The 47,750-nt window shown below is 73.8% G+C and carries 39 protein-coding genes, 1 tRNA gene and 1 other RNA gene (1 of these 41 only partly in view); 11 read left to right on the forward strand and 30 right to left on the reverse strand.

Annotated features, from left to right (window positions below):
- Nucleotides 1-614 carry the 5' portion of a 4-hydroxyphenylpyruvate dioxygenase gene (gene hppD, locus IEY78_RS25890; RefSeq protein ID WP_373294246.1) on the reverse strand. The gene continues 553 nt to the left of window position 1, outside the view, so 614 of the gene's 1,167 nt are visible here — the first part of the coding sequence; the start codon lies at nucleotides 612-614; its stop codon lies off the left edge, out of view.
- Nucleotides 615-743: 129 nt separating this feature from the next.
- On the opposite strand from hppD, the gene IEY78_RS25895 reads away from it, so the two are divergent.
- From IEY78_RS25895 to IEY78_RS25915, 5 genes are read left to right on the forward strand one after another with little or no spacing between them, the layout of a single operon-like run.
- Nucleotides 744-1,211: an Lrp/AsnC family transcriptional regulator gene (locus IEY78_RS25895; RefSeq protein WP_189102208.1), complete on the forward strand. Its 468-nt coding sequence runs from the start codon at nucleotides 744-746 to the stop codon at nucleotides 1,209-1,211.
- A 14-nt stretch (nucleotides 1,212-1,225) separates the two neighbouring features.
- Entirely contained in the window at nucleotides 1,226-1,873 is a 648-nt protein-coding gene (locus IEY78_RS25900) for an ABC transporter permease (protein ID WP_189102210.1), read from the forward strand.
- The gene (locus IEY78_RS25905) at nucleotides 1,866-3,140 is read left to right on the forward strand and encodes a betaine/proline/choline family ABC transporter ATP-binding protein (protein ID WP_189102212.1); all 1,275 of its coding nucleotides are present in this window, start codon (nucleotides 1,866-1,868) and stop codon (nucleotides 3,138-3,140) included. Before IEY78_RS25900 ends, IEY78_RS25905 begins: the two co-directional genes overlap by 8 nt.
- Entirely contained in the window at nucleotides 3,137-4,024 is an 888-nt protein-coding gene (locus tag IEY78_RS25910) for an ABC transporter permease (protein WP_189102214.1), read from the forward strand. Before IEY78_RS25905 ends, IEY78_RS25910 begins: the two co-directional genes overlap by 4 nt.
- On the forward strand, nucleotides 4,021-5,067 hold the full coding sequence (locus tag IEY78_RS25915; protein ID WP_229700177.1) for a glycine betaine ABC transporter substrate-binding protein: 1,047 nt from the start codon (nucleotides 4,021-4,023) through the stop codon (nucleotides 5,065-5,067). The genes IEY78_RS25910 and IEY78_RS25915 overlap by 4 nt, the downstream gene beginning before the upstream one ends.
- A gap of 95 nt (nucleotides 5,068-5,162) precedes the next feature.
- On the opposite strand, the gene IEY78_RS25920 is transcribed toward IEY78_RS25915, so the two are convergent.
- The 4 genes from IEY78_RS25920 to IEY78_RS25935 all read right to left on the reverse strand — a co-directional run bounded on the left by IEY78_RS25920 (nucleotide 5,163) and on the right by IEY78_RS25935 (nucleotide 10,614).
- A complete protein-coding gene (locus IEY78_RS25920) occupies nucleotides 5,163-5,948 on the reverse strand; it encodes a S16 family serine protease (protein WP_189102216.1) in 786 nt (261 codons plus the stop codon).
- A gap of 159 nt (nucleotides 5,949-6,107) precedes the next feature.
- Nucleotides 6,108-6,749, reverse strand: a complete 642-nt coding sequence (locus IEY78_RS25925) for an IclR family transcriptional regulator (RefSeq protein WP_189102218.1) — start codon at nucleotides 6,747-6,749, stop codon at nucleotides 6,108-6,110.
- Nucleotides 6,750-7,083: 334 nt separating this feature from the next.
- On the reverse strand, nucleotides 7,084-8,880 hold the full coding sequence (locus tag IEY78_RS25930; protein WP_189102220.1) for a DEAD/DEAH box helicase: 1,797 nt from the start codon (nucleotides 8,878-8,880) through the stop codon (nucleotides 7,084-7,086).
- Nucleotides 8,881-9,090: 210 nt separating this feature from the next.
- Nucleotides 9,091-10,614 carry an MFS transporter gene (locus IEY78_RS25935; RefSeq protein ID WP_229700178.1) on the reverse strand — a complete coding sequence of 508 codons (1,524 nt, stop codon included), beginning with the start codon at nucleotides 10,612-10,614 and terminating at the stop codon, nucleotides 9,091-9,093.
- Between the two features lie 141 nt (nucleotides 10,615-10,755).
- Here IEY78_RS25935 and IEY78_RS25940 point away from each other — a divergent pair, with 141 nt between their 5' ends.
- Nucleotides 10,756-11,619, forward strand: coding sequence for an alpha/beta fold hydrolase (locus IEY78_RS25940; protein ID WP_189102222.1), 864 nt, complete (start codon nucleotides 10,756-10,758; stop codon nucleotides 11,617-11,619).
- A gap of 182 nt (nucleotides 11,620-11,801) precedes the next feature.
- Nucleotides 11,802-11,876: transfer RNA gene (locus tag IEY78_RS25945), tRNA-Cys, on the forward strand.
- 108 nt (nucleotides 11,877-11,984) lie between these two features.
- Here IEY78_RS25945 and IEY78_RS25950 read toward each other — a convergent pair.
- From IEY78_RS25950 to IEY78_RS25975, 6 genes are all read right to left on the reverse strand, one after another.
- Complete coding sequence (locus IEY78_RS25950; protein ID WP_189102224.1) at nucleotides 11,985-14,312, reverse strand: xanthine dehydrogenase family protein molybdopterin-binding subunit; 2,328 nt, start codon at nucleotides 14,310-14,312, stop codon at nucleotides 11,985-11,987.
- Complete coding sequence (locus IEY78_RS25955) at nucleotides 14,309-16,396, reverse strand: 2Fe-2S iron-sulfur cluster-binding protein (RefSeq protein WP_189102226.1); 2,088 nt, start codon at nucleotides 16,394-16,396, stop codon at nucleotides 14,309-14,311. Before IEY78_RS25955 ends, IEY78_RS25950 begins: the two co-directional genes overlap by 4 nt.
- Nucleotides 16,397-16,469: 73 nt before the next feature.
- A complete protein-coding gene (locus IEY78_RS25960) occupies nucleotides 16,470-17,366 on the reverse strand; it encodes an FAD binding domain-containing protein (protein WP_189102228.1) in 897 nt (298 codons plus the stop codon).
- Nucleotides 17,367-18,304: 938 nt separating this feature from the next.
- A complete protein-coding gene (locus IEY78_RS25965) occupies nucleotides 18,305-18,598 on the reverse strand; it encodes a DUF3039 domain-containing protein (RefSeq protein ID WP_078568732.1) in 294 nt (97 codons plus the stop codon).
- Nucleotides 18,599-18,690: 92 nt separating this feature from the next.
- Nucleotides 18,691-19,371, reverse strand: a complete 681-nt coding sequence (locus tag IEY78_RS25970) for a hypothetical protein (RefSeq protein WP_189102230.1) — start codon at nucleotides 19,369-19,371, stop codon at nucleotides 18,691-18,693.
- A 183-nt stretch (nucleotides 19,372-19,554) separates the two neighbouring features.
- A complete protein-coding gene (locus IEY78_RS25975) occupies nucleotides 19,555-20,235 on the reverse strand; it encodes a YqgE/AlgH family protein (RefSeq protein WP_189102232.1) in 681 nt (226 codons plus the stop codon).
- A gap of 298 nt (nucleotides 20,236-20,533) precedes the next feature.
- Here IEY78_RS25975 and murA point away from each other — a divergent pair, with 298 nt between their 5' ends.
- Nucleotides 20,534-21,880, forward strand: coding sequence for a UDP-N-acetylglucosamine 1-carboxyvinyltransferase (gene murA, locus IEY78_RS25980; RefSeq protein ID WP_189102234.1), 1,347 nt, complete (start codon nucleotides 20,534-20,536; stop codon nucleotides 21,878-21,880).
- A 343-nt stretch (nucleotides 21,881-22,223) separates the two neighbouring features.
- Here the strand turns inward: murA and IEY78_RS25985 are convergent, their stop codons facing one another.
- The 10 genes from IEY78_RS25985 to IEY78_RS26030 form a co-directional block, all read right to left on the reverse strand.
- Nucleotides 22,224-22,505 carry an HU family DNA-binding protein gene (locus tag IEY78_RS25985; protein ID WP_006605312.1) on the reverse strand — a complete coding sequence of 94 codons (282 nt, stop codon included), beginning with the start codon at nucleotides 22,503-22,505 and terminating at the stop codon, nucleotides 22,224-22,226.
- Between the two features lie 306 nt (nucleotides 22,506-22,811).
- A complete protein-coding gene (locus IEY78_RS25990) occupies nucleotides 22,812-24,245 on the reverse strand; it encodes an NAD-dependent malic enzyme (RefSeq protein WP_189102236.1) in 1,434 nt (477 codons plus the stop codon).
- 540 nt (nucleotides 24,246-24,785) lie between these two features.
- The gene (locus tag IEY78_RS25995) at nucleotides 24,786-27,290 is read right to left on the reverse strand and encodes a HelD family protein (RefSeq protein ID WP_189102237.1); all 2,505 of its coding nucleotides are present in this window, start codon (nucleotides 27,288-27,290) and stop codon (nucleotides 24,786-24,788) included.
- 206 nt (nucleotides 27,291-27,496) lie between these two features.
- A complete protein-coding gene (locus tag IEY78_RS26000) occupies nucleotides 27,497-28,255 on the reverse strand; it encodes an anti-sigma factor family protein (protein ID WP_189102239.1) in 759 nt (252 codons plus the stop codon).
- Complete coding sequence (locus IEY78_RS26005) at nucleotides 28,252-28,818, reverse strand: sigma-70 family RNA polymerase sigma factor (RefSeq protein WP_268240329.1); 567 nt, start codon at nucleotides 28,816-28,818, stop codon at nucleotides 28,252-28,254. The genes IEY78_RS26000 and IEY78_RS26005 overlap by 4 nt, the downstream gene beginning before the upstream one ends.
- 73 nt (nucleotides 28,819-28,891) lie before the next feature.
- Complete coding sequence (locus IEY78_RS26010; protein WP_189102241.1) at nucleotides 28,892-29,533, reverse strand: CGNR zinc finger domain-containing protein; 642 nt, start codon at nucleotides 29,531-29,533, stop codon at nucleotides 28,892-28,894.
- 136 nt (nucleotides 29,534-29,669) lie between these two features.
- Nucleotides 29,670-30,854, reverse strand: a complete 1,185-nt coding sequence (locus tag IEY78_RS26015) for a uroporphyrinogen-III synthase (RefSeq protein ID WP_189102243.1) — start codon at nucleotides 30,852-30,854, stop codon at nucleotides 29,670-29,672.
- A gap of 193 nt (nucleotides 30,855-31,047) precedes the next feature.
- The gene (locus tag IEY78_RS26020) at nucleotides 31,048-32,493 is read right to left on the reverse strand and encodes a nitrate/nitrite transporter (protein WP_189102245.1); all 1,446 of its coding nucleotides are present in this window, start codon (nucleotides 32,491-32,493) and stop codon (nucleotides 31,048-31,050) included.
- 195 nt (nucleotides 32,494-32,688) lie between these two features.
- Nucleotides 32,689-33,192, reverse strand: a complete 504-nt coding sequence (locus IEY78_RS26025) for a DUF4232 domain-containing protein (RefSeq protein ID WP_229700179.1) — start codon at nucleotides 33,190-33,192, stop codon at nucleotides 32,689-32,691.
- A 155-nt stretch (nucleotides 33,193-33,347) separates the two neighbouring features.
- On the reverse strand, nucleotides 33,348-34,322 hold the full coding sequence (locus tag IEY78_RS26030) for a LysR family transcriptional regulator (protein ID WP_189102248.1): 975 nt from the start codon (nucleotides 34,320-34,322) through the stop codon (nucleotides 33,348-33,350).
- Nucleotides 34,323-34,581: 259 nt separating this feature from the next.
- On the opposite strand from IEY78_RS26030, the gene IEY78_RS26035 reads away from it, so the two are divergent.
- Nucleotides 34,582-35,730, forward strand: a complete 1,149-nt coding sequence (locus tag IEY78_RS26035; protein WP_229700183.1) for an MFS transporter — start codon at nucleotides 34,582-34,584, stop codon at nucleotides 35,728-35,730.
- A 31-nt stretch (nucleotides 35,731-35,761) separates the two neighbouring features.
- Here IEY78_RS26035 and ssrA read toward each other — a convergent pair.
- The 5 genes from ssrA to ftsE form a co-directional block, all read right to left on the reverse strand.
- Nucleotides 35,762-36,131, reverse strand: a transfer-messenger RNA (tmRNA) gene (gene ssrA / locus IEY78_RS26040).
- 125 nt (nucleotides 36,132-36,256) lie between these two features.
- The gene (smpB, locus tag IEY78_RS26045; RefSeq protein ID WP_189102250.1) at nucleotides 36,257-36,754 is read right to left on the reverse strand and encodes an SsrA-binding protein SmpB; all 498 of its coding nucleotides are present in this window, start codon (nucleotides 36,752-36,754) and stop codon (nucleotides 36,257-36,259) included.
- Nucleotides 36,755-36,772: 18 nt separating this feature from the next.
- A complete protein-coding gene (locus IEY78_RS26050; RefSeq protein WP_189102252.1) occupies nucleotides 36,773-37,993 on the reverse strand; it encodes a S41 family peptidase in 1,221 nt (406 codons plus the stop codon).
- A 68-nt stretch (nucleotides 37,994-38,061) separates the two neighbouring features.
- Complete coding sequence (gene ftsX / locus IEY78_RS26055; RefSeq protein ID WP_189102255.1) at nucleotides 38,062-38,973, reverse strand: permease-like cell division protein FtsX; 912 nt, start codon at nucleotides 38,971-38,973, stop codon at nucleotides 38,062-38,064.
- A gap of 9 nt (nucleotides 38,974-38,982) precedes the next feature.
- Complete coding sequence (ftsE, locus tag IEY78_RS26060; protein ID WP_189102256.1) at nucleotides 38,983-39,672, reverse strand: cell division ATP-binding protein FtsE; 690 nt, start codon at nucleotides 39,670-39,672, stop codon at nucleotides 38,983-38,985.
- A gap of 249 nt (nucleotides 39,673-39,921) precedes the next feature.
- Here ftsE and IEY78_RS26065 point away from each other — a divergent pair, with 249 nt between their 5' ends.
- Nucleotides 39,922-40,113 carry a hypothetical protein gene (locus IEY78_RS26065; RefSeq protein ID WP_189102258.1) on the forward strand — a complete coding sequence of 64 codons (192 nt, stop codon included), beginning with the start codon at nucleotides 39,922-39,924 and terminating at the stop codon, nucleotides 40,111-40,113.
- A 99-nt stretch (nucleotides 40,114-40,212) separates the two neighbouring features.
- Here IEY78_RS26065 and IEY78_RS26070 read toward each other — a convergent pair whose 3' ends face one another.
- The 4 genes from IEY78_RS26070 to IEY78_RS26085 form a co-directional block, all read right to left on the reverse strand.
- Entirely contained in the window at nucleotides 40,213-41,064 is an 852-nt protein-coding gene (locus IEY78_RS26070) for a hypothetical protein (RefSeq protein ID WP_189102260.1), read from the reverse strand.
- Nucleotides 41,065-41,379: 315 nt separating this feature from the next.
- Nucleotides 41,380-42,486: a peptide chain release factor 2 gene (prfB, locus tag IEY78_RS26075; protein WP_189102262.1), complete on the reverse strand. Its 1,107-nt coding sequence runs from the start codon at nucleotides 42,484-42,486 to the stop codon at nucleotides 41,380-41,382.
- 133 nt (nucleotides 42,487-42,619) lie between these two features.
- Nucleotides 42,620-43,966: a serine/threonine protein kinase gene (locus IEY78_RS26080; RefSeq protein ID WP_189102264.1), complete on the reverse strand. Its 1,347-nt coding sequence runs from the start codon at nucleotides 43,964-43,966 to the stop codon at nucleotides 42,620-42,622.
- A 196-nt stretch (nucleotides 43,967-44,162) separates the two neighbouring features.
- Complete coding sequence (locus tag IEY78_RS26085; RefSeq protein WP_189102266.1) at nucleotides 44,163-45,815, reverse strand: serine/threonine-protein kinase; 1,653 nt, start codon at nucleotides 45,813-45,815, stop codon at nucleotides 44,163-44,165.
- 487 nt (nucleotides 45,816-46,302) lie between these two features.
- On the opposite strand from IEY78_RS26085, the gene IEY78_RS26090 reads away from it, so the two are divergent.
- Nucleotides 46,303-47,750, forward strand: a 1,448-nt coding sequence (locus IEY78_RS26090; RefSeq protein WP_189102284.1) for an FHA domain-containing protein, incomplete at its 3' end; no start/stop codon positions are given.

Consider the following 47,750-nt stretch of genomic DNA (forward strand, 5'->3'; position numbering starts at 1 on the left):
TTCATCTTGCCGAGTTCGACGTTGCCCACGCAGTGGTCGATGGCCTGGAAGCGCCGCGGGCCGGTCTCCACCAGGGGCTCGGCGGCCACGAAACCGGGCAGGTAGGGGCCCTGGTAGCCGGCGCGCTCGACGAGGGTGTGGCGGGTCTTGCCGTAGGTGGCGATGGCCGCCAGGACGACGGTGCCGTGCTCGTCCCGGACCTCGTGGGGCTTCTCCAGGCCGGTGGCGCCGTGTGCGACGGCGTGCTCGTAGGCGGCGCGGGCGTCCGGCACCTCGATGGCGAGGTCGACGACGCCGTCGCCGTGCGCCGCGACGTGGTCGGCGAGGAAGCGGCCCCACTCGGTCGCGGGCTTGATGACGGAGGTGAACACGAACCGGGCGCCGCCGGATTCGAGGACGTAACTCGCGCTCTCGCGGCTGCCGTTCTCCGGGCCGCGGTAGGCGACGCGCTTCATGCCGAAGGCGGTGGAGTAGTAGTGCGCGGCCTGCTTGGCGTTCCCGACGGCGAAGACGACCGCGTCCATCCCCTTGACCGGGAACGGGTCCGCCTGCCGGGCCGCAGCGGTGGCGGTGGACGGGGTCTGGGCCTGGGCCTGCATCGTGGTGTCTGCCATGGCCGCAGAGTCTCGCCGATCCACAAGGTGCGCAATAGTTGGCGAATTTCCTGGGCATTCTGCATAGCGCAGCGCGCGATTCGGCGGGCTATCTGTACATGATGACCATTGGAATCAAAGGAGTGCGCGATGGCGATCGATCATTTGGACGGGGAGCTGCTGGAACTGCTCGCCCAGGAGCCGCGGATCGGCGTCCTGGAGGCGTCCCGGCGGCTGGGGGTGGCGCGCGGGACGGTGCAGGCCCGGCTCGACCGGCTTCAGTCGAATGGAGTGATCCGGGGCTTCGGACCGGAGGTGGATCCGGCGGCGATCGGCTATCCGGTGACCGCTTTTGCCACTCTTGAGATCAAACAGGGCCAAGGTAATGACGTACGCGCCCACTTGACGACCGTTCCCGAGGTGTTGGAGCTGCATACAACGACCGGACACGGGGACATGCTCTGCAGGCTCGTCGCTCGGTCGAACGCCGATCTACAGCGGGTGATCGACCGGGTTGTGGGCTTTGATGGCATCGTGCGGGCTTCAACGGCAATCGTCATGGAAAATCCGGTTCCGTTGCGGATCATCCCGCTGGTGAAGCAGGCATCGGGAGACTGAACCGAGGAGACCGAGTGAGCTTCTGGGAGTACGTCGGCACCCGGCACGCCCAACTGCTGACGGATACGTATCAGCACGCCAGCGCGGTCTTCCAGTGCATGGTGCTCGCCACCTTGCTGGGGGTCTTCATCGCCGTGATGACCTACCGCAGCGAGTGGGCGGGCAACCTCGCCACCACCTCGACCGCCACCATCCTGACCATCCCGTCCCTGGCCCTGATCGGTCTGCTGATCCCGATCGTCGGCCTGGGCGTCCCCCCGACGGTGATCGCGCTGACCCTGTACGGGCTGCTGCCGGTGGTCCGCAACGCCATCGTCGGGCTGCGCGGGGTGGACCCGGACCTGGTCGACGCGGCCAACGGCATCGGGATGTCCCGCGCCGCCCGGCTCTTCCGGGTCGAACTGCCCCTGGCCTGGCCGCCCATCCTCACCGGTATCCGGGTCGCCACCCAGATGCTGATGGGCATCGCGGCCATCGCCGCCTTCGCCTCCGGCCCCGGCCTGGGCAACGAGATCTTCCGCGGGATCGCCTCGCTGGGCAGCGCCAACTCCCTCAACCAGGTGCTCTCCGGCACGCTCGGCATCGCCGTCCTCGCCCTGCTCTTCGACGCCGCGTACGTCCTGATCGGACGCCTGACCATCTCCAGGGGGATCCGTGCCTGAGACGCCCGAGACCACCAGCACCTCCGGCGCGAGCATCCGGCTGGAGAACCTGACGAAGCTCTATCCGGGGAACCAGGCCCCCGCGGTGGACAACGTCAACATGGAGATCAAGGCCGGCGAGACCGTGATCCTCGTGGGCCCCTCCGGCTGCGGCAAGTCCACCACCCTGAAGATGATCAACCGGCTGATCGAGCCCAGCTCGGGACGGATCCGGATCGGCGACGAGGACGTCACCGACATGGATCCGGTCAAGCTGCGCCGCACGATCGGCTACGCCATCCAGGCCTCCGGCCTCTTCCCGCACATGACGGTCGCCCAGAACATCGCGCTGGTCCCCAAGATGCTGGGCTGGCGCGCCACCCGGGTCAAGAACCGGGTCGAGGAGATGCTCGACCTCGTCGGACTGGACCCGGCCGAGTTCCACGGCCGCTATCCGCGCCAGCTCTCCGGCGGCCAGCAGCAGCGCGTCGGGGTGGCCCGCGCGCTCGCCGCCGACCCGCCCGTGCTGCTGATGGACGAGCCGTTCGGCGCCGTCGACCCGATCACCCGCGACCACCTCCAGGACGAGCTGATCCGGCTCCAGCACGAGCTGCACAAGACCATCTGCTTCGTCACCCACGACTTCGACGAGGCCATCAAGATCGGCGACCGGATCGCGGTGCTCCGCGAGCGCTCGCACATCGCCCAGTTCGACACCCCCGAAGCCATCCTCACCAACCCCTCCGACGACTTCGTCTCCGGCTTCGTGGGCGCCGGGGCGGCGCTCAAGCGGCTGAACCTGACCCGCGTACGGGACGTGGCCGTGGTCGACTTCCCCACCGCGAGCATCGACGACCCGCTGGAGTCCATCTTCGAACGGCTGCGCTCGGGCCCCCACAACGAACTGCTGCTGCTGGACCACAACCGGCGCCCGTACAAGTGGCTGCGCCGCGGCGACCTCGCCCGCGCCAAGGGGTCGCTGGCCCGGGCCGGCACCCTGGTGGCCGACACGGTGACCCGGGACGCGACGCTGCGCGACGCCCTGGAGGCGGTGCTCACCGACAACGCGGGCCGGGTCGCGGTCACCGGGCGGCGCGGCGAGTACCTCGGCATGGTCGACATGGAAACGCTGATGAACAACGTCCAGGAGCTGCTGGAGGCGGACCGCCTCGAAGCCATCGAGCAGCAGCACCGGCTCCACGAGCAGCGGGCCCGGCAGACCCAGCTGGCCCAGGAGGGCCTGGACGACGCGAGCGGCACGGAAGGCGGACGGGGGAGCAGGGCATGAGCCCCCGCGACGGGAGCGACCCGCACGAGCCGGCGCGGCGGCATCCCAGTGACCACGAGGCGCTGGCCTTCCGCGACGACGTGGAGATGGCGGAGCGGGAGCAGGCGGCCGGTGAGGCGCCCGTCGCGTCCCCGCCGTCCGGTGCCCGCCGGATCAGCTGGCAGAAGTGGACCTTCATGCCGGCCTTCCTGGTCCTGGCGCTGCTCGCCACCTGGCTGTGGTTCCGCGGCGCCCGGCTGGACTCCATCGCCCACCAGGCGGTGGACAACGGCAAGGTGTGGCTGGCGCTGCGCCAGCACATCCAGCTCACCGCGATCTCCACCTTCTTCGTACTGATCATCGCGATCCCGCTGGGCATCGCGCTGACCCGCTCCCGGCTGCGCCGGGCCACCCCGGTCGCGATGGCCTTCGCCAACCTCGGACAGGCGGTACCGGCCCTGGGTCTGCTGATCCTGCTGGTCATCTGGCTGGGCATCGGGGCCCATTCGGCGATCGTCGGCATGGTGATCTACGCCGTGCTGCCGGTCCTCGCCAACACCATCGCCGGGCTGCGCGGGATCGATCCGACGCTGACGGAGGCGGCCCGCGGCATCGGCATGTCCCCCACCGGGGTGCTGACCAAGGTCGAACTCCCGCTGGCCGTCCCGCTGATCCTGGCCGGCGTCCGCACCGCGCTGGTGCTGAACGTCGGCACCGCGACCCTGGCCACCTTCGGCGGGGGCGGCGGCCTGGGCGACCTGATCTCGGCGGGCATCGTCACCCAGCGGATGCCCGTCCTGATCCTCGGCTCCGTCCTGACCGTGGCGCTCGCCCTGCTGGTCGAATGGCTGGCCTCGCTCGCCGAACTGCTCTTGCGCCCGCGCGGCCTGGAGGTGGGGGAATGAGGATCCGACGCCGGCACCCGGTTCCCCGCCGCGACCACCCGGCCCCGCGCCGCCCGGGACCGCGCCGGGCCACCGCTCCGGCCGCCGCGCTGCTCGCCCTGGTCGCCCTCGCCGTCCTCGGCGGATGCGGCCTGGTCAGCGGCAGCGCGATGTCCGACCAGGTGGTGCCCGGCCCGAAGGCGGGCTACCCGGGCCGCCCGCTGACCGGGGCGCATCTGACCGTGACCTCGAAGGAGTTCACCGAGCAGATCGTCCTGGGCCAGATGATGGGGCTGGTCTTCGAGGCCGCCGGCGCCCTGGTCATCGACAAGACCAGCATCCAGGGGTCGATCGGCGCCCGGGAGGCCGTCAAGTCCGGCACCGCGGACGCCGCGTACGAGTACACCGGCACCGGCTGGATCACCTACCTCGGCCACACCAAGCCGATCGTCAACCCCCGGCAGCAGTGGAAGGCCGTCCGCGACGAGGACCGCAAGAACGGCATCGTCTGGCTGCCGGCGTCGACCCTGAACAACACCTACGCGCTGGCGCTGAACACCGCCAACCAGAAGAAGCTCGGCGTGCACAACCTCTCGGAGGTCGCCGCGCTGTCCCACAAGAACCCCGGGGCCGTGACGATGTGCGTGGAGAACGAGTTCGCCACCCGCAACGACGGGCTGCCGGGCATGGCGCGCGCCTACGGCATGCAGATCCCCTCCGCCAACATCCGCAAGATGACCGGCGGCGTCGTCTACACCGAGACCGAGAAGGGCACCTGCGCGTTCGGCGAGGTGTTCACCACCGACGGCCGGATCAAGGCCATGCATCTGCACGTCCTCGCCGACGACAAGCACTTCTTCCCCAACTACAACGTGGCCCCCGAGATCAACGCCGCGGCCCTGAAGAAGTATCCGGCCATGGCCGAGGTGCTGGCCCCGGTCACCAAGGCCCTCAACAACAGCGTCGCCCAGGAGCTGAACCGCAAGGTCGACGTGAACGGCGAGGACCCGCACGAGGTCGCGAAGAACTGGCTGATCCAGGAGGGGTTCATCAAGGAGGGCTGACCGGGGGCAGGGCCCGGCGCGTACGGCCCGGCCCGGCGCGTACGGCGCGGAGCCCCGGCGGCTCGGCGGCGGGGCAGCTCAGCGGCGGGAGCGGCTCAGCGGCCGCAGCTGGGGACCGTGCCGCCGGTCTGCAGCGCCTTCAGGGCCTTGACCGCCCCGTCGAGCGTGGTGACCGGGATCAGCCGCATCCCCTTCGGCAGCTCCGCCCGGGCGTCCGTGCACTCCTTGCGCGGGACGAGGAACACCGTGGCGCCGTCGCGGTGGGCGGCCTGGGTCTTCAGCGGCACCCCGCCCACCGCGCCGACCGCGCCGCCGGCGGTGATCGTGCCGGTGCCGGCGATGGTGCGCCCGCCGGTGAGGTCCTTGCCCGCGCCGTCGCCGTTCAGCTTGTCGACGATGCCGAGCGCGAACATCAGCCCGGCGCTCGGCCCGCCGACGTCCGCGAGGCTCAGCTTGACCTTGATGTCCTTGGACGACTTGCCGAGCTCCCCGAGCGCCGCGCTGGTGGCGGAGTTCTGCGACTCCTGCATCTGCCGGGCGTTGTGCTCGGCGATCTCCTCGGTGTTGTTGCCCACCGGGTAGACCGCCTCGCGCGGCATCACGGCCTCGTCCGTGCGGAACCAGCCCTTGACCATGTCGGGCAGATGGACGGAGGCCTCCGGGCCGGTGGCCACGATCGAGGTCATCCGCAGCTGCCCGGCCGTCTTGCGGCCGGCGGCGCCGGTGATGGTGATCACCGGTTTGCCCTTGTCGTCACCGAGGACATTGGCCGTCATGCCCGGGTAGGCGATGGAGTACGGCAGCGGCGCGAGGGCCGCGGTGACGAGGAGGGCGAGAACGACGGCGGTGCAGACCGCCAGAGCCCGGACACGTGAAGACACCCCGCCACCCTAATTGACACCCGCCTCACCTGGACGTTAAGGCGCTGCGGCCTCACCACACGGCCACGCCGCCTTCACACCCCGCGGTCACGCGGCCGGGAGACGGGCCCCGCCCGCCCGGAAGCCCACCGCCCCGTCCGGCCCGCCCGCCCCGCCGCCTCAGCGCAGCGCCTCGGAGACCTCCCGGGCCGCGTCGACCACCCGCGGGCCGATCCGTTCGGAGACCGTGTCGGCGAGCATCACCACGCCCACGCTCCCCTCGATGCCGCTCACCCCGAGCAGCGGGGCCGCGGCGCCGCTCGCGCCGGCCTCCAACTCCCCGTGCGTCAGGGCGAGTCCGGCGTCCTGGGTGCGTCCCTGCCGGGCCTTGAGGATCGCCCGGCCGGCGGCCCCCCGGTCCAGCGGATGGCGGAAACCGGCCCGGTAGGCCACGTGGTAGTCGGTCCAGGTCGGCTCCACCACGGCGACGGCCAGCGCCTCCGTACCGTCGACCAGGGTGAGATGCGCGGTGGCCCCCACGTCCTCGGCGAGCGCGCGCAGCGCGGGGAGCGCGGCCTCCCTGACCAGCGGATGCACCTGGCGGCCCAGGCGCAGCACGCCCAGCCCGACCCGGGCCCGGCCGCCGAGGTCGCGGCGCACCAGGGCGTGCTGCTCCAGCGTGGCCAGCAGGCGGTAGACCACCGTGCGGTTGACGCCGAGCTTGTGGGACAGCTCGGTGACGGTCAGCCCGTGGTCGGTGTCGGCGAGGAGTTTGAGGACGCGCAGTCCTCGGTCGAGTGTCTGGGAGGTCTCTGCGGTCACGACGCCCCCTCCTGGGTGAGTGGCGGCGCTCCGGCGCGACGCGCTGCGAGTTCCGAGCAGCGCGCACCGGAGGCCGCCGGCCGCATGGCACCGGCTGCGCTCCGCGGCGGCGCTGCCACGGGGCGTGTAGGTGAGCGGGACAGTAGCGAGCCGGTCCGGTGAGCGGAAGAGTCCGTCCAGAATCCGGTCCCCCCTGACCGGAATATCCCGATAGGTCCTGCCAGAGTGCCCGAACGTGTTTCAGCGAGCGCCACGACGTGCTACAGGCGGCGGAAAACGGCGCGGGCCGGCGCGCCGCCACCGCGGCACACCGGCCCATGGGCCGCGGGCGCACTCAGCGCATCCGCGTGGCCCACTCCCGTACCTTCTTGATCCGCTCGGTCAGCTGCCCGGCGGTGGCCTCCGCGCTCGGCGGGCCGCCGCACACCCGGCGCAGCTCGGTGTGGATCACGCCGTGCGGCTTCCCGCTCTGGTGGACATAGGCGCCGACCAGCGTGTTCAGCTGCTTCCTCAGCTCCAGCAGCTCCTTGTGCGTGACCACCGGCCGCCGCTCGGCCGGCAGCTCCAGCAGGTCGGCCTCCTCGTCGGGCCGCTTCTTGCTGTGCGCGATCTGCCGGGCCTGCCGCTTTTGCAGCAGCATCTGCACCTGGTCGGGCTCCAGCAGCCCGGGGATGCCGAGGTAGTCCTGCTCCTCCTCGCTGCCGGAGTGGGCCTGCATCCCGAACTCGGCACCGTCGTAGAGCACCCGGTCGAAGACCGCCTCCGACTCCAGCGCCTCGAACGAGAACTGCTCCTGCTCACCGGTGTCCTCGTCCTGCTCCTTGTTCGCCTCGTCCATCTCCTTCTCGGACTCGGCGTAGGGGTCCTCCTCCCCGTCCTTCTTCGGCTTGTCGAGGACGTGGTCGCGCTCGACCTCCATCTCGTTGGCGAAGCCGAGCAGCATCGGGACGGTGGGCAGGAAGACCGAGGCGGTCTCGCCGCGTTTGCGGGAGCGCACGAAGCGGCCGACGGCCTGGGCGAAGAACAGCGGGGTCGAGATGGTGGTGGCGTACACCCCGACCGCCAGCCGCGGCACGTCGACGCCCTCGGACACCATCCGGACCGCGACCATCCAGCGGTCGTGCGAGTGTGCGAAGTCGTCGATGCGCTGGGAGGCGCCGGAGTCGTCGGACAGCACCAGGGTGGCGCCCTCGCCGGTGATCTCCCGGATCAGCTTGGCGTAGGCCCGCGCCTGCTCCTGGTCGGAGGCGATCACCAGGGCCCCGGCGTCCGGGATGGACTTGCGGACCTCGCTCAGCCGGTGGTCGGCGGCGCGCAGCACATTGGGCATCCACTCGCCGCGCGGGTCCAGCGCGGTGCGCCAGGCCTGCGAGACCGCGTCCTTGGTCATCGGCTCGCCGAGCCGGGCCGCGATCTCGTCGCCCGCCTTCGTCCGCCAGCGCATGTTGCCGCTGTAGGAGAGGAAGATGACCGGCCGGACGACGCCGTCGCCGAGCGCGTTGCCGTAGCCGTAGGTGTAGTCGGCGGAGGAGCGCCGGATGCCGTCGTTCCCCTCCTCGTACGTCACGAACGGGATCGGGTTGGTGTCGGACCGGAAAGGCGTACCGGTCAGCGCGAGCCGCCGGGTGGCGGGCTCGAACGCCTCCAGGCAGGCCTCGCCCCACGACTTCGAGTCGCCGGCGTGGTGGATCTCGTCGAGGATCACCAGCGTCTTGCGCTGCTCGATGCGGTTGCGGTGCAGCATCGGCCGCACGCCCACACCGGCGTAGGTGATCGCGACGCCGTGGTACTCGCGGCCCAGCGGCCCCGCGCTGTACTCGGGGTCGAGCTTGATCCCTATCCGGGCCGCCGCCTCCGCCCACTGCTTCTTCAGATGCTCGGTCGGCGCGACGACCGTCACCTGCTGCACGACGTGGTGGTGCAGCAGCCACGACGCGAGCGTGAGCGCGAACGTCGTCTTGCCGGCTCCCGGCGTCGCGACGGCGAGGAAGTCTCTCGGCTGCGTCTCGATGTAGCGGTCCATGGCCGCCTGCTGCCAGGCGCGCAGCTTGTTCGCGGTACCCCAAGGGGCCCGTCCCGGAAAGGCCGGGGACAGGTGATGGTTATTGGTGGCGCTGGTGGTGGTAGTCACGGTCTCCGTCGGCTGAGGTCGGCGATCGGCAACCGCGTCAGCCTACCGGTGCGCCGGTTCACGCTCCGGGGGTACCGCACCGGGTCACCCCGGGGTGGGACCGAGGTCACATCTGTGTGCGGGTGGACGGGCCCGTGAGCGGTGTCGCGGGCGGACGGTCCGGTCCGGTTCGATCCAGGGCGGACGGTCCGGCCGAGGGCCGATGCGGCGTCACGCCTCCCCGGGCCGCAGCCGGCCCGTCACCCCGGCACCGGCCAGGGCCACCACCGCCATCGCCGCGAACACGGCCACGAACGCCGCCGGATGGCTCGCCCCGCCCGCCCCGGCGGAGGCCACCGGCCCCTCCGCCGCGATCGAGCCGCCGCCGAAGGCCACGAACAGCGCGCCGCCGATCCCGACGAAGGTGACGTTGCCCAGCGCGTCCGACATCTGCAGCGACGCGGAGTTGCTGCCCGCGTCCTCCGGGCGGGACAGCGTCAGCAGCAGCACGCCGCCGCTGGAGATGTTCAGCCCCATGCCGAAGCCGCCGACCGTCCACGCCACCGCCACGATCCAGGCCGGCACCCCGTCGAGCAGCGCCAGCGGCACCGTCGCGATGGCCGCCGCCAGCAGCACCATGCCCAGCCCCATCAGCCGCTCCCGGTGCGGCTCCAGCCGCGGCCGGCTCTGCGCGTACGAGCCCAGCGCCCAGGTCACCCCGCCCCCGGTGAGCGAGAGCCCGGCCAGGGTGGCGGACAGCCCGCGCTGGGTGACCAGCATCAGCGGCACGAAGCTCTCGGCCGCGACCAGCGCCCCGGCGGCCAGCCCGCGCATCAGCACCACGGTCGGCAGACCGCGCGCCGCCCGGAACGTGCCGCGGGGCAGCAGCCGCACTATCGCCGGCACCAGCAGCGCCAGCCCGGCGGCCGCGGCCGGCAGCGCGAGCCGGACCGGCTGCCGGCCCGCGTACTGGAGCAGGCAGGCGCCCACCGCGACGGCCAGCGCGAGCCGGCAGCGGCGGCTGCCCAGGATCCGCCGCATCCCGTCGTCGGGGCCCGGACGGGTCCGCGGCAGCGCGCGCAGCGCGGGCAGCATCACCGCGAGCGGCAGCAGGATCAGCACGGGGATGGAGAGGAACACCCAGCGCCAGCCGACCTGTTCGGTGACGGTACCGGCGACCACCGGACCGACGATCACCGGCAGCACCCAGGCCGCCGAGAACGCCGCCATGATCGAGGGCCGCAGCCGCTCGGGATAGGCACGCCCGACGACCACGTACAGCGAGACCACCACCAGCCCGCTGCCGATGCCCTGCACCCCGCGGCCCGCGATGAACATCCCCATGCTCCGCGCGCCGCCCGCGACCAGCAGCCCCGCCCCGAACGCGGCGATCCCGGCGAACAGCGGCACGAGCGGCCCGCGCCGGTCGCTCCACTCCCCCGCGAGCGCCATCGCGAACAGGCTCGCCGTGAAACAGGACGAGAAGGCGAAGGCGTACAGACCGATGCCGTCCAGCGCGCGGGCGGCCACCGGCATCGCGGTGTTCACGGCGATCGCCTCGAAGGCGACCAGCGAGACGACGGAGATGATGCCGAGCGTCAACGCCCGGTGGGCCCGCCCCAGCACCCCGCCGGCCGCCCCGTCCCGCGGGGCCGCGTCCTGGCGGCCGCCGCCGGTCGCGCCCTCGCCGGTCGCGGCACCGGCAGGGGCGTCGGCGCCGGCAGCGATGTCGTGGGGGCGGCGGTCAGCGGTCATCGGGCCAGCGTAAGAGGCAACCGGCGGCCGCACCCCTGTCGGGGGGCGGGTTTCGGCTGGGCCATCGGTCCTACGCCGCGCGGCCCGCGCGGGTGCTCCCGCTCCGCCCCCTCTCCCCCGCACGTGGGGCAAGCTGGGGGCATGCCGCACTTCCGTACGTACGACGACGCCGAGCTCCACTACCGCCTGCTCGGCCCGGCCGACTCGCCCCTGCCGCCCCTGGTCTGCCTGGCCGGCGGGCCCGGCCGGGACGCCGAGTACCTGGGCGACCTCGGCGGGCTGGCCGCCCACCGGCAGCTGATCATCCCGGACAGCCGTGGCACCGGCGCCTCCCCCGCCGCCGACGACCCCTCCCGCTACGCCTTCCCGCAGCTCGCCCAGGACCTCGAAGCCCTCCGCGCCCACCTGGGCCTGGAGCGCTTCGCGCTGCTCGCGCACGACGCCGGGGCCGCGGTCGCGCAGGCGTACGCGGCGAGCCACCCCCAGCGGCTGACCCGGCTGGTCCTGGTCTGCCCCGGCTCCCGGCTCCAGGGCGAACTCCCCGAGGACGCCCGGGAGATCTTCGAGGCACGCGCTCACGAGGACTGGTGGCCCGAGGCCTCGGTCGCGGTCCAGCAGCTCACCGCGGCCTCCGACATGGGCGAGGTACGGGAGCTGCTGTTCGCCGCCGCGCCCCTCGCCTACGGCCGCTGGGACGAGCCCCAGCGGACCCACGCCGCCACGGAGGGCGCCCAGTTGGGCCCGGTCCCGCGGGCCGGCTTCTGGCAGGGCGTCGACGAACAGCTCCGCCTGGCCCTGCTGGCCGCCCTGCGCGAGGTGACCTGCCCGGTGCTGGTGCTCACCGGCGACCGCGACGCGGTGGCCGGCATGCGCGCCGGCGAGTTCGTCGCCGAGTCCTTCCCCGACGCCCGCGTACGCCCCCTGCACGAGGTCGGCCACTACCCCTGGGTCGACGAACCCGCCCTGTTCGCTCCGCTGGTGGAGGACTTCCTGCACACGACATGAGGCGCGGGCGGCGTCCGGCCCCCCGTCCGCGGCGCGCCCGCATGAACCCCGCGTTGCGCCGTGTTGCTGCGTGTTGCCCCACGTTGCCCGGTGTTGCCCCGCATGACAGCTCCATGGCGCCCCGCCCCGCACCCTTGCCGACCGCCCCGCCCCGCCGCCTACAGTCGGGACCAGCACAACCCGGCCGTGTGCCCGAGTGGTTCAGGGGCTCGCCTGCAAAGCGAGTGACGTGGGTTCGAATCCCGCCACGGCCTCCAGGCACCGCAGGAGCGTGTGCCGTGCACGCCGGTGGTGTGCGAGGCCCGGGGGCGGCCCCAACAAGCGTGGGGACCGCCCCCGGGTCGTGCCGTTTGCGGCTCCGGCCCCTACTGCTGCACGGTCTGTGCCACCGCCGCCTGCGGGCGGATCGGGAGGCGGCCGATGGGGCGGCCGGTGGCGGCGCGGACCGCGGAGGCCACGGCGGCCGGTGAGGTGACGACCGGGACCGCGCTGGCGGGCTTGGCGCCGAAGGGGGCCACCACGTCCCGCTCCTCGACGAGTTTGACGATGCGGATGTCCGGGGCGTCCAGGGCGGTCGGCAGGGCGTAGCCGGTCAGGTCGGGATGGCGGACCTGGCCGCGGGCGGTCCGCAGGTTCTCCATCAGCGCCGCGCCCAGGCCCTGGGTGACGCCGGCCTCGATACGGGCCCGCAGCTGGCGGGGGTTGAGCACCCGGCCCACGTCCTGGGCCACGGTCATCTCCACCACCCGGATGGTGCCCAGCTCGATGTCGACATCGGCGACGCAGCGGATCGCGCAGAAGGCGATCCCGACGAACGCGTCGCCCTGGCCGCTCTCGTCCAGCGGTTCGCTGGGGTGCGGGCGGCACTGGGCGGTGGCCCACAGCTCCTTGCCGTCCAGCGCCTCGGCGACGGTGGTGCTGAGCACCCCGTCGTACGAGGTGATCTTGCCGTCGTTGATCTGCAGCAGCTCGGTGGACATGCCGAACTTGTGAGCCAGCGGCTGGAGGAGCTGGGTGCGGACCATCTTCGCGGCGCGCTCGACGGCACCGCCGGAGACCCAGGTGTGCCGGCCGTGGCAGGCCGGGCCGGCCGGCGGCTGGTCGGTGTCGACGGGTGCGATATGCACCTCCTGGACGCCGAGCGTCTCCTGCACGATCTGCCGCGCCAGGGTGGAGAACCCCGAACCGGTCTCGACGGCGGCGCAGATGACGGTGGCGACCGAGCCGCTGACCTTGACGGTGGCGGTGGAGACCTCGTCGGTGCCCTCCGCGCCGAGCATGTGCACCATGCCCAGGCCGTAGCCGACGCCGCGGCGCACCGCGCCCGGCTCCCCCGCGCCCTCCGGTCCGCCCGGCAGCAGCCACTCCGCTTCGGGCGCGTCCTTGGGCAGCTCGGGAAGCGGCGCCTCCTTGACGGCGCGCAGGAGTTCGGCCACCGGGGCCGGGCAGGTCACCGTCTGCCCCGTGGGCAGCAGATCGCCGGTGGCCATGACGTTGCGCAGCCGGATCTCGTCGGGCTCCAGGCCCAGCCGGGCGGCCAGCTTGTCCATCTGGCCCTCGTAGGCGGCGCAGACCTGCATCGCGCCCTCGCCGCGGACATGGCCGGACGGCGGGTTGTTGGTGCGCACCGCCCAGCCGTCGACGACGGCGTGCGGGACGACGTACGGGCCGCAGGAGAAGGAGACGGCGGCGGCCAGGGCGTCGGCGGAGGTGTCCGCGTAGGCCCCGGCGTCCATCAGGATCTGCGCCTCCACCTTGACCAGCTTGCCGTCGGCGTCCGCGTGGTGGCGGTAGCGCAGCAGCGTGGGGTGGCGGTGGGCGTGGGTGAGGAAGGACTCCTCGCGGGTGGCGGCGAGCTTGACGGGGCAGCCGGTGCGCAGCGCCAGCAGGCCGAGCGCGAGCGAGACGCCGGGGTCCTCGCGGTCGGCGGTGGCGCCGGGGACGCCGGTGACCACGACCTTGACCTGTTCCGGTGCGAGGCCGAAGGAGGCGGCGGCCAGGTCGCGGTCGGTGTGCGGATCGGTGGAGGCGGTGTAGATCTCCACGCCGCCGTCGGGGCGCGGCACCGCGAGTCCGGCCTCGGCCCCGATGGGCGCCGGGTCCTGGCGGCCGATCCGGTAGAGCCCCTCGACCATCACCTCGCCCATGGCGTCGGCGTCGCCGAAGCGGAGCGGGATGTGCCGGATGAGGTTGCCGTCCGGGTGCAGCGGCTCGGCCTCGAAGGCCAGTTGGGGGTCGGTGACCGCGTCCAGGACCTCGTACTCGACGGCGATGGCGGCGGCGGCCAGCCGCGCGGTGTCGGGGTGGTCGGCGGCCACCGCGGCGATCGGCTCGCCGTGGTGGCGGACCTCGTCCTTGGCGAACACCGGGCGGTCGGTGGTGCCCCGGCCGTGCGCGGCGTCGCCGGGGACGTCCTCGTGCGTGACGATGACGCGGACGCCCGGCATCTCCACGGCGTGCTTGGTGTCGATGGACAGGATCCGGGCGCGCGGGTGCGGGGAGCGCAGCACCGCGGCCCACAGCAGCCCCTCGGCCCACAGGTCGGCGGCGTACGGGAAGGTGCCCTCGGTCTTCGCCGCGGCGTCCGTGGACGGCAGGGAGACGCCCAGGCCGTGCGGCGGCTCCTCGGGGATCCGGACGCCCGCCGCAGGGGTCGCGGTGACGGCACCCGCGCCATCGGACGTGCCACTCATGCCGAGCCTCCCGAGTGCGGATCCTGGTGGTGCGGGGCGTGGCCCGTGGGGTCGGCGGGGCCCGCCTGGTGGGGGATGCGGGCGGTGTCCGCCGGTGCGTCCCCGCCGGTCTCGTCGTCCGCGGCCTCGGCGCGGGCCTTGACGACCTCCTCGACGGCGTCCAGCACTCCCCGGTAGCCGGAGCAGCGGCAGAGGTTGCCGCACAGCGCCTTGCGGGTCTCCAGCTCGCTGGGGGCGTGGTTGCCCTCCAGGAGGTCGTGGACGGTCATGGCCATCCCCGGTACGCAGAAGCCGCACTGGACCGCGCCGGAGGCGGCGAGCGCGCGCTGGACGTCGGAGGGCACACCGTTCTCCGCGAGGCCCTCGACGGTACGGACCTCGCTGCCGGCCGTGGTGGCGGCGGGCACCAGGCAGGACGCCACCAGCCGGCCGTCGACCTGGACCGAGCACGCCCCGCACTCGCCCTGTGAGCAGCCGTCCTTGGCGCCGGCCAGGCCGAGGCGCTCGCGCAGGACGTAGAGCAGCGACTCGCCGATCCAGGCGTCGGTGACCGGCCGGTCGATGCCGTTCACTCGCAGGACGAAGGAGGCGGCGGGGTGTTCGTCCTGGGGGTCGTGGGACTCCTGGACGTCGTGGGATGCATGGGATTCGTGGGAGTCGGGGCCGGGGTCCGGCACCGGGGCGGCGGGGGCCACGGCGACGGCGTCGGCGGCGGGGTGTCCTTCGCCGGTGGTCGCGTCGGTGGTGCCGTCCGTGGTGCGGTCGTCCGCCGCGGGGGCCTCGCCGGTGGCGGCGCCGTCCTCCGCGTCCGCGCGGTCGTCGGGCTCCGGGTGGGCGCCGGGCCGCGCGACGGCCTCGGCGGGCTCCTGAGGGGCGTCCTGCGCCGTGCCGCCGTCCCCGGGCGCGGCGGACCCGGCGGGGGCGAACTCGGCCGGATCCCGCGGGGGTTCGCCGTCGGCCTCCGGGGCGGGCCATCCGCCCGTGCCGGGCATGTCGGGCATGTCGGCTGCCACGTCGGGCCGTTCGGCGGCCTCCTGGCGCTGCGGCGCCGCGTCCGGCGGCTCCGGCGCCTCGGCGGCCGGCGGCCCGGGGGCCAGCGCGTCGGCCGGCAGCGACCAGTGCCCGGTCGCCTCGCCGGCCGCGGGGCGCAGGTCGCCGCCCGTCGCGTACGGGTCGCCGCCGCCGGGGAGTTCGGGCTCGGCGCCGTGGCCGGCGAGGCCGCGCTCGCGGGCGTACGGGTCGCCCGCGGGGACGCCGTAGGGGTCGTGTGGCTCCGCGCCGTGCGCGGGCTCCTGCGGCGGCGCGGGGTGCGCCGCCGTGCCGTGCGCGGCGTCCGCACCGGTGGTGAAGTTCCAGTGGCCGGTCCGGCCGGCCTCCTCGGCCTCCGCCGGATTGCCGGTCCCGTCGTACCCGCCCGGGTACCCGCCGCCCTGGTAGCCGGTGGCGCTCCCGGCCCCCGGATGCCCCGGATGAACCGGGTGACCCGGATGGCCATGGACGCCCTGATAGCCGCCGGAATGCCCCGTGTGCCCCGTGAACTCGTCGTCGCCGAGCAGGTATTCGCCGGACTCCTCCGGCCCGTCGTCCGCCGCAGCGGGGACCGACCAGGTCCCCGTGCCGCCCGCCTCGGGGCTGCCCGCGACGGGCCAGTCCACCCGCTCGCCCCACGGCGGGGCCGCCTCGGGGGCGCCGCTGTGGTACGCCGCGGAGTGGCCCTGGTGGGCGGCCTGTTCGTGGGCCGGGTAGCCGGCGGACGGGTCGGCGTAGCCGGCCGAGGGGTCCGCGAAGGGCATCGTCCACTGGCCGGTGGCGGCCGGGTCGTCGCCCGCGGCCGGGGCCGGGGGCCGGCCGGCGTGCGGGGTGAAGGAGGACGGCGGGGTGTAGCCGTGGCCGGGGGCGGCCAGCGGTTCGGTGCCCGGGCTGCCGTACTGGGGCGCCCTGCCTTCGTAGATCCCGCTGGTGAAGCCCTCCGGGAGCTGGACGAAGGCGGTCGCCTCCGACTCGTACTCGCCGCCCTGGGGCAGCGGCTGCCAGCCCTGTTCGGGATGCGGCTGGTACGGATGGCGGTTGTCGGCGTCACTCATGCCGAGCCCTCGCTTCGCTCGGCCCCGCGTGCGCGGGGCGCGCACCTCTCCATGGTTCCCTCGCTGCGCCCACTCATGAGAGCGCCCTCCCCAGTGCACGGCGGGCCAGGGCCGCCACCGTACGGCGCAGGTGCAGTGCGGCCGGCGGCAGGCCGGCCGGCTCCGCACCGTCCTCGGACGGCGCCGGGTCGGGGATGCAGGCGGCGGCGACATAGTCACCGAACGCCGTCAGCGCCTCGGGCACCAGGCCCCGTTCACCGTCCCAGTCGATCAGCGAGGCCACCCACTGCTCGGCCTCCAGGGGGCGCAGCGGCATGGCGGCGACCGCGCCCACCGCGCAGCGCACCCCGCGCCGGGCCGGGTCCAGGACGAGCGCCACCGAGGCGGTGGCGCGGCCGGGGCCGGTGCGGCCGGTGGCCTTGAGGAAGGTCTGCGGGGCGTGCAGCAGCGGCACCCGTACGAAGCCGACGAGTTCGCCCGGGGCGAGCATCTCGCGCCCGGCCAGCAGATGGCTGACCGGGATCTCCCGGCGGGCGCCCCCGGGCCCGGCGATGATCACCGTGGCTTCGAGGGCGGCGAGCACCGGGAGGGTGTCGCCCGTGGGCGCGGAGGTCACGATGTTGCCGCCGAGCGTGCCGGCGTTGCGGATCTGCGGCGGGCCGGCGGCGCGGGCGGCCGCGGCCAGGCCGGGGATCAGCGCGGCGAAGTCGGGGCGCCCCATACGGGCGAGGGTCAGTCCGGCGCCGAGCAGGGCATGGCCGTCCAGATACTGCCAACCGCGGATCTCGCTGATCCGGTTGAGGCCCACGAGAGCGGCGGGTCTGAGGTGTCCGGCGTTGACCGCCGCCATGAGATCGGTGCCGCCCGCGACGGGCACGGCGGTGGGCATGGCGGTGAGCGCCGCCACCGCCTCGTCGAGCGAGGCCGGCAACGTCACCGTGTGCGACGCGTGCGGTGCGTGCGTGGTCAAGCCAGCTGCCCCTTCCCCGGTGTCCCGGCAGTTCCGCTCCGCCGTACGGTACGTGCTCACGGCCCGGACGTGGCAACTCTGGCACATCTTCCCGGACCCTCGGCGCGAGGGTCCGCGAAGCGGCGGCCGGTCCCCGGGCGGAGTGCTTGTCGCTCTTGTCGCGCTTGTTCGTGTTGCTCTTGCTGCTCTGGTCGTTCTCGCTGCACTCGCCGTTCTCGTCGCCCTGGCCGTTCTCGTCGCCCTCGTCCGGTCCTGTCCGCCACCGACGGTACGGGCACTGCGATGTGGCACGTCGGGGACGGCGTCCGGCCGATGCGGCGGGACGCGCCCGCCGGCTACAGCGGTGCTCGGCACGGCGGTGCCGGGGGGAGGACCGCCGTGCCGCACCACCGTCCCAGGGTCCGGCCGCCCGGGCGCCCTCCTTGCACCGGGGCTCACACGTTTGGGGGCGCCCCGTCGATCGGGCGTCCGAGGACTCCGGGGCGTTTCCGCCGGAGGAATGCCAGGGGAAGGGGGCCGCCGGGCGGGCGGTGGCCGACGCCGGGGCTCATACGGGGAGGCGTCCTGACGGTGGTCCAGAACAGCTGCCGCTCGGGCCACATCGCCGCGTCGTGGCCGGATTTCGCGGCGGCGGCAGCGCCCCCGGGGCCGTAACTGCCGTGGTGGCGGAGGAGATTCACCTCGGAGAGCCGGGAACGGGCCGTGAGGAGAGCCGGGAACGGGCCGCGAGGAGGACCCTCACGGACCAACCGTGCGAGGTCCGAGAACGCCGAAGGGCCCGGTCCACGAGGGACCCGGGCCCGATTCACGCGGCGGGGCGGCACCGCCGTGCACGCGGCGGCGCCGTACGACGCCCGGCCAGACGGCGGTGTCCGCGGCGCGCCGGTCCGCCCGCGCTCACCCGCGCGCGAGCGGCCGCCGCCGGCCGGGAGTTGCGGCTACTTCTTGCCGCCGTCCTTGCCGCCCTTGTCCTTGTCGCCGCCGGCGCCCATGGACTCGAAGATCTCCTTGCACATGGGGCAGACCGGGTACTTCTTCGGGTCGCGGCCCGGGACCCAGACCTTCCCGCACAGCGCCACGACGGGCGTGCCGTCGAGCGCGCTCGCCATGATCTTGTCCTTCTGGACATAGTGGGCGAAGCGCTCGTGGTCGCCGTCGCCGTGCGACACCTGCGGTGTCGGCTCTACGAGGGTGCCCGTACCTGCCCCGCGCTCGGGCTCAACAGTGCTCATAACAGCCAAGGGTACTCACGCGCGCGGCAACCCGGGAGCCTCGGCCCGGCGAGGGCGACGGGCCGGGCGCGCGGCCCGGGCGGGCGATCCCGTCACGAGGCGACCGGCATGCCGCCCCGGTCCCCCGCCGTCAGGCCGAGCCGCACCGCGAAGGCCAGCGCGGCATCCGGCCGGACGTCGTACCACGCGTCCTCGTCGCAGACCGCGCCCAGCAGCGCCGCGAGGTCCGCCGGGCCGACCGTGCGGGCCGCGGCGGCGGCGAGGAAGGCACGGACCGCCGCACCGGGGTCGACCTCCGTCTCGGTCCTGGCCACCAGGTCCTCGACGAGCTTGTCGATCGCGGCCTCGCCGGGCGCCGCCCAGTTCATCGCCATCGCCAGGCCGTCGTCCGGCATCTTGGCGGGGTACGGCGCGCGGGCCCAGGCGCCGTCCTGCCACCAGTAGACGAACCCGAAGAGGTTGCCCTCGGCGTCCTGGCGCAGCCGCTCCCAGGGCAGCCACTCGGGGCCGCCGGCCAGGAAGTCGATCTGCCGGCCCCCGTCGTGCGTGTAACTGCCGTCGGAGTCCTGGCCGCACAGCAGTGCCCGGCCGCCCTCGAACAGCTGGAGCCGCCACCAGTAGCTGCCGCCGTCGTTCTCGCACCGGAGGCCGTGGCGGCTCCAGCTGTACTCGTCCCCGTCGTCCACGCCGGCGGCCACCACGGCCAGCGTCGCGGCGCGCGCCCACAGGCGCTCCGGATGGTCGAGGTCCTTGGGCACACTCGGCCGGTGCATGGCTCTCCCCCGTTTGTCCGGCGCGGCCCCGCCGACGCGGCCGCACACCTCGCCTGTCACGTCCGAACCCTAGCGACGGGGTCCGACAATTCCCCATGACGAAGCCGTCACAATAATCCAGTACTCAACAAAATCCCGCGCCACGCGCCGGAGGCGGACCGCCGACCCGCACCCGTACGGGGGTCAGTTCAGCGACGGGTCGTCCGGATACGTGGCCACCATCGCCAGCTCGTTGCGCTGCCGGCGCAGCACCGCGCGCCACAGCTGCTCCGGATCGGGCGAGGACACGTCGCCGGGCTCGGACTCGACGACGTACCAGGCGCCCTCGACGAGTTCGTCCTCCAGCTGCCCGGGCCCCCAGCCCGCGTACCCGGCGAAGATCCGCAGGCTGCCGAGCACCGCCGCGAGGAGTTCCGGCGGCGCCTCCAGGTCGACCAGGCCGATGGCCCCGTGCACCCGGCGCCAGCCCAGCGGCTCGTCACCGGACGGGACATCCGCCCGGTCCGCGGCCGGCGCTGCCGGCGCACCGGCCGGCTCCGCGCCGTCCCCGCCCGCCGCCGGGGCCCCGTCGACGGAGTGGATGCCGCCCTCCCCGGAGAGCCCGCCGGGCACCACGGCCACGCCGAGCGCGGAGTCCAGCGACACCGGGCCGCCCTGGAAAACGACCCCCGGTTCCCCCGCCAGCGCGGCCCAGGGTGCGAGGATGTCCGCGACCCCCACCGGCGTGGGGCGGTTGAGGACCACGCCGAGGGAGCCCTCCTCGTCGTGGTCGAGGAGCAGCACCACCGCGCGGTCGAAGTTCGGATCGGCGAGCGCGGGCGTCGCGACAAGTAGCCGCCCTGTGAGCGAGGACACCTCGGTCATGGCCACATGATCCCGCACTTCTGCCCGGAGCGGGGAGTCAACGTCCGGGCCCGTGCGAGAGCAGGCCAGGGCGTACGGCTGCAGCACCGGCGCACACCCTGCGACACTCAATAGCCCATTCAAGACATTCAGCGGCAAATTCAGCCAAAGGTCGATTACAGAACAAAGGCAGACCGTAGCGGAGCGTGCTGTGACAAAGCCATTACATGCATGAAGCATGCACGGGCCTTCGGACTCACCCCCGCCCGCCCTTACCATTTCAGCTTGGCCCCTGCCCGTCTCCAGGAACGCGAGATCCATGACCGTCTCTACTGACGACGTACTGCTTGTCCACGGCGGCACCCCGCTCGAGGGCGAGATCCGGGTTCGCGGTGCGAAGAACCTTGTGCCCAAGGCCATGGTCGCCGCCCTGCTCGGCAGCGGCCCCAGCCGGCTGCGCAATGTGCCCGACATCCGCGACGTACGCGTGGTGCGCGGGCTGCTCCAGCTGCACGGCGTCACGGTGCGCCCCGGCGACGAGTCGGGGGAGCTGATCCTCGACCCGTCGCACGTGGAGAGCGCCAACGTCGCGGACATCGACGCGCACGCGGGCTCCTCGCGGATCCCGATCCTGTTCTGCGGCCCGCTGCTGCACCGCCTCGGCCACGCCTTCATCCCGGGCCTGGGCGGCTGCGACATCGGCGGCCGCCCGGTGGACTTCCACTTCGACGTGCTGCGCCAGTTCGGCGCGACGATCGAGAAGCGCGCCGACGGCCAGTATCTGGAGGCCCCGCAGCGCCTGCGCGGCACCAAGATCCGGCTGCCGTACCCGTCGGTCGGCTCGACCGAACAGGTGCTGCTGACCGCCGTCCTGGCCGAGGGCGTCACCGAGCTGTCGAACGCCGCCGTGGAACCGGAGATCGAGGACCTCATCTGCGTGCTGCAGAAGATGGGCGCGATCATCTCCATGGACACCGACCGGACGATCCGGATCACCGGTGTCGACAAACTCGACGGCTACACCCACCGCGCCCTCCCGGACCGCCTGGAGGCCGCCTCCTGGGCGTCCGCGGCGCTGGCCACCGAGGGCAACATCTTCGTCCGCGGCGCGCAGCAGCGGTCGATGATGACCTTCCTCAACACCTTCCGCCGGGTCGGCGGCGCCTTCGAGATCGGCGACGAGGGCATCCGCTTCTGGCACCCGGGCGGTTCGCTCAACGCCATCGCCCTGGAGACCGACGTCCACCCCGGCTTCCAGACCGACTGGCAGCAGCCGCTGGTCGTCGCGCTGACCCAGGCGTCGGGCCTGTCGATCGTCCACGAGACGGTGTACGAGTCCCGGCTCGGCTTCACCTCCGCGCTCAACCAGATGGGCGCGCACATCCAGCTCTACCGCGAGTGCCTGGGCGGCTCCGCCTGCCGCTTCGGCCAGCGCAACTTCCTGCACTCCGCGGTCGTCTCCGGACCGACCCGGCTGCAGGGCTCCGACCTGGTCATCCCCGACCTGCGCGGCGGCTTCTCGTACCTGATCGCGGCGCTGGCGGCGCAGGGCACCTCCCGGGTGCACGGCATCGACCTGATCAACCGCGGCTACGAGAACTTCATGGAGAAGCTCGTGGAACTCGGCGCCAAGGTCGAGCTGCCGAACGGCGCGCTGCGCAACTGACCGCGGCGCGGCGACACTCGACGGCTCACGGCAGCGGGCCCCGGCGTACCTCGCCGGGGCCCGCTGCCGTGCGCGCTCCCGCCCCGTGTCACCCGTTCGGGCGGCCGTACGGGTGACGCCGGACGGCTGCCGCCGGAGCCGCGCGCAGCCGCCGGGCGCACCGGGCGCGCCATTTCCCGCCCTGCGCGGCCCTGGTGGCCCCTCTGGCGGGCGCGGGCCCGGCGGGCCTTCCCTTCGCCCGGGCCGGCCGGGGCGGGCCTTCCACCGGCCGTCCCCGGCGCGGCATGCGTCAGGGCGGCCACCCCTGGAAGGGATGGCCGCCCTGACGTGCCGTACGGAGGGATTACTTACCCTTGGCGGCTTCCTTGAGCTTGGAGCCCGCGGAGACCTTCACGCTGTAGCCGGCCGGGATCTGGATCGGGTCGCCGGTCTGCGGGTTGCGCGCGGTGCGAGCGGCACGGTGGGTGCGCTCGAAGGTCAGGAAGCCGGGGATGGTGACCTTCTCGTCGCCCTTGGCGACGACCTCGCCGGTCACCTCGGCGAGGGCGGCCAGAACGGCGTCGGCGTCCTTGCGGGTCACCTCGGCGCGATCGGCCAGAGCGGCCACCAGCTCACTGCGGTTCATGTTTGTACTCCCGTGTTCTTCTTGCCAATGAGGCGTGAGATCGAAGCCGATGCTGCCAGGGTCCTCGGACAGTCCCCGGACCCGGGTCTGATGCCAGACCCTCTCGCCCGATTACGCATCCTGCCCCTACCTGCGGCGGTAAAGCCAATCCGGCACCCAGGAGGGTCACACGAAAAGCGCCACTGCCTCGTTAGTGGTCACGCTCCGTATCATTCCCGCTCCGGGCCGGCCCCACAGGGCGGCGGTCGCTTGCTGCCCGCCACCCTATGGGCGCCCCAACGGCGGCGTGTCCAGCGACGCGCCGTATCAGACCGTCGTGGCGGCCGTCACAGCCTGTTCGCCGCTCTTCGCGGCGCTGCGCACCGCGTCGGCCACCGCGCCCGCGACCTTCTCGTTGAAGACGCTGGGGATGATGTAGTTCGGGTTGACCTCGTCCTCCAGGACGACGTCCGCGAGGGCGCCGGCCGCGGCCAGCATCATCTCGGTGTTCACCGTACGGGAGTGGGCGTCGAGGAGGCCGCGGAAGACGCCGGGGAACACCAGGACGTTGTTGATCTGGTTGGGGAAGTCGGAGCGGCCGGTGGCCACCACGGCGGCGGTCTGCCGGGCGACGGTCGGGTCGACCTCCGGGTCGGGGTTGGCGAGCGCGAACACGATCGCCCCCTCGGCCATCCTCGCGACGTCCGCGCCGTCCAGGACGTTGGGCGCGGAGACGCCGATGAAGACGTCCGCGCCGACCACGGCCTCCTTGAGGGTGCCGGTGACGCCCTCCGGGTTGGTGTTGTCGGCGATCCAGCGCAGCGGCGAGTCCGGGTCGGCGTCGACCAGGTCCGGGCGGCCGGCGTGCACCACACCGTGGATGTCGGCCACGACGGCGTGCCGGACGCCGGCCGCGAGCAGCAGCTTGAGGATGGCGGTGCCGGCCGCGCCGGCGCCGGACATCACGACCCGGACGTCCTCGGTCTTCTTGCCGACGACGCGCAGCGCGTTGGTGAGCGCGGCGAGCACCACGATGGCGGTGCCGTGCTGGTCGTCGTGGAAGACCGGGATGTCCAGGGCCTCCCGCAGCCGCGCCTCGATCTCGAAGCAGCGGGGAGCGGAGATGTCCTCCAGGTTGATGCCGGCGAAGCCGGGGGCGATGGCCTTGACGATCTCCACGATCGCGTCGGTGTCCTGGGTGTCCAGGCACAGCGGCCAGGCGTCGATGCCGGCGAAGCGCTTGAAGAGGGCCGCCTTGCCCTCCATGACGGGCAGCGCGGCCTTGGGGCCGATGTTGCCCAGGCCCAGCACCGCGGAGCCGTCCGTGACGACCGCGACGCTGTTGCGCTTGATCGTCAGCCGGCGGGCGTCCTCGGGGTTGTCGGCGATGGCCTGGCAGACGCGGGCGACGCCGGGCGTGTAGACCATCGAGAGGTCGTCACGGTTGCGGATGGGGTGCTTCGACGACATCTCGATCTTGCCGCCGAGGTGCATCAGGAAGGTACGGTCGGAGACCTTGCCGAGCGAGACGCCCTCGATGCCGCGCAGCTTGGAGACGATCTCGTCCGCGTGCGCGGTGGACGACGCGGCGATGGTGACGTCGATCCGGAGTTTCTCGTGGCCGGACGCCGTCACGTCGAGGCCGGTGACCGAGCCGCCGGAGGACTCCACGGCCGTGGTGAGCTGGCTGACGGCGGTGCCGCTCGCGGGTACTTCCAGTCGCACCGTCATCGAGTACGAGACGCTTGGCGCCGTTGCCATGGCCGACTTCCTCTGCTTTCCCTGGTTCTCTGCGCGGCTCCACGGCCCGGGGTACCGGGTCCGGAGCAATGTTGACCGATCGTCGCACCTACCAGCCGGTACGCGGTAACCAGCCACAGCGTTCGGAATCGGGCTTCCACCATACGAGAGGCCCTCGGGGAGCCGGAACCCCCTCCCCGGAAGCCGGCGGGAAGGCGCCCGGCAACGGCCGCGCGTCCGGCGTGCATCCGACGTCCGGCGTCCGTCCGTCCGCTGTTCACCCGGCCCCCAACGACCGCGGGCGCCCCTCCCGCAGGAGGGACGCCCGTAGTCGAGGTCCAGCGGCACCGACCCGCCATGCTCGCCTCGCGGCAAGTGGTCGCTCGTAGCGACGATGGTTGGGCCCGGGGGCTTGGATCGAGCCGGTGCCGTCACCCAGGCTAACAAACCATCCCCGGAAGCGAATCCCGTCCAGGGGGGCCGATTCGAAGTCCCCTCGTACGGCGGCGCCCGGCTCCCGGCCGGGGCCGCCGTACGGGGTGCGGGCCGGGCCCGCCTGGGTCAGTCCCGCAGCAGGTCGGGCACGTGGGCCGCATCCGGGTCGTCCCGTTCGGCCGACAGCACGGTCAGCTGCTGGGTGGCCCGGGTCAGCGCCACGTACAGGACCCGCAGTCCGGCCGGGGACTCGTCCGCGATCTCGGCGGGCGAGACCACGAGGGTGGCGTCGTACTCCAGCCCCTTGGCCTCCAGGGAGCCCAGCGCCACCACCCGTTCGCCCAGCGGGGCCAGCCAACTGCGGGCCTGCTCGCGGCGGTTCATGGCCACCACGACGCCGACGGTGCCGTCCACCTCGCCCAGCAGCCGCTCGGCCTCGGCGACCGTGGCCCGCGCCAGCGCCGTGTCGCCGGACGGGCCGCCGCCGTCGGAGGCGAGCGCGAAGCGGGGCTCCAGGCCCGTGGAGCGGACGGCCTTCGGCGACCGCATGCCGGGCATCGCCAGCGCCAGCACCCTGGCCGCCAGGTCGGCGATCTCCGCGGGGTTGCGGTAGTTCACGGTGAGGGTGAAGCGGCGGCGCGGGCGGGTGCCGAGCGCCTCGTCCCGGGCGGCGGCGGCCTCGTCCGGATCGGACCAGGAGGACTGCGCCGGGTCGCCGACCACGGTCCAGGTCGCGTGCCGGCCGCGGCGCCCGACCATCCGCCACTGCATCGGCGTCAGGTCCTGGGCCTCGTCGACGATGACATGGGCGTAGTCGGTGCGCTCCTCCTCCAGCCGCTCGCGCCGGCTCCGGCCGCCGCCGCTGCGGTCGGCGAAGGTGGTCAGCTCCTCCAGGCCCGTCAGATGGTCCAGCGGGTCGGCCTCGCGGGGGCGGGGCGGGCGCATCGGGGCGCCGAGGACCAGCTGGAGTTCGTCCAGCAGGGCGATGTCGTGCACCGACAGCGGGCCCTGGCCGCGGCCGTCCAGCCGCTGGAGGGAGCGGGCCAGTTGCCGCACCTCGCGCGGGTTGAGCACCCGGCGCGCCCAGCGGCCCAGCAGCCGCTCGTCGGCCATCGCGGCCAGCACCCCGCGCGGGGTCAGCTCGGGCCACCAGGCGTCCAGGAAGTCCTGGAAGTCCTGCTCGGTGGTGATGTCCTCGTCGAAGCCCGCGCGGGCCTCGGCGGCGAGTTCGGGGTCGGTGTAGCGGCGGGCGGCGCCGGAGCGGGCCCACAGCGCGTCCAGGATCAGCCGGCGGGCGCGCGGGCGCAGCAGGTTGACCGGTGCGGTGCCGCCGAGCGCGGACTGCCGGATGGCGTGGAGCTCGTCGGCGTCCAGCTCGATCCGGCCGCCGAAGGCGACGACCCGCAGCCGGGCGGGGGCGGTCGCGGCGGGCCGGGCGGGTCTGGAGCGGGTGCGGCGGCCGCGGCGGGTGCCCGGGGCGGGGGCCGGGTCCGGGGGCGGGGCGAAGAGGTCCTCCAGGGACAGCTGGGCGTCCCCGTCCGCGTCCGCGGCGGCGTCCGGGCCGGTGCCGTCCGGTGCCGCCGGGCCCGCCAGCTCCAACGCCCCGCGGGCCGCCTTGCGCAGCAGCTTCTGCATCCGCGCGGAGCCCTTGATCCGGGCCACCGCCGGCGGGTCGTAGGCGCTGGTCTCGGCGCCGTCGACCAGCGAGCCCAGCGCCCGGATGGCGACCTGGCCCTCCTCGCCGAGGGAGGGCAGCACGCCCTCGGTGTACGCGACCAGCAGCGGGGTCGGGGAGACGATCAGGATGCCGCCCGCGTAGCGGCGGCGGTCCTGGTAGAGGAGGTAGGCGGCGCGGTGCAGGGCGACCGCGGTCTTGCCGGTGCCGGGGCCGCCCTCGACCTCGGTGACGGAGGCGGCGGGGGCCCGGATCACCATGTCCTGCTCGGCCTGGATGGAGGACACGATGTCCCGCATGGTGTGGCTGCGGGCCCGGCCCAGCGCGGCCATCAGCGCGCCGTCGCCGATCGCCGGCAGCTCGCGGCCGTCCAGCGTCGCGGTGACCTCCGGGCGCATCAGGTCGTCCTCGACGCCGAGGACCTTGCGGCCCTTGGAGCGGACCACCCGGCGGCGGACGACCCGGCCGGGCGCGACGGGGGTGGCCCGGTAGAAGGGCGCGGCGGCCGGCGCCCGCCAGTCGATGACCAGCGGGGAGTAGTCGGCGTCGAGGACGCCGAGGCGGCCGATGTGCAGCGTCTCGGCGATCTCGGCGCGGTTGTCCACGATCGCGCCGTCGGCGGGTTCGACGGAGGTGAAGGCGCCGTCCGGGCCCTTCTTGCCGTCCTTGCCGAGGAGCAGGTCGATCCGGCCGAAGAGGAAGTCCTCGTACTCGGAGTTCAGCCGGTGGAGATGGACGCCGGCCTGGAAGACCTGGGCGTCGCGTTCGGCGAGGGCGCCGGGCGTGCCGACCTGGCCGCGCCGGGCGGCGTCGTCCATCAGGAACTCGGCCTCGTGGATCTTCTCCTCGAGGCGCCGGTAGACGCGGTCCAGGTGCGTCTGCTCGGCCTCGATCTCACGGTCGCGTACGGAATCCGAAGCGTGATCCGGTGCGTGCGTGGCGTTGTGCGCGGCCACCCAGGCCCCCTTCTGCTGTGCGTAGGGCAGCCGTCAACCGTACGCGAACCGGGCATCATGCGCACCTGGTCAGAAGGACAAAGTCGGGCGAGTCCGGTCAGAAGTTGATCTCGGAGGGGTGAGGGGGCGGGCCGGGGGCGGCTCCGTGGCCGTCCGGGGCGGGCGCCCCGGGCCGTTTCCCGGGCCGGGGCGCCCGGGGGCGTGCCTCAGACGTCGACCTTCGCCAGCCGTTTGCCGTCCAGCGTGTTGACCTCGAAGTGGTCGATGTCGCCGCGGTTGAGGGCCGCGCCGCCCGCCGCGTACAGGGGCTCGCGGTTCCACTTCGCGGCGCTGCCCGGGATGCCGTAGCCGCCCTTGGGGACGGCCCAGGTCGTGACGGTCTGCCGCTTGCCGTCCTTGCCGACGGCGACCAGGTCGCAGGCGAGCGGGCCCTTGACGTTGGCCAGCTCAAGGACGACCTGGGTGCCCCAGGGCCGGGTGGCCATGGAGACGCCCGCCGAGACCTTGGTGTCCGGGTCGACGGAGCTGACCTTCTCGCCCGCCGCGTACTGGGCCCGCACGGCGCTCGCCAGCGGCGGCGCCGGGGTGCTCGGCGGGCTGCCGGGCGGGGCCGGCTCCCCCTTCAGGGCGAAGGTGGCCAGCGGTCCGCCGACGATCAGGACGACGGCCGCCGCGACCAGGAACAGCCGGCGCCGGGCCCGGCCGCGGCGGGTGGCGGTCACCTCGCCGAGCAGCCCGTCGAGCAGCGCCGGGCCGGGCTCGGCGGTGATCGTCTGCGGGGTGGGCGCGGACTGCTTGAACTCGGCCAGCACCGGCGTGAGACGCATCAGTTGTTCGAGTTCGGCCGCGCACCGGTCGCAGCCGACGAGATGCGCCTCGAACCGGTCCGCGTCGGCGGCGTCCAGGACGCCCAGGGCGTAGGCGCCGACGTCGGTGTGCCGGTCCGGTGGCATGGGCGGGGTCACTCCGTTACTCCTCGTTCCTCGAGCGAGAGCTTCAGGGAGCGCAGCGCGTAGAACACCCGGGACCGTACGGTCCCGGCCGGCACCCGCAGCACTTGTGCCGCCTCGCTGACCGTACGCTCCTTGAAGTACGTCTCGACGAGGGCCTCTCGGTGGGCCTTGCTCAGATCGCTCAGCGCCTCGGAGATCGTCATCAGCCGCAGCGCCCGGTCGATCACATCGGCGGCGGGCATCGTCTCCAGCGGCGTCGCGTCGACCTCCTGCGGCCGCGCCTGGCGGCTGCGGTGCCCGTCGATCACGATCCGCCGGGCGACGGTCACCAGCCAGGGCCGGATGGATCCGGTCGCCCGCTGCAACTGATCGGCGTTGCGCCAGGCACGGACCAGCGTCTCCTGCACCACGTCCTCCGCGCGATGCCGGTCGCCCGCCACCAAGCGCAGGACGAAGGCGAGAAGCGGGCCCGCATGATCGTCATAGAGGGCTCGCATGAGCTCCTCGTCAGGTGTCGTCCTGTCTGCCACGACGGCATCCTTACGCACTCCAACTCCCGGGTCGATAGCCCGCATCGCCCAAGATCGCCGGGGACCGCGCCATGAATCGGACTTGCGGTGAGGAGTACGGACGGGCCGGGCGGGGTGTTCAGCGCCCGGCGGAATATTTTTCCGCGGCGGTGACCGGCCCCTGACCGGCGACCGCGGCCGGGTCCCGGCGGACCGTCGTGCGCCGCCGGTGGCGGGCCACCCGCTCCCGGTTGCCGCACACTTCGCTGGAGCACCAACGGCGGCGCCGGCCACGGGAGGTGTCCAGGTAGACCAGGGTGCAGCGGGCGCCCTCGCACTGCCGCAGCCGCCGGCGGGCCGCCGCGTCGGTCAGCAGCCCGATCGCGTCCCGGGCCACCTCGGCCAGCAGCCCGGCGCAGTCGGGCGGGGCGGGCAGCGTGCGGGCCAGGGCGCCGTCGGCGGTCCGCACGGCGCACGCGGCGGGCGGCTGCCCGGCCCCGGCCGCGGAGTTGAGCAGCGCCAGATCGGCGTCGGCCGCCCTGCCCCGCAGTTCGTCGTGCACCACCCGGCGCAGCAGCTCCCCGAGCGCGCGGAAGCGGCCCAGCCAGCGGCCGTCGACCCCGTCCAGCGGGGTGCCGTGCGGCACCAGGCCGGCGCCGACCAGCCAGGCCCGCAACTCCTCGGGGCCGGTGAGCCGTTCGGCGGGGGTGCCGGCCGCCGTGGCCGCCAGGTCCAGGCAGATCCGCCCGCAGTCGAACCGCAGGTCGCCTTGCGCCGCCATGTGCCCGTCACTCCTTCGGGGACCCCGCACCAGTGCCCCCAGAGTGCCCCGCGCACGCGCCGGCCGGAACCCTCCGGAGGCGGCCGCCGCGACCGGCGCCGCGTGTGCGGTCGCGACCGGCGCCGCGCGTGGGTGGCTACTCCCCGCCGTACTTGTCGGTGTCCGCGTGCGGGTCGAGGGAGAGCCGGTAGCCGCGCTTGACCACCGTCTGGATCAGCTGGGGCGCGCCCAGCGCCACTCTTAGCCGGGCCATCGCGGTCTCCACGGCGTGCTCGTCGCGGCCCGCGCCCGGCAGCGCGCGCAGCAGCTCGGCGCGGGAGACCACCCAGCCGGGCCGGCGGGCCAGCGCGCGCAGCAGCGCCATGCCGGCCGGCGGCACCGGGCGCAGCGCCCCGTCCACCACCGCGGCATGCCCGCGGATCTCCAGCCGCCGCCCGGCCACCGGCAACGGCCGCACCCGGGACGGCAGTTCCCGGCACAGCACCTGCACCAGCGGGCCGAGCCGGAAGCGCTCCGGTTGCAGGGTCGGCAGGTCCTCGGCCTGGAGCGGCAGCGCGGTCACCGGTCCCACGCACACCACCAGCACCTCGCGCCGCAGCGCTGCCAGCACCTCCTCGCGCATCCCGCGCTCCCCCGCCCGGCGCAGCAGCGAGGCGGCGGCCGGCGCGCTGGTGAAGGTCACCGCGTCCAGGGCGCGCGCGGCCACCGCGTCCAGCAGCCGGTCGACCGGACCGATGTCCTCCGGCGGCATCCAGCGGTAGACGGGGACGCCGACGACCTCCGCCCCGCCGGCCCGCAGCGCCTCGACGAACCCCGGCAGCGGCTCGCCGTGCAGTTGCAGCGCCACGCGGCGGCCGGCGACGCCCTCCGCCAGCAGCCGGTCCAGCACCTCGGCCATCGACTCGGAGGCCGGGGACCACTTCTCGCTCAGCCCGGCGGCCCGGATCGCGCCGCGCACCTTGGGCCCGCGGGCCAGCAGCTCCACCCCGGCCAGCCGGTCCAGCAGGGCCTCGCCCAGGCCCCAGCCCTCGGCGGCCTCCACCCAGCCGCGGAAGCCGATGGCGGTGGTGGCCACGACGATGTCCGGCGGGTGGCCGAGCAGGTCCCGGGTCACCGCGAGCAGCTCGGTGTCGTCCGGCAGCGGGACGATGCGCAGCGCGGGCGCGTGCAGCACCTGTGCGCCGCGCCGTTCGAGGAGCGCGCCCAGTTCCTCGGCCCGGCGGGCCGCGGTCACGCCGACGGTGAACCCGTCCAGCGGCCGGACCGCCGGTGCCGGCTCCGTCCGCTCCTGTGCGCCGTGCTCCTGCTGCTGCTCGTGCATGGTGGTCCCGCTCCGCCCAGAGTGGTGTGCTGCCGTCTCCTGCTCCGCTGCCGCCGCGGCCCGGGCGGCACGCGGTGCCGGGTGCCCAGGGTGCCAACGGCACGTGACGGCTCCGGTCCTCCAGTATTTCCCCGCGGTTACGCGGCCGCCCCCGCGGGGGCGGCCGCGGCGCCCCCGTGCGGCCGCCCCCGGCCTACACCTCCGCGTACGCCGGGCGCCGCTCGCCGTCCGCCGACGGCACCCGCGCGGCACGCCGTGCCCGGGCCGCGGGCCGCAGGTATACGACCCAGGTCACCGCGCCGCACACCGCGTAGCAGGCCAGGAACGAGGCGAACGCGGGCGTGCCCGAGCCGGTCGCCAGGAACGACTGCCGGAAGGCGAGGTTGACGGCCAGTCCGCCGAGCGCGCCCACCGCCCCGATGAGCCCCATCGCCGCGCCCGACAGCCGCCGCCCCTCGGCCGCGGCCGACTCCCCCGCCAGTCCGCGGCCGAGCGCCAGGGCCTGGAAGATCCCCGGGATCATCTTGTACGTGGCGCCGTTGCCGAGCCCCGACAGCACGAACAGCGCGATGAACCCGGCGAGGAACACCGGCAGCGACGCCGTCGCCGACGCCCCGATCACCACCGCGGTGGCCAGGCTCATCGCCGCGAAGGTGCCGAGGGTGATCCGGGCGCCGCCGAACCGGTCCGCCAGCCGCCCGCCGACCGGCCGGACCAGCGAGCCCAGCAGCGGCCCGAGGAAGGTCAGCGACGCCGCCTGGAGCGGGGTGCGCGCGAACTGGCTCTGCAGCACCAGGCCGAAGGCGAAGCCGTAGCCGATGAACGACCCGAAGGTGCCCAGGTAGAGCAGGGACATCACCCAGGTGTGCGCCTCCCGGGCGGCGTCGCGGGCCGCGCCGGTGTCGTTCGCCACCGGGGCGAGGTTGTCCATGAACAGCGCCGCGAGCAGCGCGGCGAGCACGATCAGCGGCAGGTAGACGGCCAGCACCAGCCGCGGCCGCGCGGCCCCCGCCGTCCCGATCACCAGCAGCCCCACCAGCTGGATCACCGGCACCCCGATGTTGCCGCCGCCGGCGTTGAGCCCCAGCGCGTAGCCCTTCCTGCGCAGCGGGAAGAAGGAGTTGATGTTGGTCATCGAGGAGGCGAAGTTCCCGCCCCCGACCCCCGCCAGGGCCGCGATCAGCAGGAACGTGCCGTAGGAGGTGCCCGGTTCGAGCACGGCCGCCGCGGCGCCGGCCGGCAGCAGCAGCAACAGCGCGCTGATCACCGTCCAGTTGCGGCCGCCGCACCACGCCACCGCGAAGGTGTACGGCACCCGCAGCACCGCGCCCACCAGCGTCGGCACCGCCACCAGGAAGAACTTCCCGGCCGGGTCGATCCCGTACTCCGGCCCCATGAACAGCACCATCACCGACCACAGGCTCCAGATGGAGAACCCGATGTGTTCGCAGAGCACGGACAGCGCCAGGTTCCGCCGGGCGATCCGCTCCCCCGTCGTCGCCCAGAAGGCCTCGTCCTCGGGGTCCCAGTGCTCGATCCACCGCCCGCCGCGCCGCCGCACCCGGCCACCGCCGGGGCTGCCGCCGGAGGTGCCGCCGGGGCTGTCGTCACTGCGGGTTTGTGCTGCCGCGGCCGTCATCGCGCCTCCCTGGGGTCGGGTTCTGCGCGCTGACGCTAGGGACGGCGGGTTTCGGTGCCGTGCCGCCCGGTGACACGGACGAAACCTTGCACTCACGGGGCGGGGCGCGGGGTGGTGAGGCGGCGCTCCCGGTGGCGGGCTCCCGGCAGCAGGCTCCCGACGGCGGGGATCCCCGCCTTCTGCCGCCGCCCAGGCCTATTCGGCGGTCTCCTGGGGCGGGCCCATCCATATCGAGTCCGCGCAGACGTCCATCGACCGGCGCCGGCCCGCCTCGTCGCGGACCTCGACCGCGCGCCGGCCCGGGTAGTCGCGCGGCGCGGACACCACGGCGACATCGTTGCTGATCCGGAAGTCGTCCGCGGCCGTGCGCGGCCGGCAGTCCCGGTAGCGCAGGCTGGTCACCACCGTGCCGCCGCGCTGGAGGTCTATCGGCATGATCCGGCCGTGCCCCCGGGCGGCGGACTCCGGGCCCTTGCCGAGGTGGACCTCGAAGGCGGGGAAGCCGCGGAACACACAGGGCTGTTCACCCGTGTTGACGACCGACAGCCGGGCGTCGCGGTGCGGTGAGTGCGGCTTCTTCTTCAGGACGGTCAGCTTCCACCGCAGGCCCTTGGTGGTGCAGTTGGCGTGCAGGGCTGCCATCCGGGGCGATCCGGCGCAGCCCGTCAGGGCCAGGCCGGCCGCGACGGTCAAGGTCACTGCGGCCGCCACCGCCACACGAAGTGCACGCCGTCGCACGGATCTCCCCTGTTCGTTGCCTACACATATCCCTGCCGTTAAGGAAAGCTTTTCGTGCACTCGGGGTTGCCTGCACGTCCGTAATTTTTGTGCCATCGACCGTTCCTGATCGCCCGTCAGCCGGAAATGCCCATCACCCGCGCGTCCGCCTCCGGGAGCCACCACGCGTCCCCGGGCGGCCTGAGCCAGCCGTGCCGAGCGCCGGCTTCGCGGGCGGCCGTCCGCAGCGCGTCCAGCCCCGGATGCCGCAGCCCCCGCCGCCACACCATCGACACGGGCGACAGCGGGACCGGCTCCACCAGCGGCCGCAGCACCATCCCCGGCACCTCGATGAACTCCTCACTCGCCAGCACCGACCACCCCCGCTTGCGCACCACCCGCACGAACTCCTGCGAGCCCTCGATCTCCGGGAACGGCGCGGCCATCGCGATGCCGCGGCCCTCGAAGAGCCGTGCGGCCAGCTCCGTCCACTCGGCGGTGCGCGGATTGCCGGCACCCGCGTAGAGCGTCTCGCCGACCAGGCGGGCGAGCGGGACCGCGGACCGCGCGGCCAGCGGATGCTCCTCGGGCAGCAGCACCGCCATCCGCTCCAGCCGGACCGGCTGGTGGCTCAGCCGGTCCCGGACGCCGGCCGGCAGCGCCGCGAGCCGGCCGAAGGAGACATCGAGCTGGCCGTCCGCCACCTCGGGCGCCGCCCCCGCCAGCCCGCTGTGGAACCGGGCCACCAGCTCCACGCTGTCCGCCACCCGCTCCCTGGCCGCCGCCAGCACCCGGTCCGCGGTGCCGACCGGGGCCCGCACGTCCACCAGCAACGGCCGCTCCGGGACGGGACGGAACGCCGCCGCCAGCTCGTCCTGGGCGCTCAGCACCCGCCGCGCGTACGGCAGCAGTCGCTGCCCGTCCGGCGTCAGGGCGACCTGCCGGGTGGTCCGCACGAACAGCGTGGCGCCCAACTCCCGCTCCAGCCGCCGGATATCGCGGCTGAGCGCCTGCTGGGCGACGTGCAACCCGGCGGCGGCGCGGGTGAAGTGGAGCGCGTCGGCGACGGCGGTGAACGCGCGGAGCAGACGCGGGTCGGTGTCGTACGGCATCGGGCCATCCTGGCAGCGCCGCCGCCCCGCCGACCCCGTCTCCCATTGACACCGCAGGTGCGTCAATGGCCGCCGATCAGGTGTTGGACGCACGACGGGCACGGCCGCGACCGTAGTGGCATGATCCTCTTCCTCGCCGCCCGGCCGGTCGTCCCCCGCCCGCCCGGCCGCCCGGCGCGCGCGCGGGCCGCCGCGCCGCCCGTCGCCCTACCGCCGGCTCTTCGCCCTCCCCGGCACCCGCGCCTTCACCGCCGCCGGCCTGCTGGCCCGGCTGCCCATGGGGATGCTCGGCGTCAGCGCGGTGCTGATGATCGCGACCACCCGCGGCTCGTACGCGCTGGCCGGGGCGGTCACCGCGACCGGCCTGGCGGCGACGGCACTGGCCGGCCCGTGGACCGCGCGGCTGATCGACCGCCACGGCCAGGCCCGGGCCGCGGTCCCGGCCACCGCACTCGCCGTCCTCGGCTCGCTCTCGCTGCTGCTCTGCGTCCACCGCGGCGCGCCCGACTGGACCCTCTTCGCCTCGTACGCGGCGACCGCCACCACCCCCAACCTCGGCGGGATGTCCCGTGCCCGCTGGGCGCACCTCCTGCGGGACGACCCGGCCGCCCGGCACACCGCCGACGCCTTCGAACAGGCCGCGGACGAGCTGCGCTTCCTCCTCGGACCGGTGCTCGCCACCCTGCTGTGCACCGGCCTCGCCCCGGAGGCGGGCACGGCGGTGGCCGCGGCCCTGCTGCTGACCGGGACACTGCTCCTCGCCGCCCAGCGCGGCACCGAACCCCCGGTGGCCCCGCGGTCCGCGGCCCGCACCCGCTCGCCGCTGCGGCTGCCCGGCATCCCGCCGCTGCTGCTCACCTTCGTCTGCACCGGCGCGGTTTTCGGCTCGACGGAGGTGGTCACCCTGGCCTACGCCGACGCCGACGGCATCCGCGCCGCCGGCGGCGCCCTGCTGGCCCTCCAGGCCGCCGGGTCCGCCGCCGCCGGACTGCTCTACGGCCTGCTGCGCCCGGCCCCGGGCCATGACACCCGCCGCTTCCGCCGCTGCCTCACCGCGATGGCCGCCCTGATGCCACTGCCTCTGCTCGCCGCCGCGGCGGGCGGGCCGGCGGCGCTGGCCGTCGCCCTGGCGGTCGCGGGCACGGCCACCGCCCCGGCGATGGTCACCGGCATGGGGCTGGTCCGGTCCCGCACCCCGGCGGATCGGCTGAACGAGGGGATGACCCTCGCCGTGACGGCCCTGCTGGCCGGTATCGCGGCCGGTTCGGCGGCCGGCGGCCGGGCCGTGGAGCACCTCTCCGGGCCCGGCCTCGGCTACGCGGTCCCGGCCGCGGCCGCCGCCCTGGCGCTGTGCACCTCGCTGCGGCGCCCGGCGCGCACCGGCCGCACACAAAGCAGCGGCCCGTGAGGATCTCACGGGCCGCTGCTTTACATGGGATGAGTGGAGATGGCGGGAATCGAACCCGCGTCCAACGGTGCGGAATCAGGGCTTCTCCGAGTGCAGTTCGCTGCGATTTTCTCGGCCCCGGAGATCACGCGAACAAGTCTCCGACGGGCCCAGTCACTGTTTGATTTCCTTCTGGACCCCGCGACCGGGTCTAGAAGTTTAGTTCCCTAGCTGATGCCAGGATCCGGGTCGGGAACATCCCCGGGCTGACACTTCGCAAGTCGCTACTTAGGCAGCGAGGGCGAAGGAATCGCGCTTGGTGTTGGCGATTATTGGTTGCGACATATGGTTAACGAGATCATTGCCGCTTCCTCGACTCGCTTCCCCTGCTTCGACATCCGCTGTCGAAACCGATCATCCCCATGTTGATTTATCAAGGTGGTGCCACACCCCTCGTCGGGGTGCGGAGCCATCGTACGTGAACAACGCGTGCCGTTGCCAGCGTATTCCCCGGCAGCGCCCCCGGGGCCCGGGCCGTACGGGCCCGTCAGGCCCGCTGCCGCCGCCGGGCCGCCGAGACCGCCCGGTCGGTCTCCCGCCGGTCCTGCTGCTCGCGGAGCGTCTGCCGCTTGTCGTACTCCTTCTTGCCCTTGGCCAGCGCGATCTCGACCTTCGCCCGGCCGTCCTTGAAATAGAGGGCCAGCGGCACGATCGTGTGCCCCGACTCCTGGCTCTTGGACTCCAGCTTGTCGATCTCGGCGCGGTGCATCAGCAGCTTCCGCTTGCGCCGGGCCGCGTGGTTCGTCCAGGTCCCCTGCGCGTATTCGGGGATGTGCACGTTGTGCAGCCAGGCCTCGTTGCCGTCGATCTGGACGAATCCGTCCACCAGCGACGCCCGGCCCTGCCGCAGCGACTTCACCTCCGTGCCGCTCAGCACCAGGCCGCACTCGTAGGTGTCCAGAATGTGGTAGTCGTGCCGCGCCTTCTTGTGCTGCGCCACGAGCTTGCGCCCGGGAGTCTTGTCCTTGCCCTTGTCCTTAGCCATAGTGCGGCCATTTTCGCACTACGCACCGCCCCCGAGGCCACTCAATACTGTGCGGGCCCGTTTCTCGGCCCCGCGCCCGACGACCAGGTCGGGGGTGATCCCCGCCCCGTCGACGCTCCGGCCGGCCGGGGTGCGGTAGTGGCCGACGGTCAGCTCGGCGACCGAGCCGTCCGGCAGCGTGCTGGGCATCTGCACCGAGCCCTTGCCGAAGGTCGGGGAGCCGATCACGACCGCGCGGCCGCGGTCCTGGAGCGCGCCGGCCAGCAGTTCGGCGGCGCTCATCGTGCCCCCGTCGACGAGGACGACCAGCGGCACCCGGGTGTCGCCGCCGCGCTCGGCGTACAGCGCCCGCTGGCTGCCGCGCACGTCGTAGGTCGCGACCAGCCCGCCGTCCAGGAAGGCGGAGGCGGTGGCGGTGGCCTCGGTGACCAGGCCGCCGGTGTTGCCGCGCAGATCGAGCAGCAGACCGCGGTCCGGGGAGGCCCGGCGCACCGCCCGGCGGACCGCCGCACCGGTGCCCTTGGCGAACGCGGCGACCTTGACCCGGGTCGGGCCGCGGGCGCCGTCGGGGTGGTCGACGACGACATTGCGGCAGCGCAGCCGCGTGCGGTGGACCGTCGCGGTCCAGTGGCGGGCACCGCGCTGCAGCGCCAGTGCGACGGGGGTCCCGGCCGCGGCGGCCGAGGCGCGCGAGCCGTCGGGGGCCACGCCGCGCAGCCGGCTGACGACCTCGGTGACCGGGGTGTGCTCGGTGCCGCGGCCGTCGACGGCGCGCAGCCGGTCGCCCGGGGCGATGCCGGCCCTCGCGGCGGGAGAGCCGGGCTGGACCCGGGACACCTCGATCCGCCCGCCGCCCGTCTGCCGCACCCACAGCCCGACGCCGACATAGGCGCCGCCCAACTGCTCCTGGAAGTCCTCGAACTGGCCCGGGGTGTAGATCGTCGACCAGCGGTCGCCGCTGCGGCTGACCACGTCGGCGGCGGCCTCGGCACCGGACTTGCCGTCCTCGGCGGCCTCGGCGGCGGCGCGTTCGACGGCCTCGCGGTCCGCGAAGGCGGAGGCCGGGGCGTGCGCCTTCGCGGCCCTGCCACGGGGAGCGGACCGGCCCTCGGCACCGGCCGCCGCATCGCTCCAGGTGCCGGTCACGGCACCGGTGGCGAGCACACCGGCGAGGAACAACGTCAGGGCCGCCCCGCGGCGAATGCGGCGGGGCCGGTCGTACGCACACGGGCCCGACATGGCGGTGAGTCTAAGGGACAAAAGGGCGCCGTACGGTGAGTTGACCGTACGGCGCCCCTTGGCGAAGCTCACACCTTGAGGTACTTGCGCAACGCGAAGAACGCGGCGAGCGCGGGCATCAGCAGCCCGATCAGCAGGACCAGCGGGAGCACCGCGGCCACCGAGTCCCAGCCGATGAAGTTGATCACCTGGATCTTCTTCGCCAGCCAGTTGTTGATCAGTACGTACTTGCCGCCGACGATCAGCACGCAGGCGAAGGCCGCGCCCAGCAGCCCCGCGATGGCGGCCTCCAGGATGAACGGCATCTGGATATAGAAGCTGGAGGCTCCCACCAGGCGCATGATCCCGGTCTCCCGCCGGCGGCTGAACGCCGACACCCGCACGGTGTTGACGATCAGCATCAGCGCAACGACCAGCATCAGCGCCATCACGACCAGCGCGGCGATGTTCATGCCGTTGAGGAGGTTGAAGAGCGGCTCGACGGTGTCCCGTTGGTCCTGGACCTCCTGGACGCCGGGCCGCTCGGAGAACGCCGACTTGATGACCGCGAACTTCGTCGGGTCCTTGAGCTTGACCCGGAAGGACTCGGGCAGCTGGTCGGGCGTCACCAGCCCGGCGACGGGGGTGTCACCGAACTGCTCCTTGTAGTGCTTGTAGGCCTGGTCGCTGGACTCGTACTCCACCTTCTGCACGATCGGCAGCCGGGCGAGCTCGGCCTTGATGTCGTTCTTCTGCTGCTGGGTGGCCGCGCCCTTGGCGCAGTTGGCACCGGAGTCGGCGTCGTTCTTGTTGCAGAAGAAGATGGAGACGTTGACCTTGTCGTACCAGTAGCCCTTCATCGTGCTGACCTGGTCGCGCATCAGCAGCGAGGCGCCGAACAGGCCGAGCGAGAGGGCGACGGAGACGATGACGGCGAAGGTCATCGTGAGGTTTCGGCGGAGACCGACGCCGATCTCCGACAAGACGAACTGGGCGCGCATGGCGTCCTTTCAGTGCTGGTAGCCGTACACGCCGCGCGACTGGTCGCGTACGAGCCGGCCCTTCTCGAGTTCCATGACCCGCTTGCGCATCTGGTCGACGATCTGCTGGTCGTGGGTGGCCATGACCACCGTCGTACCGGTCCGGTTGATCCGGTCCAGCAGCTTCATGATGCCGACCGAGGTCTGCGGGTCGAGGTTGCCGGTGGGCTCGTCCGCGATGAGGAGCATCGGACGGTTGACGAAGGCCCGTGCGATGGCGACGCGCTGCTGCTCACCACCGGAGAGCTCGCCCGGCATCCGGTCCTCTTTGCCGCCGAGGCCGACCAGTTCGAGGACCTCGGGCACCGTCTTGCGGATCTGGCCGCGCGGCTTGCCGATGACCTCGAGGGCGAAGGCGACGTTCTGCCCGACCGTCTTGTTGGGGAGCAGCCGGAAGTCCTGGAAGACCGTCCCCACCTGGCGCCGCATCTGCGGAACCTTCCAGTTGGAGAGCTTGCCGAGGTCCTTGCCGAGCACGTGGACGTGGCCATGGCTGGTCCGCTCCTCGCGCAGCAGCAGCCGCAGAAAGGTGGACTTTCCGGACCCCGAGGAGCCCACCAGGAAGACGAATTCGCCGCGCTCGATCTCGAGCGAGACGTCCCTGAGTGCAGGGCGGTTCTGCTTCGGGTAGGTCTTGGAGACGTTGTCGAATCGGATCACTGATGCACCACGGTCGACCTGGATAGCGGCACGGGTTGCCGAGTTGCGGCTCCCGTCGGTGTGCGTGACCATACGCGAACCTCACACGGCGGCGCAGTCGCCGTAGGCGGTTGGTGCATTTCCTCACGGCACCTACGGGACAAAAGGCGCACAAACCGTGGGGCGCGCCGTTACGGCGACGAGCTGGCACAGTGGAAGAGGGAACCAATGCGCCCCCCGGTGCGTTGGTGCAGTGGAGAAGGAGGTCGCATGACGTACGACCGACTGGTGTGCGCCAACTGCGCGGCCCCTGTCAGCGAGGGCCGCTGCCCCGTGTGCCGGGCGAACAGGGAGCGGTTGCAGCAGACGGGCGGCATGTTCGCCCAGCTCAGCCCGGCGATGCTGGTGACGCTGATGCTCTTGATGATCGCGCTGGGCCTGCTGCTGCACCAGGTCACCTGAGACCGGTTTCCGGCCGGACCGGCGGCCGGACGCCCACGAACGCAAAGGGGCCCGGGACGCTGCTGCGTCCCGGGCCCCTTCAGCTGTCCCGCGCCGGCATCAGGCCGCCGCGGCACCGCCGCCGTTCTTGTTGATCAGACGGGGCAGCAGGCGGAAGCCCACACCGCCCGCGATCATCGTCGCCGCACCGATGAGCAGGACGGTCGTACCGGAGGAACCGGTCTCGGCCAGCTCGCCCTTGGCCTGCTGCTTGGCCTGGCCGGGCGTGTCCGCGATCTGCTCCTTGCCCTGGCCGGGCTGCTCGATCGGCTTGGAGCCCTCGTTGTCGGTGCCGGTACCGGTGGAGTCGCCGCCACCGCCGTTGCCGCCGCCGCTGTGGCCGCCGGTGCTGTCGCCGCCGGTGGACTGGCCACCGGTGGTCTGGCCGCCCGTGCCGTGACCGCCCGTGGTGGAACCGGTGGTGTCACCTCCGGTCGTCTGGCCGCCCGTGCTGGGCCCGCCCGTGGTGTCACCGCCGGTCGTGTCACCACCGGTGGTGGTGTCGCCGCCCGTGGTGGAGCCCGTGGTGTCGCCACCGGTCGTGGTGTCACCGCCGGTGGTGGTGTCACCACCCGTGGTCGTGTCGCCACCGGTGGTGGTGTCACCGCCCGTGGTGCTGTCGCCGCCGATCTCACCGCCGGTGGTCGTGTCACCACCGATCTCGCCGCCGGTGGTGGTGTCGCCGCCGCCGATCTCGCCGCCGGAAGTGGTGTCACCGCCGGAGCTGTCGCCGCCGGAGCTGCCCCCGCCGATGACGCCACCGATGATGCCGCCGATAAAGCCGCCGTCCTGGCCCGGGGTCTCACCCGGGCTGGCCGCGGAAGCCGCGCCGGCCGCGGTGAGCGACGCACCGGCCGCGATCACCGCACCGGCCGCAATGCGCGCAACGCGCAGCCGCGTCTTCTTCGTCATGTACTGCTACCCCCAGTAGCTGAACTCGTCATTGGAGCACCGCTGTACGGGGCGACGAGCAGAGGGGGTACGCGAGTCACGGCCGGCAGCCGGCCCCTCATCTCCCCGTTGCGCCACGCGCCCCATGACATACGCATGCCGCGCTCACCCTTCCCAGTTCGGCCACCATCGTCAAGGCCGAATAAAGGCCCCGCGTCCGAATTGTCAAGAGTTGGGCGGTACATGGACATACGACTGTGACCAATCCGCCACAGGAAAAACAACTGCCTCCCCGGGGGAGACAGTTGTCAGACGCTCAGATCCGGGCCGGGCCGGTCACTTCTCCTGCTGCTTGCGCCAGCGGATCCCGGCCTCCAGGAAGCCGTCGATGTCGCCGTCCAGCACCGCGGTGGGGTTGCCGACCTCGAACTCGGTCCGCAGGTCCTTGACCATCTGGTACGGGTGCAGGACGTAGGAACGCATCTGGTTGCCCCAGGAGTTGCCGCCGTCGCCCTTGAGCGCGTCCATCTTCGCCTGCTCCTCCTGGCGGCGGCGCTCGAGGAGCTTGGCCTGGAGGACGTTCATCGCGGTCGCCTTGTTCTGGATCTGCGAGCGCTCGTTCTGGCAGGAGACGACGATGCCGGTGGGGATGTGCGTCAGCCGGACCGCGGAGTCGGTGGTGTTGACGCCCTGGCCGCCGGGGCCGGACGAGCGGTAGACGTCCACCCGCAGCTCGGACTCGTCGATCTCGATGTGGTCGGTCTGCTCCACGACGGGCAGCACCTCGACACCGGCGAACGACGTCTGGCGGCGGCCCTGGTTGTCGAACGGCGAGATCCGCACCAGGCGGTGCGTGCCCTGCTCGACGGAGAGGGTGCCGTAGGCGTACGGGACCTTGATGGCGAAGGTGGTCGACTTGATGCCGGCCTCTTCCGCGTACGAGGTCTCGTACAGCTCGGTCTTGTAGCCGTGGCGCTCGGCCCAGCGCAGATACATCCGCTGGAGCTTCTCGGCGAAGTCGGCGGCGTCCACACCGCCGGCCTCGGCGCGGATGTTGACGACCGCCTCACGGGAGTCGTACTCGCCGGACAGGAGGGTGCGGACCTCCAGCTCCTCGACGGCCTTGCGGACGTCCGCCAGCTCGGTCTCGGCCTCGGCGCGGGCGTCCTCGTCCCCTTCGGCCTCGGCGAGCTCGAAGAGCACTTCGAGGTCGTCCACGCGGCCGCGCAGCTCCTCGGCCCGGCGCAGCTGGCCCTGGAGGTAGGACAGCCGGCTGGTGACCTTCTGGGCACTGTCCGGGTCGTCCCACAGGGAGGGTGCCGCGGCCTGCTCCTCGAGCACGGCGACATCGGCCCTCATCCGGTCGAGGTCCAGGACGGCCTCGATCGACCCCATGGTCGAGGAGAGGGACTTCAGCTCTTCGGATACATCGACGACTGCCACGCACCCAGCCTAACGGCTGCCACCGTCCGCGTGACCCGGCCCCGGCAGGACGGACCCGCCGGGATCCTCCCGCGGCGGCCCGGGCAGGGGCGCCGCGCCGCCCGGCACGCCGCTCACCGCCGGGCCCGGCGGGTCACGGCGCGATGCCGGAGTCGTCACCGGAGCCGTCAGGGGTGTCGGGTCCGGACCGGTGGACGCCCGGTGTGGCGTCGCCCGCCCCGTCGTCGCCCGAGGCGAGCCAGCCGCCCAGGCCGGCCGCCACGACCACCGCGGCGGCGGCCGCGCCCCACCTGATCCGGCGCCGGCGCACCGCCTCCGGCGAGGCGCGGTGCCGGGCCGAGCCCGCCCGGCGCTCACCGGCCGCGCGCGGGGTGCGGGCGGTGCCGTGGGCGCCGCCCGCCAGCTCGTCGGGGCCCGGGACCCGCATGCTGGTGTGGGTGTCCCGGTTGGAGTCCGGGGCCGCGCCCTGGACCAGCGGGACGGCGCCCCGCGGCGGGGTGCGGTCCCGCTGTCCTGGTGCCGCCGCCGGGCGGAAGGCCTCGTCGCGGGCCCCGGGGGCGCCCTCCGGCTCGTCGTCGGGCTGCTCGTCGTCCGGCTCGTCGATGTCCAGCGGCGGCATGCCGGCCAGGGAGGGCAGCAGCTCGCGCAGCCGGGCGGCGAGTTCCGGGGCGCGCAGCCGGCTCGCCGGCGCCTTGGCCAGGCACTGGAGCAGCAGCTGCCACAGCTCGTCGGGGATGCCGGGCAGCGGCGCCACGCTCTCGGTCACATGCCGGCGCAGCACCGCCCCGGGGTGCCCGCCGCCGAACGGGGTGAACCCGGCGAGCAGCTCGTACAGGACGGTCGCCAGGGCGTAGACGTCCACGGAGGCGCGGGGCGGCAGGCCCTCGATGATCTCCGGGGCGAGGTAGTCGGGGGTGCCGATGACCTTGGTCGAGCGCAGCGGGACGGTGCTCCCCGCGGCCGGGGTCTGCGGGAGGCGGCGCGGCACGTCGACGAGCCGGGCGATGCCGAAGTCGGTGAGCAGCGCGGGGTGCGCGCCGCCGGGGCCGAGCGGGCCCTGCATGTCCAGCAGGACGTTCTCGGGCTTGACGTCGCGGTGCACGATCCGGGCGGCGTGCGCGGCGGCGAGCCCGTCGGCGACGTCGGCGGCGATCGCGACGGCCGCCGCGGGGGCCAGCCGCCGTTCGCGCTCCAGGCGGGTGCGCAGGTCGGTGCCGCGGACCAGGTCCATGACCAGGGCCAGGTCGTTGCCGTCGACGACGAGGTCGCGGACGCCGACGACATGGGGGTCCGCCAGGCCCAGCAGGGCCGCCCGCTCCTGGACGAAGCGGCCGACGAGCTCCTGGTCGGCCGCGAGCTCCTCACGCAACAGCTTGATGGCCACGGCCCCTTCGGGACCCTCGCCCAGCCATACCGTGCCGGCACTGCCGCGCCCCAGGATCTGGTGGGCGGTGTACCGGCTGCCGATCTTCCGTGCCAAGACTGCTCCGACGTGTCGGGCCCCCGAGCGTCCTGCGGGGGCTGAGGTTGGCGTCAAAGCTACGCGGATGCCAGGGGAGTTCGTGCCCCGTACGGCGGCAACCTTCACTTCTGTGGGCGAAATTGCCCCTCAGGAGTCGACAAATCCACAGAGTGGGTTCGGTGCCGCCCGCGGGATCGCCCGCGGGCGGCCGGCGTCAGCCGCCGAGTTTCTGCACGAAGCGCTGGACGCTGTGGAAGACGTGGCCGACCTGGGCGAAGAAGCCCCTGGTCGTGCCGATCCACTCCTGGAGCGGGGTCAGCTCCCACACCAGCCAGGCCGCCACGAACAGCAGGATGATCGTGAACAGGCAGCCCTTGAGGCAGCCCAGGCCCGGGATCTTCATCGGGTTGGCGCTGCGCTGGCGGGGCTCGCGCCGGGGCCGGGGCTCCGGGGCGGGCGGCCGCTGCGGCTCGTAGCGCTGCGGCGGCGGCTCCTGGCGGCGCTGCGGGGCCTGCGGCTGCTGCTGGGCGTAGGGCGCCGGCGGGGGCTGCTGGCGGTACTGGGGCTGCTGCGGGCGCTGCGGCGGCTGCTGGGGGGCGGCCTGGCGCTGCGGGCGGCGGCGCAGCGGGTCCTCGGTGGGGTCCAGATACCGCACCTGGGTCTGCTCGTTGCGGTCCCGGGCGGCCCGCATCTGGGACTCCCAGGGGTGGGGGCCCTCGGGGTTCTGCGGTCCGCCGGGCGGTCCGCCGGCCGGCGCGCCCATGGGCATGGGCGGCATCGCGCGGGTCGGGTCGCCCTGCCCGCCGGGGCCGCCCGGGCCGCCGGTGGACGGCAGCACGCTGGTGGCCGCGGCCGGGTCGTAGGAGCCGGCGCCGGAGGGCAGCACCTGGGTGGGGTCGGCGTCGCCGCCGGACCGGCCGTCGCCGCCCGTCCCGGGGACGGTGGCGGGCGCGGGGTCGGGGGCGAGCAGCGCGGCGACGCCCAGCGCGGCCTCGGCCTGCGCCGGGGAGGCGTGCGCCCCGATGCCGGACGCGACGGCGCGCAGGGCCCGCGCGAGGTTCTCGGCACCGGGCCGCTCCTCGGGGCGCTTGCGCAGGCAGCGCTCTATCACCGTCCACAGCGGCTCGGGCAGCGTGCTGGGGCGGCGCGGCTCCTCGCTGAGGTGGCGGTGCAGCACCTCCAGGGCGGTCGCCCCGGCGAACGGGGGCCGGCCGGTGACGAGTTCGTACAGCAGGATGCCGGCGCCGTAGATGTCCACGGCGGAGGTCTGCGGGCGGCCCTCGGCGGACTCCGGGGCCACATAGGCGGGGGTGCCGACGAACTCGTGGGTGCGGGTCAGGCCCGGGGAGTCGGCGAGGCGGGCGATGCCGAAGTCGGTCAGCATCGGGTGCATCTGGCCGCTGCCGTCCGACCCGGCGAGCAGGACGTTGGCGGGCTTGAGGTCGCGGTGCACCACGCCGTCGGCGTGGCTGGCGGCCAGCGCGTCGGCGATCTGGGCGGTCAGCAGGGCGGCGGCGACGGGGCTGAAGGGGCCGTTGTCGCGGAGGTAGCGATGCAGGTCGGGACCGTCGACCAGGTCCATGACCAGGGCCAGCAGATCGCCCTCGACGACGAGGTCGCGGGTGCGGACGATGTTGGGGTGGGTCAGGCGCAGCAGGACGGAGCGCTCCCGCAGGAAGCGCATCACCACGTCCGCGTCGTGCGCCAGCTCCTCCTTGAGGACCTTGATCGCGACCGTCTCACCGGGCTCTCCGGCCACAGCGGCCTCGGCGCCCGCCGTCTCCCGCTGGCGGGCACGCCAGACGGTGCCCGTGGCGCCGCGTCCCAGCGGTTCCTCGAGCAGGTACTTGCTGCCTACCGGCCGCACGTCATGCGCTCCCTGGTCGTGTGGTTCTCGTTGCCTGGCCCACCGGGTCGGCTGGTTCGCCTTCCGCACGGCCGTCCGACCCACTGTAGTGCCGTCGGACAAGCTTTTCGGTCCGGCGGCCCGGCACAGGCTTGTGGGAAAGACGCACGTGCGCGGCGGATGGTTGCCCGTTCGTCCGGGCGGTGCGCACACCGCCCGCGCGGCCGGGCCGGAACGCGTCCGAGCTGACCACGGCGGTCGAATTCCGGCCGGGCGCGGCACGCAAGCAGGCACTTTTTCGCCCTTAGAAGACCAATCAAGATCACTGAACGGCGGTCGGCGGGCGTGTTGTCAGTGCCAGGTGCGAGGATGCTCCCAGCACGATGCGGTGGGGGCGGCGATCCGTGTCGCGACGTGCACTTGGGACTTGTCCGTGCCGACGTGCCCGGGTGCGGTGGGGGGAGGAGCGGCCCCCTGCGGATCCCGGCAGAAGGGACCGTTGACGGCGATGCAGATCCGGCTGACCGTCCTCGGGCCGCGCAGCGGCCACACCACCCGGGCCTGCGACGTGCTCGTGACGGCCCCCGCCGGGACCGCGCTGGCGGCGGTGGCCGGCTCGCTCGCGGCCTCCGTGGCGGGCTCGGGCGCCGATGTCGGCGGCGGCAGCAGCGCCCCGGTCGTGCTCTACGCCGGGTCCGAGCGGCTCGATCCGCAGCGCGCGGCGCTCGGCGAGCCCCCGCTGATCGACGGCGCGGTGCTCGCTCTCCAGAGCCCGGGCCCCTCCCCCGCCCACGGCCTGCCGCACGACTCGGCGCGGCTGCGCGTCGTCTCCGGCCCGGATGCCGGCGGGGTGCATCTGCTGCACGGCGGCCAGATCCGCATCGGCCGCTCCGCCGACGCCGACGTCCCGCTCGACGACCCCGATGTCTCCCGGCTGCACTGCGCCGTGACGGTCGGGCCCGACGGCGCGGTGACCGTGGCCGATCTGCACTCCACCAACGGCACGGCCGTGGACGGCACCGCCCTCGGCGAGCGCCCCGCGCCGCTGCGGCCCGGCGCGCTGCTGCGGATCGGCGAGTCCGCGCTGCGCCTGCAGTCCGCGCCCGGCGCCCCGGACCCGGCCCTGGCGACCGCGCCGGACGGCGAGGGGCAGCTGCGGATCACCTCGGGGGCGGCCGGCGGCAGCGCGGCCGGCCACGGAGCTGCGGCGGGTCCGCACGGCGCCACCGCCGCGGCCGGGGGCGCGTACGCGGGGGCCGGGTACGGCCGCCCGGCCGCTCCCGTCCACTCGTCCCGGCCGGCGGCGGACGCCACGGGGCGGCGGGACACCCCGCTGCGCGGCACCGAGACCGGCGCCGACCGGTCGTGGCAGGGCGCGCCGGACCCGGCCCCCCGGCGCGCTCCGGCGGCGGACGGCTTCCCTGACCTCTCCGGCGGCCAGGTCTACGACCGCACCCCGGACCGGGCAGCCGGGGCTTTCGGCGCTTCCGGTGCATACGGGCCGGGCGCCGGGCAGGACCCCACGCACGGCGGGCAGCAGGCGCTCGTGCCGCCCGGCGAGGCCGCCCGCAAGGACGCGCGGCGGGGCGGGCCCGGCGGCTGGGCGCGGCGGATGGCCGGCGGCCGGCCCGCCGTGGAGCGGCCCGAGACCCTCCCGGTGGTGTATCCGCCGGCCGGCGGCCCGGAGGCGGTCCCCTCGGATGCCGTGGGGGACGACGGCACGGCGGAGGCGCTCTCCGGGGCGGCCGCGGACGAGCGCTGGCCGGATGCCGCCGCGGTGCTGCTCACCGCCCTGGGCCCGGGCCCCCGGCTCTGGGAGCGCGGCCCGGACCACCCCGACGCGCTGACCGTGCGGCTGGGGACGGCCGCCCGCGGCGGCGGCCGGGCCGCGGTGCCGGTGACCGTCGGGCTGCGCCGGGCCGGCTCGCTGGCCCTGGCCGGTCCGCGGGCCCGGCT

This window comes from Streptomyces kronopolitis (assembly GCF_014646275.1).
Taxonomy (GTDB): Bacteria; Actinomycetota; Actinomycetes; order Streptomycetales; family Streptomycetaceae; genus Streptomyces; species Streptomyces kronopolitis.

What these genes read in the sequence shown, in the direction of transcription:
- IEY78_RS26015 (WP_189102243.1), bottom strand. Translation starts at nt 30,854, where the DNA reads ATGCACGAGCAGCAGCAGGAGCACGGCGCACAGGAGCGGACGGAGCCG.
- smpB (WP_189102250.1), bottom strand. Translation starts at nt 36,754, where the DNA reads ATGGCTAAGGACAAGGGCAAGGACAAGACTCCCGGGCGCAAGCTCGTG.
- IEY78_RS26070 (WP_189102260.1), bottom strand. Translation starts at nt 41,064, where the DNA reads ATGACGAAGAAGACGCGGCTGCGCGTTGCGCGCATTGCGGCCGGTGCG.
- IEY78_RS25975 (WP_189102232.1), bottom strand. Translation starts at nt 20,235, where the DNA reads ATGACCGAGGTGTCCTCGCTCACAGGGCGGCTACTTGTCGCGACGCCC.
- IEY78_RS25895 (WP_189102208.1), top strand. Translation starts at nt 744, where the DNA reads ATGGCGATCGATCATTTGGACGGGGAGCTGCTGGAACTGCTCGCCCAG.
- murA (WP_189102234.1), top strand. Translation starts at nt 20,534, where the DNA reads ATGACCGTCTCTACTGACGACGTACTGCTTGTCCACGGCGGCACCCCG.
- IEY78_RS25955 (WP_189102226.1), bottom strand. Translation starts at nt 16,396, where the DNA reads ATGAGTGACGCCGACAACCGCCATCCGTACCAGCCGCATCCCGAACAG.
- IEY78_RS25910 (WP_189102214.1), top strand. Translation starts at nt 3,137, where the DNA reads ATGAGCCCCCGCGACGGGAGCGACCCGCACGAGCCGGCGCGGCGGCAT.
- ftsX (WP_189102255.1), bottom strand. Translation starts at nt 38,973, where the DNA reads ATGCGCGCCCAGTTCGTCTTGTCGGAGATCGGCGTCGGTCTCCGCCGA.
- IEY78_RS25950 (WP_189102224.1), bottom strand. Translation starts at nt 14,312, where the DNA reads ATGAGTGGCACGTCCGATGGCGCGGGTGCCGTCACCGCGACCCCTGCG.
- IEY78_RS26030 (WP_189102248.1), bottom strand. Translation starts at nt 34,322, where the DNA reads ATGCCGTACGACACCGACCCGCGTCTGCTCCGCGCGTTCACCGCCGTC.
- IEY78_RS26065 (WP_189102258.1), top strand. Translation starts at nt 39,922, where the DNA reads ATGACGTACGACCGACTGGTGTGCGCCAACTGCGCGGCCCCTGTCAGC.
- IEY78_RS25985 (WP_006605312.1), bottom strand. Translation starts at nt 22,505, where the DNA reads ATGAACCGCAGTGAGCTGGTGGCCGCTCTGGCCGATCGCGCCGAGGTG.
- IEY78_RS26020 (WP_189102245.1), bottom strand. Translation starts at nt 32,493, where the DNA reads ATGACGGCCGCGGCAGCACAAACCCGCAGTGACGACAGCCCCGGCGGC.
- IEY78_RS25990 (WP_189102236.1), bottom strand. Translation starts at nt 24,245, where the DNA reads ATGGCAACGGCGCCAAGCGTCTCGTACTCGATGACGGTGCGACTGGAA.
- IEY78_RS26050 (WP_189102252.1), bottom strand. Translation starts at nt 37,993, where the DNA reads ATGTCGGGCCCGTGTGCGTACGACCGGCCCCGCCGCATTCGCCGCGGG.
- IEY78_RS25965 (WP_078568732.1), bottom strand. Translation starts at nt 18,598, where the DNA reads ATGAGCACTGTTGAGCCCGAGCGCGGGGCAGGTACGGGCACCCTCGTA.
- IEY78_RS26010 (WP_189102241.1), bottom strand. Translation starts at nt 29,533, where the DNA reads ATGGCGGCGCAAGGCGACCTGCGGTTCGACTGCGGGCGGATCTGCCTG.
- IEY78_RS25940 (WP_189102222.1), top strand. Translation starts at nt 10,756, where the DNA reads ATGCCGCACTTCCGTACGTACGACGACGCCGAGCTCCACTACCGCCTG.
- IEY78_RS25970 (WP_189102230.1), bottom strand. Translation starts at nt 19,371, where the DNA reads ATGCACCGGCCGAGTGTGCCCAAGGACCTCGACCATCCGGAGCGCCTG.
- IEY78_RS26005 (WP_268240329.1), bottom strand. Translation starts at nt 28,818, where the DNA reads ATGCGGGCTATCGACCCGGGAGTTGGAGTGCGTAAGGATGCCGTCGTG.
- IEY78_RS25915 (WP_229700177.1), top strand. Translation starts at nt 4,021, where the DNA reads ATGAGGATCCGACGCCGGCACCCGGTTCCCCGCCGCGACCACCCGGCC.
- IEY78_RS25935 (WP_229700178.1), bottom strand. Translation starts at nt 10,614, where the DNA reads ATGACCGCTGACCGCCGCCCCCACGACATCGCTGCCGGCGCCGACGCC.